This window comes from Alcanivorax sp. HI0044, from assembly GCF_001634945.1.
Genome location: NZ_LWEZ01001061.1, coordinates 1 through 46237, shown reverse-complemented (window position 1 = coordinate 46237; position 46237 = coordinate 1). Strand labels below are relative to the sequence as shown.

The window sequence follows — 46237 nt, the reverse complement described above, 5'->3', positions numbered from 1 at the left end:
CGACTGCCTCCATTGCGCTGCTGTCCTTTGTCGTGTGGGCTCACCACATGTTCACCGTGGGCATGCCGCTGGCCGGTACCCTGTTCTTCATGTACATGACCATGCTGATCTCCGTGCCTACCGGCGTGAAGGTGTTCAACTGGGTCGCAACCATGTGGCGCGGGTCCATGACCTTTGAGCTGCCGATGAAGTGGGCGATCGCTTTTGTGGTGCTGTTCACTTGTGGTGGTCTGTCCGGCCTGATGCTGGCGATCACCCCGGTAGACTTCCAGTACCATGACACCTACTTCGTGGTGGCGCATTTCCACTACGTGCTGGTGACCGGTGCGATCTTCTCCATCTTCGCTGCGGCCTACTACTGGCTGCCGAAGTGGTCCGGGATCATGCCCAACAAGACCCTGGGTGAGCTGCACTTCTGGAACTCCCTGATTTCCGCCAACTTGCTGTTCTTCCCCATGCACTTCGTGGGTCTGGCTGGCATGCCGCGTCGTTACGCTGACTACGCGCTGCAGTTTGCGGACTACAATTTCTGGATTTCCATTGGCGGTTTCTGGTTCGGCCTCTCGCAGTTGTTGTTCCTGGCTGTGGCCGTATTGTGTGCCATGAAGAAAGGCGAGAAAGCCCCGGCCAAGCCGTGGGAAGGTGCTGAAGGCCTGGAATGGGAAGTGCCGTCACCGGCGCCGTTCCACACCTATGACACCCCGCCGGTGGTCAAGTAACAGACACATAACGAGGGCACTATGAGCGAGAATCAGCAACTCAGCGTGGAGCAGCGCAACAAGCGCACGCTGAAAAAGCTGTTGATCTGGGCGGTGGCCATGTTTGGCTTCGCCTTCCTCATGGTGCCCTTTTATAACGTTATCTGTGATGTCACCGGACTGAATGGAAAAACATCGAGTACGGCCGCCACCCAGGCGCCTGAAAATGTGGTGGCAGACCGTACCGTGACTGTGGAATTCATTACCCAGAAGGGCGACGGAATCAGTGGTGAATTCACTTCTGAGACCAAGCGGGTCAAGGTGCATCCGGGGGAAATTACGCTGGTGCACTTTTTCGCAAGCAACCCGACGTCATCGGACATGATTACCCAGAGCATCCCGTCGGTAACACCGGGGGAAGCGGCTCGATACCTGCACAAGACGCAGTGTTTCTGCTTCGATCAGCAGACCTTGCTGGCAGGTGAGCGCAAGAACATGCCGATGATTTTCTATCTGGACCCGGACATTCCCAGTCACATTAATCAATTCACTCTGTCGTATACGATCTTCGATGTGACAGAGCGGGTCGCCGGTAAAAACAACAGCGTGGCTGCTAACTAGAACAGCCGGTTGTAGAGGAGATTTTTTAATGGCTACTGAAAAGTATTACGTTCCCGAGAGCAGCCCCTGGCCGTTGACCGCGTCCATCGGTTTGTTCATGACCGCCATTGGCGGTGCGCACTTCATTCAGCAGAGCACCATGGCAGACATGGAGCCCAGTTTCTTCGGCAAGCCCCTGTTCTTCCTGGGTCTGACCTGGTTACTGATAGTGATCGCCCTGTGGTGGCGTGACACGATCAAGGAATCTGTGGGTGGCTTGCACAGTAATCAGCTGGGCGGTTCCTACCGTCAGGGCATGCTGTGGTTCATCTTCTCCGAAGTGATGTTCTTCGCGGCCTTCTTTGGCGCCATGTTCTACACTCGCTGGTTGATTCTGCCGTGGTTGTCCGGGGAAGGCAGCAACGCCATGACCCACGAACTGCTGTGGCCGAACTTCCAGGCCATGTGGCCGCTAACCGTGACCCCGGCGGGTGATACCACCCAGGCCATGGGAGCATGGGGGCTGCCGGCTATCAACACGGCTATCCTGCTGGTGTCGTCCATCACGCTGACCATTGCTCACCACGCCTTGCTGGAAGGCAAGCGCGGTACCCTGATCGCTTTCCAGGCGGCCACGGTGGTGCTGGGGATCATCTTCCTGTTCCTGCAGGTGGAAGAATACATCCACGCTTACACCGAGCTGGGTCTGACCCTGGATGCGGGTATCTACGGTAGCCTGTTCTTCCTGCTCACCGGTTTCCACGGTGCACACGTGACCATCGGTACCATCTTCCTGTTTGTGACCCTGCTGCGTGTGATCAAGGGGCACTTCGATGAAGAGAATAACTTCGCCTGGGAAGCGGGTGCCTGGTACTGGCACTTTGTGGACGTGGTGTGGCTGTTCCTGTTTATCACGGTGTACTGGTTGTAAGAGACGCTGCACGCGTCACGCGACAGGCAACACAAAAAAGCCGCGCCCCGAGAGGGACGCGGCTTTTTTTGTGGCTGGTGTTTGATGCCAGATGCATGACGGAAAAAAGCAGAGAGGAAGGGGGTGTTCTGTGGGAGCTTGCCCACACACAGTAAGGGGTCAGGAGTAGGTCTGATTAGGCGTAGCCGTAATCAGACATTCAGCGTGAATGGGGCCTGCCGCCGAATTCTTCGCCCGCAGGCTGGCTCCCACAACTGAGCAAGGGAGCCAGCCCAGCCTTGTCAGGCGTTAGGCGTTCGGCATCAGGCGTTGCGTAATCCACTGGCCAATATCCCGAATCTGTTCCAGGCAGACCATGTGCTCCATGGGGTAGCTGCGGTATTGCGGGGTATAGCCCAGTTCAGTCAGGGTGGCTGCGGCCCGTTGGCCCAGCTGTTCCGGTACCATCGGGTCCATGCTGCCATGGCAAATCATTACTGGCAGGGCGGCATTGGCCTCGCTGGGTGTGACGGGCATGGCCATGTAGGTGGAGAGAGCAAGCAGGCCGGCCAGAGGCTTGGGCTGACGCAGGGCGGCCTGGTAGGCAACGGCACCACCTTGTGAGAAACCCGCAATAATGATGCGTTCGCTGGGAATGCCGCGGGCGATTTCCCTCTCGATGAGTGCATCTACCGCGTCCGCTGAGGCCAGAACGCCGGCTTCGTCCACTTTGCGGTCGATATCCATGGCGAGAATGTCGTACCAGGCGGGCATGACCATGCCCCCGTTCACCGTAACGGGAATCTGCGGGGCATGGGGAAAGACAAACCGCACGGGCAGGTCCGCAGGCAGCTGAAGCTCGGGGACAATGGGCTCAAAATCGTGACCGCTGGCGCCCAGGCCGTGTAGCCAGATCACACTGGCGGTGGCTTGGGCTGATGGTTCAATTTCAACGCAACGCAATAGATTACTCATGGTCAGTCTCCTCCCGAGACAATAATTCGCACGGCTTCAAGTTGGCACTGAGCTTCGCTGAGGCATTTTTCCAGAGCCTGTGTTTGCGCTTCCAGGGCTTCTACTTCTTCATGACGGACCGCCGGGTTTTTGGCTTGCAGGGCTTTCAGGCGAGCCAGCTCGTGGGCTTGTTCGGCGCGCATTTTTTCCTGGGCAGCGGCAATAATGCTTTCGGCTTCCTGACTGGCGCTGGTTTCGTCGGCTTTCAGCAATTTTTCCAGCAGGGGTTTCTGACTGCCAACGATCTTGCGGCTGAGAGGCTTGTCCATCTTGTGGCATTGCTGGCTCAGGCCGTCGTGGCTGATGGCCTGGCTGATATTTTTGCCATTGGCATCCAGCAGGTGACGAATTACCGTGGTGGGCAGGAAGCGGTCTGCCTGCAACTGTTTGGGGGCAATGGCATCAACGGTATAGATGGCTTCGATCAGCAGGGTGCCAGCCTTGATTTTGGGATTTTTGAGCAGGCTGACGGCGGCTTTGCCACGGTGTTCGGTGAGCATCATCTCCAGGCTGCCGGTGACCATGGGATGCTCCCAGGTCAGGAATTGCATGTCGTCGCGGGCCAGTGCGGTGGCCCGGTTGTCGGTCATGGTGACGCCTTCTTCCGGCAGAGCGGGGAACGCATCGCGCATGTGCGGGCCGGGTTTGAGGATGATGGCCGTGTCGGAATGATCTTCCTGTTCCACGCCGTAACGATCAAAGATGCGCTGCATGAAAGGCAGAGGGCTGTCGTCATCGGCCGCAATCAGGTCGGTGATCAGCGCCTCGGCTCGCTCACCGTCGAACGAACTCAGCTCTAGCAGTCGGTCGCGGCCGGTCTCCAGTAGCGTATGCAGTTCGTTAGTGATGGTGCGGGTATCGTCGACCAGCGCTTCGATGGCGGTGTATTCCGGGTCGCCGGTAAGCAGTGGCTCCAGCGCGTCGCGGCTGCGCAGGTAGATGTCGTGGCCGGCCGGGTTGGTGTGCTCGAAGGCGTTCATGCCGTCGTGATACCAGCGGAACAACACCTCCTGGGCGTGCTGCTCGAAGTAGGGCACGTGAATCTGGATATCTTCGCTCTGGCCGATACGGTCCAGCCGGCCGATACGTTGTTCCAGCAGGTCCGGGTTCAAGGGCAGGTCCAGCAGCACCAGATGATGAGCAAACTGGAAGTTACGGCCTTCGGAGCCGATTTCCGAGCAAATCAGCGCCTGGGCACCGTCGAAGTCATCGGCGAAAAAGGCGGCGGCCCGGTCCCGTTCGATCAGGTCCATGTCTTCATGGAACATGGCCACGTTCATGCCCAGCTTGTAGTTACAGTGGGCATGCAGGTCGGTGGCGGTGTGCTTGCTGGCACAGATCACCAGCACCTTGTCGTGACGATGCTGTTTGAAAAAGTTTTCCAGCCAGTTCACTCGGGGATCCAGGCTGCACCAGCGATCATCGTGGAACAGGGTTTCCGGGTGCAGGTGGCCGTCAATTTCTTCGTCGCTGTCGTATTTGTATTCGTCCGGCAGCGTCAGCGGGATGCCGTGCGCGTGGCGGGCCGGGAAGCCGGCGATGTTGTGGCGGGTATTACGGAACATGACGCGGCCGGGGCCGGAGCGGTCCAGCAGTTCCGTGAGGATTGCATCGCGGTCCGCTTCGTCAATATTCATGTCCGGCAGCAGGGCAACGGCTTCTTTCTTCAGTGCTGCATCCCAGCTGGGTTCGTCATGCAAACGGCCAGCCAGCGCCGCCACATCCTGATAGTGCGCTTGCTCGTCCTTGAAGGCCTCCAGGCTGGGGTAGCGTTCCGGGTCGAGCAGACGCAAGCGAGCGTAATGGCTTTCCAGGCCCAATTGTTCGGGTGTTGCGGTGAGCAGCAACAGCCCACGGGCCTTTTGGGCAATGGTTTCCACTCGCTGGTAATCCTCACTGGCCTGGCCAGCGGACCACTCCAGGTGATGGGCTTCATCCACCACCAGTAGATCCCAGTCGGCGGCGGCTAGCTGCTCGATATCGCACTCACTGAGAAAGTCGGTGCTGCACAGAATCAGCTGCTCGCTGAGGAACGGGTTGTCGTCACCGGAGGCTGCGCGGACGGAATCTGAGTCGCCGGCAGTGTCTTCGTCCGGTGTGTTTTCCTCTTCAATGATTTGCGCGAGCATGTCCTTGATGCTGGTTTCCGGCTGCAGGGCGTTAAGGCGCTCGGCATCAAAGATAGAGAAGTGCAGGTTGAAGCGGCGCACCATTTCCACAAACCACTGGTGCACCAGTGGGGAAGGCACCACCACCAGTACCCGCTTGGCCCGGCCGGTGAGTAGTTGCTGATGCAGGATCAGGCCGGCTTCGATGGTTTTCCCCAGGCCCACTTCATCGGCTAGCAATACCCGTGGGGCAAAACGGTTGGCCACCTGGTCGGCGATATACAACTGGTGGCCAATCAGGTCGATGCGCGGGCCACGCAACCCCTTGATGGTGGATTGCTGCTGGCGGCAGTGCGCATTGAGGGCGTCGATACGCAGTTCAAACCAGCGATTGGAAGACAGTTGATTGGACAGCAGGCGGTCCAGTGCCGCCGTCAGGCGCAGGGTGTGACCCAGGTTGGTTTCCGGCACCGGCTGAATATCGTCCGGGCTGCCATCTTTCGGGTGCGCCATGTAGACCTTGAGGCCGTTGAGCTCGTTGACTTCGGTGACCACCAGCTCCATTTCATCGGCGGTGCGGATGGTGTCGCCGCTGTCGAAGGTGACCCGGGACAGGGGGGCATTGTTCTTGGCGTAGGTGCGCTCTTCCTCTACCGCCGGGTATTCAACGGTGACCAGTCGGTAATCCAATTCCTTGATGATGCCGAGGCCCAGCTCGGTTTCGGATTCGCTCAGCCAGCGTTGGCCGGGGATAAAGTCAGTCATTGTTGCTGCCGGTGATTGCTTGGGGGGCGAATTATACGGGTTTGTACGCCCCCCTTCGATGGGTGAGGCCTATTGAATCTGATTTCGGAACCAGCGGCGGGTGGCCTCATCGGCGGGGAAGTAATGTTCGATGCGCAGTTCTTCCATGACCACATCCAGCGCGGTGCCAAAGCTGGCCAGGGTGGAGAAGCTGCGTAGCCGCTGGCCGGCCAGCTCAATGTCCAGGGCCATCATGGGCGCGCTGTGATCATTACCGGGTGGTTGATGCAGCAGGGCGTCCAGATCGGCCAATTCCGCCAGCCGATCAAGCAATGTGGCCAGTGCCGGGTCAGGGCGAGCTTGCTGGTCACGGTGCAGGCGGCGCAGCAGGAAGGCGGCCACCTCATCCCAGTTGCGCAGAAACGGCCGATAACCCTGGGGATGGAACACCAGTTCGACCACATTGGCGGTCTGTGGAAAAAGCCCGCGCTCCTCAATCATCAGGCCCATCAGCCGCTGCTGAGCCTCGTTGGCCATTAATACATTCCAGTGGGCATCGAGGACGACGGCAGGCAGCGGGTTGTGGTTTGTGAGCATGACGCTCAGCGCTTCGCGCACCGGTGCCATGCTGTTACTGCTCAGGTCCGTTTCGGTGAAGGCAGGTGCGTAACCCGCCGCCAGCAGTAGTCGATTCGTGTCCCGGCAGCTTAACTCCATTTCCAGTGCCAGACGTTTGAGCATGGCAGGGCTTGGCTGGCTGCGTCCGGTTTCGATAAAGCTCAGGTGCCGGCTGGATACGTCGGCCCGTAACGCCAGTTCCAGTTGGCTGAGGCGGCGGGCTTTACGCAGTTCCGCGAGTATCTGGCCAGTCTGCATCGGGGCTCTCACTTTTCTGTGGCGGATCAGCATGGTCATGGCCGCCAGGCTTCGCCATTACCTCTGGGGTAATTGTTTCACTTCCTTGTTCAGCAGAGGCTGAATCTAACACTAACCGGCCCGTTGCGGTAATTCGCGACCAAAGCCAGAAAACTGGAGGTGCATCATGCCCTGGAGATCACTTAAACATGCTCTGTTATTCAATGCTGTCTGCTCAACGTTATTGGGAGCGGCGCTCTTGCTGGCCCCGGGCTGGCTGGCGTCACTGATGGGGGCGTTCAGCCCGCAGATACTGATGATTCTCGGGGGCGCCTTGCTGGTTTTTGCAGCGGATGTGGTTTTTGTGGCCACGCGCAAACCCATATCGTCCGGGCCGGCTAAGATGGTGACACTGGCGGATCTGGCCTGGGTGCTGGCAACGCCGGTGGTCATGCTGCTGGGGGCTTCGTGGTTGTCATTCTGGGGGCATGTTCTGCTGCTGGATGTGGCGTTGCTGGTAGCGTTCTGCGCCCTGTGTCAGTGGCGGGGACTGCAGCGGCAAGGGGCACAACCCGAGCAGGGCACTGCTCATGATTGAAATGACTGCGTTGGCGTTTCTGTTGATGGGGGCGGTGGCGCTGGTGTCGCCCCATTCGATAACGCGGTGGGTGGCGATAACCGCGCTGCCCGTGCCGGCCCGCAGCGAAGTCCGCGCTGTGTATGGCGGCTATGGTGTGGCAATGGCTGTGTTGTTAATGGTGTGTCGTGATCAGCCGCAATGGCGTGACGGGGTGGTGGTGAGCTTGTCGATGGCCTTGCTGGGCATGGCGGCTGGCCGGTTACTGTCCTGGCTGGTGGATCGCCGCCTGGATCGTTACCCCGCATTGTTCATGGTAATAGAAATCGTTCTGGGGCTGGGGTTGCTGAACTCGCTTTAGGGCTCATTTACGGTTCTTCACGGGTTAGAGTAAATAGCATGCTTCTCGATGCCGGATGCCTGACGTAAAGCCCCTTGCCTGAGCGACTGTCGTCGGGCATCCGGCGTCCAGCGGTTGCCGGGCGGGCTAATGAGACAAGTTCTGAAGCCGGCTGATCACTCAATTCCGCGATGAACCTAATTTACGGTATGCTCTGGTTACCAGTTGTAGTCATGGTGCTGAGCTAATGGGCGATATTCTGCCGTTCAAAAAACCGCAAAAGAAGATGCCAAAAAAAGGCATGTGTCAGCACGACTTTCACAAGTGGGTGATCTGCAAGGAAAAGCAGTTTGATGTGAAGCAGGGAAAGCTGGTGACGGTATACCGCTGTGATCGCTGCGGCAAAGAGAAAGTCAAAGCGCACTAATCGGATGATCCAGATGCTTGAAATGCGATCCAGTTGTGAAAGTTGCCAGTGTTCCCTGGCGGCCGATGCAGAAGCCTATATCTGCTCCTATGAATGCACCTTCTGTGTGGACTGCTGCACCATCCATGCAAGCCGCTGCCCCAATTGTCAGGGTGAACTGGTGAAACGCCCCCGCCGTCAGGAGGCCAGTAATGAAAGCGGCTGAGCCAATGTCTCTGCCTGGCGGCGCAGGCTATACCTTGCCGGTCAACTGGTACTCGGCAGAAAGTGCCAGCGGATCGGTGATTTTAATGGCGGCACTAGGCATGGGGGCGCGTTTCTATCAGCCATTGGCGCAGGCATTACAGGCGGCCGGGTTGAACGTGGCCTTACTGGAACAACGAGGCCATGGCGACAGCCCCTGGCGCCCGTCGCATCACTGCGACTGGGGCTTTCGTGAGGCTTTGGTCAATGAAATACCTATGGCGCTGGACTGGGTGAAAAGCCGTTCTTCGTCCTTGCCGGTTTATCTCATGGGACACTCTCTGGGCGGCCATTATTCTGCCATGGCGGCTGGTGTTTACGGTGAGCAAATAGACGGCATTATTCTGGCTGCCTGTGGCAGCCCCTGGCTGGGTGGCTTTACCGGTAAGACCCGCCGCAAGCTGAAAGTTCTTTGCGCCATCATCCCGCCTGCATCGGCGTTGTTGGGTTATTACCCTGGCGACAAATTGGGGTTTGGCGGTCGTGAAGCCAGAACCCTGATGCAAGACTGGCTGGCCCTGGCGAAAACCAACCGGTATCAGGCCAATGGCTTCAGCGACGACCTGGATTGTGGTATCGCGCAGTATAGTGGGCCGGTGTTGAGTCTGCGCATGGCGGATGATGCCTTTGCGCCGCCCGCGTCGGTGGAGGCGGTAAACGAAAAATTCATCGCAGCGACCGTGAGCAATGTGTTGCTGGATAAGCAGGCATTGAATGACCGTGCAGATCATTTTCGCTGGGCACGTTCTCCGGCGGCGGCGGTGAAAGAAATTGTCCGCTGGCATGAAAAAAACGGCGCACAAAATAATAACGGCGGTCATAACACTTGACCCACACTATTTATTTTTTCATGTGATCCGCAATTAACTCACTAAAAGGATGCCCGTATGGCCATCGTCCTGCACCAATTCCCGATTTCCCACTATTGCGAAAAAGTGCGCTGGGCACTGGACTACAAAGGCGTGGATTACCGGGTGAAGAACCACCTGCCAGGCCTGCATTTGAAGAAGATGAAGGCGGTGGCGCCGTTCAGCAGTGTGCCGGTGCTGGAGCACGACGGGCACTACGTGCAAGATTCAGCGGCCATTATCAGCTATCTGGATACGCAGTTCCCGGCCCGCTCATTGACCCCGCAGAGCCAGGAGGAACGAGAAGAGGCGCTGCGCTGGGAAACGTTCTGCGACGACAATATTGGGCCGCACGTTCGCCGTTACTGTTATCACACCTTGCTGGACCACCCGAATTTGGTGATTCCCTTTTTTGCCAAGGGTGGGCCGTTCTGGGGGAAGGCATTTTTGCGGGCGATTTTCCCGAAATTACAGGGGCTGATGCGCAAGGGAATGCAAATCCGCGAGCCCCATGTCAGCGACAGCCGTGTGGCTCTGGAGCAGTCTATCCAGACCTTGTCACAGGCTTACCAGGGGCGCACCTACCTGGTGGGTGAGCAATTCTCGCGGGCAGACCTGGCGGCAGCCAGCTTGCTGGCGCCGCTATTTATGCCACCGGCGTACGGGCTGGACTGGCCTTCCTCCATGCCTGAGCCCTTGCAAACCTGGGTGAACGGCCAGGCGGAACATCTTGCTCCTTATCGACGTTTTTATCAGGAGGAAAGGGGTTGATGCCCAACGCCTCCTATTCTGCATGAACCGCGCCGAGGGTAACCATGATGTGGACTGGTCCTAATCCAGCACCATGATGGCCTGGCCGACATTGATTTGCTGGCCTTCCTGCCGAGTGAGGGCAGCAACCTTGCCTGTGGCGGGGGCGTAAATTTCTATTTCCATTTTCATGGATTCCAGTACCGCCACCACATCGCCCTGACTCACGTTGTCGCCTTCCTGCACCTTCAGTTTCCAGATGCTGCCCGCCACCGGGGATTCCACGGGGGTGCCTTGCACATCGTCAGCGCCGTTGTCCGCGTCCAGATCCTGTTCTGACTGGAAGTTGATCTGGCCACTTTCCACCCAGCGTTGCAGCTCTTGATCAAAGGCCCGGTTGCGGGCATCGGTGAAGGTGGCGATATCCTGCTGGTTGTCATCGAGAAATTGCTGGTAGGCGTTCAGGCTGAACGTGGTCTCTTCCACCTGAATCGGGTACTGCCCCTTGGGGAAATCCCGGCGTATTTGCTTGAGTTCCTCGTGGCTGACTTCGTAGAAACGAATCTGGTCGAAGAAGCGAAGCAGCCAGGGCTGGTCAAACGCCTCTGTCTGGCGGTAGCGATTCCACATCTGCAGGGTGCGCCCGACAAACTGGTAGCCGCCGGGACCTTCCATGCCGTAGACGCACAGGTAGGCGCCGCCGATGCCCACGGAGTTTTCTGCCGTCCAGGTGCGGGCCGGGTTGTACTTGGTGGTGACCAGACGGTGTCGTGGGTCGTAGGGGGTTGCCACCGGGGCACCCAGATACACATCGCCAAGGCCCATCACTACATAGCTGGCGCTGAACAGGATCTTTTTGACCTCGTCCACGTTATCCAGCCCGTTGATGCGGCGAATAAATTCCAGGTTGGAGGGGCACCAGGGGGCATCCTTGCGTACGGACTGCATGTATTTTTCGATGGCCTGATGACAGGCCTCGTCATCCCAACTTAGTGGAATATGGACAATGCGTGAGGGCACTTCCAGGTCGTCCTGCTGCTGCAGGGCGTGCTCGGCATCGGCGAGTGTTTTCAGTAATGCGTGGCGCGGCAGGCGCATTGGATCGAAATGAATCTGCAGGGAGCGAATACCCGGTGTCAGTTCGATAACGCCATCCAGTTTTTGTTCTTCCAACCACAACATCAGGGCGTGGGCACGAAAGCGCAGGCGCAGGTCCAGTACCAGCGATCCATATTCCACCAGCAGATAACGATCCCCTGCGGCGCGGTAGACCACCTCCACACCGGCCTCGTCCGCCGACAGGGTGTTGAGAACCGGTGTGGTGATGGCGGTGCTTTCTACCTGTTTCACCGGGGCAGTCATGGTGGCGACGCAGGCGTCCTGCTCTTCCGCCAGTGCATCCGCGTCTGCCAGGCTGATGGCGTCGAACCGTAAGGTGTCCCCGGCTTTCAGCTGACCGAGTTTCCAGCGGTCCGCGAGGATCACGGTGGCCGGGCAGACAAAGCCGCCGAGTGAGGGGCCGTCGGGGCCGAGGATCACCGGCATGTCGCCGGTGAAGTCCACCGTGCCCACCGCGTAGGCATTGTCGTGAATGTTGGACGGATGCATGCCGGCTTCGCCGCCGTCACTGCGCGCCCAGGTGGGCTTGGGACCTACCAGGCGAATGCCGGTGCGGCTGGAGTTGTAATGCACCTGCCAGTCGGTGGAGAAGAACATGGCCATGTCGTCGTTGGTAAAAAAGTCCGGGGCGCCATGGGGGCCGTAAATAACGCGCAGGGTCCAGTGATTGCCGAGCACGGGCTTGAGGGAGTCTGGCACGGTTACTGAGTCCGGTGTCGGCGCTGCTTCCTGAAAATGCAGAACATCGCCGGTGTGCAGGGCGCGGCCACCATGGCCGCCAAACTGTCCCAGGGTGAAGGTACTGCGCGAGCCCAGATAGGGTGTGCACTGCAGGCCGCCGGCCACGGCCAGATAGGCGCGGGCCCCTTCGCCGCTGACCTTGCCCAGCTTGAGGATCTGCCCGGGCTGTATCGCGATGACGCAATAGGAGGCAACCGGCTGATCATCCAGTGTGGCTTGCATGTCCGCACCGGTGAGGGCGATGCGGGTGGCCTGGTTGAATTTCAGCGTGGGACCATTGAGGGTGAATTCGAGTCCGGCGGCGTTTTCTTCGTTTCCAAGCAGGCGGTTGCCCAGGCGGAAACTGAGATTGTCGAACGGCCCGGACGGCGGCACGCCCACGGGCCAGTAGCCGCTGCGCCCAGGGTAGTCCTGCACGGTGGTGAGTGTGCCGCCGGCCAGCACGTCCATGGTGAACGGCTGATAGCGGAAATCGTTCAGGTAGCGGGTGGTCATTTTACCCTGGGAAAAAGTCGGGTCGGCCAGAATGGCACGGATGTAATCCCGGTTGGTTTCAATGCCTTCGATGCCGGTTTCTGCGAGGGTGTTGTTCAATGCCGCCAGAGCAGCATCGCGGCTGGCTTCGTGAACGATCACTTTGGCCAGCATGGGATCGAACAGGGGGGACACCGTCAGTCCGGCTTCCACCCAGTGATCAATGCGGCGCGATTGCCCGTCTGCATCAGGGAACTGCACGGCGGTAAGCAATCCAGCGCTGGGCTGGAAATCCTTGTTCGGATCCTCCGCGTAAATCCGCGCCTGGATAGCGTGGCCACAGGCGGTCAGGTTGGTGCCGAGTTGATCCAGCGCGGGCAGTTCCCGGGCGGCCAGTTGCACCATCCATTCCACCAGGTCAACGCCATATACCTGTTCGGTGACACCGTGCTCAACCTGCAGGCGAGTATTCACTTCCAGAAAATAAAAGGCGTTGCTGTCCTGGTCGAGAATAAATTCCACAGTGCCGGCGTTACGATAATGAACGGCTTCCATGAGGGTTTTTGCGGTGGCATGCAAGTCTGCGCGCACCGCATCTGGCAGGTTGGGCGCGGGGGTTTCTTCGAGCACCTTCTGGTGGCGACGCTGGGCAGAGCAATCCCGTTCGCCCAGGGTGATAGCGTTGCCTTGGCCATCGCCGAAAACCTGCACTTCGATATGGCGAGCACGGGCGATATATTTTTCGATGAAGACGCCGTCGTTGGAAAAATTATTGGCACTTAGGCGCCGAACCGTATCCCAGGCTTTGTCCAGGCTGGCCGCGTTTTCGCAGACCTGCATGCCGATGCCGCCACCGCCGGCGGTACTCTTCAACATGATCGGGTAGCCGATGCTGTCGGCGGCGTTTAGCGCGGCGTCTTTATCGGTGAGCAGTGGGGTGCCAGAAAGTAACGGGACACCGGTATCTGCCGCCAGGGCGCGGGCGGTATGTTTCAGCCCGAAGGTGTTCATCTGTTCCGGTGTGGGCCCGATAAAGGCAATTCCGCGCGCTTCGCAACCTTTGACAAAATCCGGGTTTTCACTAAGAAAACCGTAGCCGGGGTGCACCGCATCCACGTTGTGCTCTTCCATCAAGGCGAACAGGGCATCCTGATTCAGGTAGGTATCCCGGGCGCTGCCGTCGCCAAGACAGTAGCTTTCATCGGCCTGGGTGATGTGCAGGGAGTCCCGGTCGGCTTCGGCGAAAACGGCCACGGCGGTGATGCCCATTTTCTTCAGGGTACGGATAACACGAGTGGCAATGGCTCCGCGGTTGGCAATCAGCACTTTGTTGAACATGAGAGTGTCTCTTGGCGGTAGCGGGCCGTCCCGCTATGAATTCTTGCGCTGTATCCGGGTCGTCCCGGCAGGCGCGATCAATCGTTCCAGATCAGTACTTCAATTGGTGTCGGGTTGTAGCCGTTGCAGGGGTTGTTCAGTTGCGGGCAGTTGGAAATCAGGATGACCACATCCATGCAGGCGGTCAGCTCCACATATTTTCCTGGTGCGGAAATGCCGTCCTCGAAGGTGAGGCCGCCGTCGGCGGTGACCGGCACATTCATGAAGAAGTTGATGTTATGGGTGATGTCACGTTTGCCCAGAGAAAATTCCGGATGCTGGTTAACGGCGAGCATCCAGCTGTCACGGCAGGCATGCATGCAGCGCTTTTCCAGATCGTAACGCACGGTATTGCTTTCCGTAGCACAGGCGCCCCCCAGGGTGTCGTGACGACCGCAGGTGTCGGCCACGATTTTCAGCAGCGGGTTTATCCGGTTGGACATCAGCGTGGTGCCGGCGGTGAGGTAGACATTGCCCTGTTCGCGGATGGTGTCCATGGCGCTGTAGCGTTCTCCTGGGTCAGCGGCGCTGTAGAACAGGGTGTCGGCGGCCTGGTTGCCTTGCAGATCCAGCAAACGCACGGTCTGGCCCTGCTTCACGGTATGAATGAAGTAATCACCTGCCGCCACCACTTCGCGAAAACTGGCCTGGTTCGGTTCACGTTGGCTTTCTTTGATCATGTGTTTTCCCTTGTTGCGTGATGCTTGTTACGTGCGGCGGGCCTTACATGCCCAGGTGATAAAGTCGGTTGTTCTCGAAGGCGCGGGTATTTTCCGGACGAAAATTCTTGCAGTAATCATCGTCGGACACCGGTGGTGCTTTGAACATTTCGATACCTACCGGCTTCATCGGGTAATCCTTCGCAGGATTGAGCGGATGGGGGCAGCTGTTCAGGATGACCAGGGTGTCCATTTCAAAACGCAGGGTGAGACTGGCCCCGGCTTTGGCCGCAGATGAATCGAATATCAGGTTGCCGTCTTTATCGGTGGCGACTTTGGAAAAAAGATTCAAATTGGCGGCCATGTCCCGTTCGGTGAGGCCGTATTTCGCCAGCTCCGTAAGGAAGCTGTGTTCGCCGCTCAGGGTCCACTGGTTGTGATGGTCCTGATAGGTTCTTACCGGATATTTTTCCTGTAGTTTTTTTTCGCTGAGTGTTCCGCACACGGACTCATGCCAGCCGAAGTCGTCTTCCACAATGGACGCAAATACCCGGCCCATGTCGGAATACAGGCAGTTGCCCCGGGTCAGTTTGAAGGTGTGTTGGCCTTTCAGGGTGTCGGGGGCGTTGTAGCGTTCCAGCAGGTCTTCCGGGTTGTACATCAACAGGCCCAGGTTGGCGCCGCCTTCCAAATCTGTAAAACGCAGTTGCATGCCCCGGCGTACCCGCAGCGACCAGTGGGCACTGCCGGGCAAGGTGGTTTGGTAGAGAGGCTCGTCATGGAGAGAATTCGTCGTCATGGTGATCACCTTAAAAGCTGTCGATGGCGCGGCTGGTGTTGTCCACGCTTTCGTTAATGGAGGTGAGGGTGCCGGTCTGGCAGTCGCCCACAGGCAGGTCATAGGTCACGCGGGCGCCATAGGCTCCGGGGGCTTGCGGGTCCAGGCGGGGCTTGTCGAATACCCACAGGCGGGTGCCCAGATAGAAGCCTTCGTTGATGTCATGGGTGATCATGAACACGGTGAGCTTTTGTTCTTTCCACAGGGACAGCACCAGCTTGTGCATGTCGGCACGGATGCCCGGGTCCAGAGCGCCGAAAGGCTCGTCCAATAGCAGGATGCGGGGTTTTTTGATCAGTGCCTGGGCGATGGCCAGGCGTTGTTGCATGCCGCCGGACAGTTCGTGGGGGTACTTGTCAGCGGCGTGGCTGAGGCCGACGCTGTCGAGCATTTCCAGTGCCTGCTTTTTCAGTTGCCTGTGGCGCTTTCCAAAACTGAAACCCAGCCAGCGGTTATGTTGCAGTTCGCCGCCGAGCATGACGTTTTCCACCGCAGTGAGGTGGCTGAGTACGGAGTAACGCTGGAACACGACGCCACGGCTTTCATCCGGTTCGGCTGGCAGAGGTTTGCCATCCAGCAATAGCGAACCACGGGTGGTTTGTTCGGTGCCCAACAGCAACTTCAGAAAAGTGGTCTTGCCGCAGCCGGAGGCGCCGACGATGGTGATAAATTCGCCTTCTTCCACCGTGGTATTGAGACGCTCCAGCACAACCTGGTCGCCGTACTCTTTCCACAGGTTCTTCATTTCGATAATCGCCATTATCCCTGCCCTCCCTGAAAGCCCTGCTGGTGGAACCAGGGGTAGCGCCAGTGGGAATAGCGGTTGAGCAGAAAATCGATAGCGAACGCCAGCAGGGTGATCCACACCACGTAGGGAAGAATCACATCCATGGCCAGGTAGCGGCGTACCAGGAAGATCCGGTAGCCCAGCCCTTCCGTGGCGGCGATGGCTTCGGCGGCAATCAGAAACAGCCAGGCCGGGCCCAGTGACAGACGCACGGCGCTGATCAGCCGTGGCATCAGTTGTGGCCACACCAGGCGAGTAATGATTTGCCAGGTGTTGGCGCCCAGCGTCTGCATCTTGATGATTTGTTCGCTGGGAATTTCCAGTGCCCGCTGTTGCAGGTCGCGGATTAAAAACGGTGTGATGCCGATGATGATCAGCATCACTTTGGCCAGTTCGCCCAATCCGAAAATAATGAACAGCACGGGCAGAATCGCCATGGGAGGAACCAGGGATAACCCGGTGACCAGTGGCGACAGGGTGGAACGAATATAGGGAATGGTGCCGTTGCCAATGCCGACAACCAAAGCTGCCAGGGCACTAATGGCTACGCCGATGCCAAGCCGTTGCAAGCTGGCCAGGGTGTCGGCCCAGAGCAGGTAGTCGCCGCTGCGTTTGCTGGGTTCAAACCCCATGCGCTGGATGGCGTCCACAAAGCTGTTGAGCGGGGGCAGCAATTTGTCGTTGGGGTTGTCTGCCAGCCGTGCATCAGAGGCAAGCATGTAGAGCACCAGCAGTAAGGCGAAGGGCAGCAGCCCCAGTGCCCAGCGGCCCACATTTCCCGGCTGGCGATTAATCAGTTTCTTCATGGCAGTTCCCGGTGATTGATGTCGCGCTCAGGCCTCACGCAACACGCGGCATTTATGATGCGTGCCGCGTGCCGCGTGCCGCGTGAGGCGTGCTGCGGGCAGGGGCTACAATTTCCCTTCAGCCGCCATGGCCATGTAATCCGGGATGAAGCGCAGCTGCACATTGCTGTCGCTGCCATAGATGCCGGCCGGGGTTTCGATACCGACAAAGCCGGCATCCGGTGCGCCCTCACCGAGCAAGCCGTGCTGGAAAGAAAACTCCGCCACTTTCTGCATGGTGTCTTTCAGCTCAGCACTGTTAACGAAGGCAACGGCTTCGCTGGGCTGGTAGAACATGCGGGTGGAGACCAATTGCGCTTCGTAGCCGGCCAGGTCGGTGCCGGAGGCTTTGCCCATGAAAGTGCGGGCCGCTTTGCCGGCATCATCGTCCGCAGACATGGTCGCCATGATTTCGTACCAGGCACCGGTGAGGGCTTTGCCGAAATCCGGGTTGGCGTTGAGGGTCTCCGTGTTAACGACCATCAGGTCGATGATCTCGCCAGGAATTTCCGAGGAGTCGAACACCTTGTGGCTGTTCGGCATGCGGGTGATTTCGCTGAGCAACGGATTCCAGGTGGCCACGGCAGTGACGTCATCACTGGTGTAGGCAGACACCAGGTCGGCGTCGGAGGTGTTCACCACGGTCAGGTCTCTTTCGCTCAGCCCCACGGTTTCCAGTGCCCGGGCCAGCATGTAGTGAGAAACAGACAATTCCACCAGGTTCACGTCCTGGCTCTTGATGTCAGCCAGCGTGTCAGCGCCTTTCAGCACAACGCCGTCATTGCCGTTGGAAAAATCGCCGACGATAAGGGCTGTGGAATCCACGCCGCCGGCGGCGGGAATGGTCAGGGCGTCCATGTTGGTCATGGCACAACCGTCGTAGGCGCCGGCGGTGTACTGGTTGATGGATTCCACGTAGTCGTTGATCTGCACCACGTCGATGTCGATGTCGTACTTGTCGGCCCATTTATCCACGATTTTCTGCTGGGCGCCGTAATCCCACGGCATCCAGCCCACATAGATGGACCAGCATATGCTGAAGGAATCTTTAGCCAGCGCGGTGACCGGCGTGAGTGAGGTGAACAGGGCAAGCGCTGCAACGGCAGCGGTCTTTCGTACGGAACGGGTCATGGTGGAGCTCCTTGGCTACGGACGATGAGGAATCCAATGACAAGGTTGTCATCGTGTCCTCCCGGGCTTTTGTCCCGCCGTGTAACCCCCTGCGGATAGACGTTGTCGCGGGTCTATCGGCGCCAAGAAGGTCGACTGCTCTCGGACCAGGCATCGGCTGCTGACGCAGTCGACCGGAACCCTAGCGGTCTATTGGTGCACATTGTGTTGAGTCGGGAGCCTCTGAAAGACCTTGCATGCAAGGCGTCATTTAGAGGCTCCCTAATGGCAACAAGGCCATTCGATTCCTCTTGCGTAACAAAGCAAAGGGAGTGCCAAGATGGGCCTGGCGAGGAGGGGAAAAGGCGTGCGCCCGCGCGAGCCGTGGGCTGAGGCGAAAGCGGGAGAAAGAAAAGGGGGGTAGTGTGTGTGAGGAGGATGACCATGCCGGCACCTGAATGGGTGCCGGTATGGTGCGTGGTGCGCGGTGATGCGCAATTCTGGTGCGGGTGATTATTCCTCGTGTTCCAGGAAGTCGACCAGTGCTTGCCAGCTTACCTGGTCCGCATGGGCGCTGTAGGCCAGCGGCATTTCAAAGCGTTTGCCGGCGGCATCTGCCCCCGGGTTGGTGAAGCTGTGTTTCACGCCGGGAAAGCTGAGTAGCTGGAAATCTGCGCCAGCGGTGGTCATCTCGCTGACAAAACCGCTGACCTGTTCTGCGGGTACCATGGGGTCCGCCTGGCCGGTGGCGACCAGCACGCGGGCCTTGATGTCGCCGGCCTTGGCCGGGTTCTCTGTGCCCAGGCTACCGTGGAAGCTGGCTACCCCGGCCAGGTCGGTCCCCCGACGGGCCTGTTCCAGCACCACCGCCCCGCCAAAACAGTAGCCAATGGCGAACAGGCGGCCCGGCGCTACCTGCTGCTGTTTGAGCATCATGGTGCGGGCGGCCTGGAAGCGGGCGTTCATGGCTTGCGGGTCGGCCAGGGCGGTTTCCATGAAGCTTTTGGCGTCTTTGGGGTGGGTGGCGACTTCGCCGGTGCCGTACATGTCCACGGCCAGTGCGGTGTAACCCGCTTCAGCCAGCATGCGGGCGCGGTTACGGGCATAGTCGTTCAGGCCCCACCACTCGTGCACCACGATCACCCCGGGGCCAGGGTCTTTCTGGTCATCGTTAAGGTACATGATGCCTTTGCCCAGGCCGTCCGGCAGGGTGACTTCGGTTTCAATAATATCGGCGGAGCTGGTCTGGCCAGCGACAATCAGGGATACCAGCAGGAAAAACCGTTTCATAGACCTGTCCTTGGATGTGCCATAAGGGTGCCATAAGGCGGGTTATTTATTCTGCCAGACCCAGCGTAGTGGTTCGCCGAAGTCGTCATAAACCAGTTTGCGCTGCGGTCGGGCATTCAAGCGTTGCCGGCGGGGCTTGTGCTTGCGTGCATCAATAGTGGCTGCTACCTGGCTCAGGTCAGTGCGTTGCGCCTGACGTGGGCCATTGAACAGCACCGTCTGGTGGCCTTTGCCGGAGACTGCATCGGCGCCACTCACCCCGTTTGGCACTTCACTAATGGACCCGCCTTCGGAGAGAAAGCGTTCCATGTCGCGTTCCAGGCGATACCGTTGTTGTTCCTTGCTGTTACGAACTTTCACGGGACTCATCGGGGCTGATGGGTTGATCGATCACAATAGCAGGCTCATATGAACGCTGCCACCACGGTGGCTAGTCCGTCTGGCCTTGAGAGCCGGGCAGCGCTTGCCGGATGGCCGCTTCCAGCTTGCCGCCCAGAGGCTTTTCCGCCGCGGGGAAATGGATGATGCCGTCGCCGCTGGCGGGTACCAGGTATTTGTTGAAGTTCCACCCGGGCTCGCCGGCCGCCTGGTTCAACGCCTGGAACACCGGGTTGGCGGCATCGCCCTTGACCTGACTGGTGGCAGCCATGGGGAAGCTGACGCCGTAGTTCACATAGCAGACGCTGGCGGTATCGGCCTCATCGTCCAGTTCCTGGCGGAAGTCGTCGGAGGGGAAGCCGATGATGACCAGGCCTTGTTCACGGTAAGTCTGGTATAGCGCTTCCAGGCCCTTGAACTGTGGGGTGTAGCCGCACTGGCTGGCCGTATTGACGACCAGTGTCAGTTTGCCCGCTGTAAGGGCGCACAAATCCAGCTCGCTGCTGGCGTGCAGCTTGCGCACGGAGGCATCCAGCGCCGGGGCGCAGGCTGAGTCGGCGCCTGCCAGCGGGGGGGTAAGCAAGGGAGCCAGCAGGGCAAGCGTGGTAAGGGCATGGCGCAGGGGGCAGGGCATGCAGGGTGTCCTTTGTTTACGTCAGCGGGATTGCCGGAACGTTCGATATTGAGAGTATCGCGAAGACCGGTCAAGGCAACGCGAAGGGTCGCTCCCGGCCTTGATGGGGTTTCCTGTTCGCCGCATCAGGCGCCCGCCAGCGCTATCCACCGCTATCCACAAGCCCGCTATTTTGCCGCCAGTGCGGGAGTGTCGAACACCACCTGGCTCAGGCCGTGGCGCATGAAGGTGCGAATGTTGGCGTGGTCGCTGCCGTCCGGGTTGCCCAGTACATGCTCGCGGTAAAAATGGCCGAAGCAGGCCAGGGTCTGCGCATCGGAAAGCGTCTGGAGTTTGGCGAAGGCAAAAATCTTGCACGAGCCTTCATTGGTGCCGGCTTCGTTACGCACACTGTCATCGCCCTCACCATTGATGAAGGTGGCCGGGGTGTAATGGTAGTGCTCGGCAATGACGGCTTGTACCGCGTCGAAAGTGACGCTTTCGGGGGCGCTGTTCAGGGTGTCCAGCAAGGTGCTTAGGGAGGTGCTCATGGGGGAGTCCTGTGCGATGTAAAGCGCTGCAGGATAGCGCCAACCCTGCACAGAGTCACGGTTGGCGCGGGGGGTTATGGCTACTGCACAGCGGAATCTTTAGGCAGAACCATGCCGGTGCTTTGCAGCGGGCTACAGTTCTTGATGACCACTTTCCCTTCCAGCATGTTGCCACGGGAATATTCCCGGAAAATGCACTCGTTGGTTTCCGGGTTGTAGTTTTCGATCCACAGGTTGTCATCTTTCCAGGTGGCGCTGATGTGGTACTGCTCTTCGGGCACGGTGATATGCATGGTGCCGCCAAAGCGTTTTACGAAGACCTGCTGAAGCCAGAAGTAGTAGGCGATGGTGGCGGCCAGCCAGATGATCACAGCAATAATCAGCGCGGGCTTCCATTTTCCCAGCCGTACGCCCAGACCGAACAGCGTACCAATGACCAATGCTGCCACCAGGAACCAATAAAGATAGGTCACCATAATTGCATCCTTGTCGCTTGAGGTTTGTTGTAATGGCGCTTAAGTGCGCGCAGTGTCTCTGGCATCATACCAGCCATCGCAGGGGTGGGTGTAAAACCATGCAACAGTGGTGGGTGTATATGGTGGAGTGTGCGGACCGGTCATTGTATACCGGGATCAGCACCGAACCGGCACGCCGGTTTCACGAGCACAACACCAGCCCGAAAGGGGCGCGTTATACCCGGGCCCGCCGCCCGGTGCGCCCGGTGTTGCTACTGCCGGGGGGCGACAGGGCCTCCGCCAGTCAGCTGGAGGCACGGATAAAACGGTTAAGCCGCCGCGACAAACAACGGTTGCTGGCGGCCCTGCAAGCAGAAAAACGGCAGCGGCCGCTGTCGGTCTGGGTCGAGACGCTCAGAGAGCCGTGACGATTCTGACAACACAAACACCATCAAGGAGACCGGATCGATGACAAAGACACTGACCGCGCGGACGATGCCGCGCATGGCCACGGTGTGGCGCAGCGCCATGCTGGTATTGCTGGCAGGCTGGTTGAGCGGCTGTGGCATCAACAACATTCCTACCTATGACGAGCAGGTCAAAGCGGCCTGGTCCCAGGTGGAAAACCAGTACCAGCGCCGTGCCGACCTGATTCCCAACCTGGTCAACACGGTCAAGGGCTATGCCAGCCACGAGCAGGAAGTGCTGGTGGATGTCACCCAGGCCCGGGCCAAGGTGGGTTCCATCCAGGTGGATGGCAACATGCTCAATAATCCGGAAAAACTGAAGCAGTTCGAGCAGGCCCAGCGTCAACTGGGGTCCGCCCTGCAGCGGCTGATGGTGGTGGCAGAACGCTACCCGGATTTGAAGGCCAACCAGAACTTCCTGGCCCTGCAATCGCAGCTGGAAGGCACGGAAAATCGCATCAGTGTGGCGCGCCGGGATTACATCGCTGCGGTGCAGCAATACAACACGGAAATTCGCACCTTCCCCGGTCGCCTGTGGCACAGCTTCCTGTACAGCGACATGGAAACCCGCGAAACCTATGAAGCTACCGCCGAAGACGCGGACCAGGCTCCCTCCGTGAACTTTAACTAGGGCAGGGTTTAATGCGCTATTTTGCACTGATTGTTCTGCTGCTCAGCGCCTCGCTGTGGGCGGCGCCGGAGTTTCCGGCGCTGTCCGGCCGGGTGGTTGATGAAGCGGGGTTGCTGACCCCCGCCCAGACCCGGAGCCTCACCCAGGCCCTGGCCGCCGCAGAACAGAACACGTCCAATCAGCTGGTGGTGGTCACCCTGTCCGATTTGCAGGGCTACGACATTGCCGATTATGGCTATCAACTGGGCCGTGAATGGGGCATTGGTAGCAAAGAGAACGACAACGGTGTGCTGCTGATCGTCGCCCCCAATGATCGCAAGGTGCGCATCGAAGTGGGCTATGGCCTGGAAGGTGTCCTCACGGATGCGCTTTCCAGTGTTATCGTCCAGCAGGAAATCCTGCCGGCTTTTCGTCAAGGCCAGTTCTATGGCGGCATTCAGGCGGGGGTAACCAGCATCCAGGCAGCGATCAAGGGCGAATATCAAGGCGAACGCCAACCCCGTGACAAGCCCAGCGGCCTCAAGGCTCTGTTGATACTGATCGGCATGGTCGTGCTCACCTTCCTGCTCTCCTTTGGTGGCGGCGGTGGCCGTGGCGGTCGTCGTGGTGGTCTGATGTTCCTGCCCATGGGAATGGGCGCCGGAGGTTTCGGCGGTGGCGGTTTTGGTGGCGGCGGCTTCGGCGGCGGCGGTGGTGGTTTTGGAGGCGGTGGCGCCTCGGGAGGTTGGTAATGTTGCTGGATAACACTGCACAGGATGCACTGGCCCGCGCCATCAGCGAACAGGAGGCCCGCACCGATGCGGAAATGGTAACCGTGCTGGCCCGGCAGGCCGACGATTACCGTTACGTAACGGTCATGTGGGCGGCGCTGTTATCGTTGCTGGTGCCGGCGGTACTGTTGTTCCTGCCCGTGTGGCTGACTCCGTTTGAAGCCTTGCTGCTGCAGTGGGGCGTGTTGCTGGTGCTGGCGGTGCTGTTCCGCGTGAAGCCAATCCAGTTCCGGCTGGTGCCCCGGCGTTTGCAGCAAGCCCGCGCCGCCAGTCTGGCGCGCCAGGCGTTTCTGCAGCAGGGGCTGCATCGCACCAAGGGCGCCACCGGCGTGCTGATCTTTGTCAGCGAAGCCGAGCATTATGTGGAGATCCTTGCGGATCAGGGGATCGCCCAGCATGTGCCGGACAGCGAGTGGCAAAGCATGGTGGATGCCTTTATCGCGCACCTGAAACGCGGTGACGTGGCGAAGGGGTTCCAGGAGTGCGTGGCCGCTTGTGGCGATAAACTGGCTGCTCATGTGCCCGCCACTGAGCAGAAAAACGAATTGCCCAATCATCTGGTTATTCTCTGATTTCGGGTAATGTTCAAGAAGGGGCCATGTGGCCCCTTTTTTATGGTTCTTTGCGGATGAACGTGAAAAACACCGGTTGTGCCTGATTGATCATGGCGTTGCCAGAAATGCCGGCATTGCTGGATGCCAAACGCCTGATGCTCGAGGTTAAATAAGTCGGCTGATGCGCTGGAAGGCTAAAGCGACGAACTGGGGAGCCTCTGTAAAACGCCCAACAGCACGGCTTCTACTGATTTTGTGGGTAGTGATGCTTGCATCACGAATAACGTTGGAGTGTGGCAGGCTCCTTCTCGCAGTAGCAAGGGGGGCAGAGGTGACCAAGAGTACAGTCGGGATGCAAGCATCCTCTCCCACAATATCTACAACGCACCGCAGAAGGGGCAGGCCGGGCGCCGAGCGTTTGGCAAAGTGCCGGGTATTCGCGAACCGATCAGATGGCGAGAAGCGTGTTATTCACTCTCGTCCGTGAAGAGCCTAAAAAAACGGCGCCGCTCTGACTGCGTTCACGCAGCAGAGACGGCGCCGTAATGTAAGCCTTGAAAATTACTGGTCGCGCAGTTCGCGGCGCAGAATTTTGCCCACGGTGGATTTGGGCAATTCCGCATGCACGATCACGTGCTTGGGCACCTTGTAGGCGGTCAGCTCCTCGCGGCAGAAGGCAATAATGTCGTCCACCGGAACGTCTTCCGACAGGGCCACATGGGCACACACGGCTTCGCCGGTCTTGTCGTCAGGCTTGCCGACCACGGCCGCTTCCACAACGCTGGGGTGACGACTCAGTACGTCCTCGATTTCGTTGGGGTACACGTTGAAACCGGAGACGATGATCATGTCTTTCAGGCGATCGACAATCTTGATATTGCCATTTTCCTGCACTACACCCACGTCACCGGTGCGGAAGAAACCGTCCTTCATGGACTTGGCCGTTTCTTCCGGACGATTCCAGTAACCCTGCATCACTTGCGGCCCGCGGATCACCAGTTCGCCCACTTCGCCAATGGCCAGTTTGTTGCCGTCTTCGTCCCAGGCTTCCACCTCGGTTCCGATCAAGGGCGCGCCCACCGTGCCCAGCTCTTCGGCACCGAACTGGTTCAAGGTGGCCACCGGTGAGGTTTCGCTCAGGCCCCAACCTTCGGTAACCGGGCAGCCGGTTACCGATTGCCACAGCTTGGCGGCGGAGCTGGTTAGCGCGCTACCGCCGGAGAAGGTGAGCTTGAGGCTGGAGAAGTCCAGAGCCTTGAAATCCGGATGGCGGCACAGGCCGACAAACAGGGTATTGATACCGGCCAGGCCGGTGAACTTGAACGGCTGGATGGTTTTCACAAAACCGTCCAGATCCCGCGGGTTGGGAATCAGCACATTCATGGCGCCCAGGTTGAACAGGGCCAGCATGTTCACGGTGAACGCATAGATGTGGTACAGCGGCAGCGGGCAGACGAAAATTTCCTTGCCGGCTTCGCAACGTTCGCCCAGGCGGTCTTCCATCTGCGCCGCGTTGGCCAGAATATTGGCGTGGGTGAGGCTGGCGCCCTTGGCCACACCAGTGGTACCGCCGGTGTACTGCAGCACGGCGATGTCCTCACGCTGGGCCTTGATGGGTTCCAGCTCAGGCAGGTTGGCGCCTTCTTCCATGGCCGCCACAAAATCGTGATAGCCGTGCTGGGCCTCTGTGGGCGGCGCAATCAGGTCTGCCGGGCCGGTCACCAGCACGTGCTCAACCTGGGTGTCAGCCTTGATGGCTTCCAGCCGGTCCAAGGCGTCGGCAAACACCACCAGCGCTTTGGCGCCGGAATCACTGAATTGATGCTGCATTTCCCGCGGGGTGTACAGCGGGTTGGTGTTCACCACCACCAGGCCGGCCCGGAAAGCGGCGTACGCGGCAATCGGATACTGGTTCAGGTTGGGCAGCTGAATGGCCACGCGGTCACCCTGTTGCAGTCCGCAGGCATGTTGGAACCACTTGGCCAGATGGCGGGACTTCTCTTCCAGGTCTGCAAAGGTCAGTGTCTGGCCCAGGCAGTGGTAGGCAGGCATATCCGCATACCGCTGGCAATTATGCTCGATAAATTCGGCGGTATTGGTGAACTGCTCGTTCAGTGAAGGGGTGCTCATGGAATACTTCTCCCGATAGTGTTGTGCGCGTATTAATACTGGCATTTCTGCCGTTGAATCGTTGTTATTGTGCCGGGCGAGAGCTTGAACCACTGCTCTGCGCCAGCAAGGCGGCGGCTGGCCTGCCGTCCATCTGAAATGGTCCCGAGGGGGCTGCGCTGCTGATGGGGCAGCGCGTCAGACGGTGGCGCAGCTCCCGCATCGTCGGCCAACACCTTACCCCGGTGATCGGAAATCGCCATGGCTGTCCACGCCAATCTGTTGTCCCATCGCGCCGTGGCGGTAAAATGGGAGCTCAGAGCAAGGGTGTAATACCGACGCCAGTAGGGGCCGTCGGGGCAATAAAGGCTGAAAACGTGCAAAGCGAATATATAGCCCTGAGCGGCTGGGTGATCCCCATATCCAAGACCATGCAGGCTCATGGTATCGACGTGCAGGCGGCGTTCGATGCCTGTGGCATCGCTGCAGCAGATCTGGAGAACCTGGAATCCAGAATGGCCGTGGCCAAGCTTTCCTCCCTGGTGGCCTACTGCAATGCCCGCTTGCCGGGGAAAGATTTCAGTGTTCAGGTGGGTAAGCATTTTCACCCCGGCATGTTTCACGCGCTGGGCTACGCCATGATGTCGTCGGCCTCTCTGGAAGATGCGTTGCTACGCATCGTGCGTTACAAGCGCGTGCTTTCCAACGCCTGTTGGGCCGACGTGCGCGAAGAACCGGCGGGCCTCGCCATCCGTACCATGCCGTTGTTTGACGAGGTGACTGGAAAGCCGGCTCTGGGGCGTTGGGAAATCGAGATATTCTTCGCCACCCTGGTGACATTTGCCCGCGAAGCGGTAGACGCCACATTACGACCGCTACGCGTCAGCTTCAATACGCCCCCTCCGGAACAGGGAGCGGCCTATCTGCAAGACTTTTTCGGCTGTGATATCGACTTCAATGCAGATTGCAACGTGGTGGTGTTCGATCGGGAGCAGGCCGCGCAGAAACTGCTTACCCACAACATGATGCTGACCCAGAGCCATGAAAAAATGCTCGACGAGTACCTCTCCCGTGTCGACCAGAATGACCTGGCCAACCGGGTGAAGTGCCGCATTCAGGACAAGCTGGCCCTGGGCTCGCCCACCCAGGCCGATATTGCCAGCACCCTGGGAATGAGCTTGCGCAATTTGCAGCGAAAACTCAGCGAGCAGGGCACCAGCTTCAAGGATATTCTGGAACAGACCCGCAAAAAGCTGGCGCTGGAATATATCGAGCAGCGTCATCTGACACTGGGCGAAATCGCCTATCTGGTGGGGTTTGCCTCATCCGCGAATTTCAATCGTGCCTTTAAGCGATGGACAGGCGTTAGCCCGGGCGAATACCGGGTGAGCCACGCGGTCACGGCGTAACAGAAAGGCCGGGTGCGATTACCCACCAAAGGGTGATACAAAAGGGCAACGATACGGCGATTCGGGCTGCTGCCTGACGCAGCACAATCGCGGTAGACTCAACGGATAATCCAATAATGATCGCAGGGAGCGACTCATGGCTTTACTCAGAAATATTCTTGTTCTGTCTTGCAGCATGGTGCTGGCGACTACCGCTGCAGCTGCCGACCTCAATGTGCACGGCGCCTTGAAAGGAGGCTGGACCGATCTGGATTACGATGACGGGGATTTTCCTGCCGGCACTGATGTCGACTCCACCGACCACACCTTTTCCATCCTCGCCGGGCTCACGTTCCCGGTAGCCCGTGATCGCATTCACCTGGGCGGTGAAATTGCCCATACCTACCTCGGGGAATACAGCGCAGAGCTCGCCGGTTCAGAGGCAGAGGTCATGCTTACCGGAAGCGAGGCGGTTTTTGCGGGTTTTTTCGATGTAGCCACCGGCACCCAGTTATTTGTACGCGCTGGCGGCTGGGCCTGGGAATCTGACGTTGATCACGGCGACGATGATTCCGGTTTTGATCCGGTCTGGGGCGCGGGCTTCACCTATGGCTTGGATAACTTGTTATTCCGTGGCGAAGCAAACCGCTACGATGCCGATGATGAAAAGGTGGATGCCTACACCATCGGTTTGCAGTATCAGTTTATGTAGGCGTTGAGCGAAAGGCTGGACAGGTCTCTTATTTTCTAAAGTCATGTGTTAGTGGGGAATGGAAGGCCTCGACCCGGTTAGCCGTCGGAAATAATTATGAAGAAGAGTGAATTAAAAAAACTGGCGGCTATTCAATATTTGGGTTCCGCAGGGATAACGTCGCACTGTGTAAGTGCTATTGCTAAGTTAATCCACTTTGGCGACAAAATTAATTCAGCAAAGCTTCTTTCTTTTCAGGGGGAGCATAGCGGTGCGCATGGATTTATCCTCGATATTAATTTTGGTGTTGAGGTTGCAGTAAAGTCTGGGTTTTCATCAGGTTATCCAGGTGAGGGGCCGCGAGGTTTGTCAACAGTGCTGCAGGTTCTTTCAAGGCATGGAGCTGAAATTGAAGAGTTTGCGGTAGGAGCGGAGGTTCTTGAGCGATTAGACCACTCGTGTTTGTTAAGGACTGATGTTGACTCTCTTTTAGATGAACGAGCCATCAGGCCTCGAAGATGGTATGACTATATCTATGAATTTAGATCATTGCATACATATGATAACAAACTGTTGCAGGGGGTGTTTCCTGTTGTGGTTCCTTTCGAAATAATTGATTTGCGTTTAATTGATTTGGCCCTGAAATTTGATTTGGAGCCTGATGGTTCGATAAGTACGGCATATAAAAGGTTAGAAGATTTTGTTAGGTATAAATCAGATTTAAATTCTGAAAGCGGAAGTAGATTGTTTTCTAGAGCTTTTCAGGGTGATAAGTCAGTTCTCTATTGGGGTGATGAGAATGGGGGCGAGCACAATGGCAAAGCATCTTTGTTTACCTCAGTTTTTAACGCTTATAGAAATAGGAGGGCTCATCGAGAGCTGAATTCTGAATTAAATGAATTAATGAGGGAGTTCCTGTTAATTAATGAACTTTTTCTTTTGGAAGGGGAGTCGGTAAATCGACCAATAAATGTAGATTGGGAATAAATAGTCTGGATCCAATAGTCAGGTTTTGAATCTGAATGCACTGATTTCATTGGTCAGTAGGTTGAGCCGGCAGGCTTCTAGGGCAATTATGCTAGCAGCAATTGTCTAGCGTATTTCAGGTCTTTTAGGAGCAGCCTAGGGCATGATTATCGTGCTGTTTTAGAGGCCCTAAACGACGCAAAGGCGCGCTCTGCGTCTGCGCTGATGCAGCAATGGTGGAGGCATTGGAAAGCTTCTGGTTACAAAGCGCCACCCTTGAAAAAGAGCAGGAGATTATCGCCTACACCAATTTGTGTAGAGCAATGAGAGAAAGCCTTGGGCGAGACCGCCTCACCTACCAGATTCGCTTGTCCGATATACTTTTCAGGCTTGAGCCCTCCACGTATTCATTCCGAAACGGGGATGCGTAACGTTGGGAGGCTTAGCACAGTTGGTTAAGGACGCTATTATCTTTGTATCTACTCAAATATGAGTAGAGCCCTCTTTTTTCGCCGCTTTTTACTCATATTTGAGTAATTTCCGAGCTCCCAGGATTTGCTAAAAGCGCCGAGCGTGATTGTGTCCGATATCGCTGAAAGACTGTCAGCCCGCTGGTGCCGACAGGAATTGGGAAAATGGAAGAGCACAAAAAAGGGCCTGACGTTGTCGTCAGGCCCTTTTCTTTGTCTGGTAGCAAGGGGCGGACTTGAACCGCCGACCCCAGCATTATGAGTGCTGTGCTCTAACCAGCTGAGCTACCTTGCCATTTGAGGTCGCGAATTTTCCGTGAGGTGGGGGCGGGTGTCAAGCATTGCCGGTGAGGCTGGACAATGTTTGATCAGAAGTTGCTTGTGGGGCAGGGAATCTGCCATAGTTGCCCTGTAAATGAAAATCACTATCATTTGGTGGCAGGATTGGTTAGTCTTGCAGGTCAAGAATACTTGACCAAATTGCTCGGGATTACTACTCTCACTCTTTAAATACACGCAAGAAAGGTGTGGATATGCGTTTGACGACCAAAGGCCGCTATGCGGTAACCGCGATGCTGGATCTGGCGCTGCATGCAGCGACGGGGCCGGTGTCGTTGGCGGATATTTCCGAGCGTCAGGGTATTTCCATTTCCTACCTGGAACAGTTGTTTGCCAAGCTTCGCCGTAATGGGCTGGTGAGCAGCGTGCGTGGCCCCGGCGGCGGCTATCAGCTGAGCCGGGACAGTGAGCAGATTGACGTGGCGGCGGTGATTGCGGCGGTGGATGAGTCGGTGGATGCTACCCGTTGTGGTGGCCATGGGGATTGTCAGGAAGGCGATACCTGCCTGACCCATCACCTGTGGTGCGATCTGTCCGACCAGATTCAGGATTTTCTCAGCGGTATTACGCTGGGAGAGCTGGTGGCCCGCCAGGAAGTACGGCATGTGGCCCAGCGCCAGGATCGACAGCAGCAGCGCTTGCCCGTCAGCAGTCTTTGATTGTGTGCCGGTGCTCTGCCGGCCTCAGTAACCCGATACCAGCCATACGATACCCATCATGAGTAATGCCGTTTACCTGGACTATGCGGCGACCACTCCGGTAGACCCGGCGGTGGTGGACGCTATGGTCCGTCATCTTGGCCCTGAGGGCACCTTTGCCAACCCCGCATCACGCAGCCACCTGTACGGTTGGTTGGCGGAAGAAGCGGTGGAATCAGCCCGTCGTCAGGTTGCCGACCTGTTGAATGCGGACCCCCGCGAAGTGGTGTGGACCAGTGGCGCCACCGAGGCCAATAACCTGGCGCTGAAAGGGGCCATCGATGCCCGTGGCGGCGGCCACGTGATTACCAGTGCCACCGAACACAAGGCCGTACTGGATGCCTGTGGCTGGCTGGAAAGCCAGGGCCATGCGATGACCTACCTGAAGCCGGAGAAAGACGGTCAGGTGAGCCCGCAGAGCGTGGCGGATGCCATGCGTGAGGACACGGTGCTGGTGAGCGTGATGCACGCCAATAACGAGACCGGGGTGATCAATGATATCGCCGCCATCGGTGCACTGTGCCGCGAGCATGGCGTGCTGTTCCACACGGATGCCGCCCAGTCTGTGGGCAAGCTGCCCCTCGACGTGAAAACCCTGCCGGTGGATCTGGTGTCAGTGTGTGCTCACAAGGTCTACGGCCCCAAGGGTATCGGCGCCTTGTATGTGCGCCGTTCGCCAGATGTGAAGGTGGCCGCGCAAATTCATGGCGGTGGCCATGAGCGCGGTATGCGCTCCGGCACCCTGGCGACGCACCAGATTGTGGGGATGGGGGAAGCCTTTACCCTTGCCGGGTCATTGAAGGATGAAGAAGGGCCACGCATCGGCGCGTTGCGGGACCGACTGTGGCAAGGCATTGAGGCGCTGGGCGGCGTGAGTGTGAATGGCGATGGCGCCCCGCGCTTGCCGGGGCACCTGAATGTGGCGTTCGAGGGCGTGGACGGTGAAATGCTGCTGACGGCCATGAATGGCGTGGCGGTGTCGTCCGGTTCGGCGTGTACCTCTGCCTCGCTGGAGCCTTCCTATGTGCTCAAGGCTATGGGAGTTGAAGATGCGCTGGCCCATGGGTCGGTACGTTTTTCCGTGGGGCGTTTTACCACGGCTGAGGATATCGAGCGCGCCATCGCGTCGGTGACCGACGCGGTGTCGCGACTGCGTACCGTGTCCGCCTGACAGCAGCGACCGGGGACCGTCCGGGGAAGAATGTGACGGTTTCCGGCACTGTGTTGTCCCCACCGCCCGGGCGAGCCTTGCCCGGCGGTGTTTCCGGGCCGCTAAGAGGTCCTTTTTCCGGTATGGCTTTTGCTTTGTTCTCAGCGAGGATTAACCGCACTGATCGCGAGGACGTGCCATGCATGGTGTCATCGTTTCCAACTTCAAAACTTACCTGGATGAATTTCTCGGTGCGGATGCCTGGGGCGATGTGATTGCCGGTGCCGGGCTTGACGGAAAAACCTACCTGCCGGTGGCCCTGTACCCGGATGCGGAAATGGAGGCGCTGCTGGAGGCGGCAGTGAATGCCACCGGCCTGCGCCGGGAGGACTTGCTGGCGGATTTTGGTGAGTGGGTCATTGGCCCGCTGGTGCGCATGTACCAGGCCATGATTCCGGCGGATTGGGGCACCCAGGCGCTGCTGCTGAATATGCAGACCATCCATGAGCGGGTGCTGAAACTCAAGGACCCGGCCGCCAGTGCGCCGAATATTCAGGTCCGCCAGTGCGGTGAAGACACGCTGGAAATTCACTACCTTTCACACCGTAATATGGCGCCGATGATTCTGGGGGCGGTTAAAGGCCTGGCCGAGCACTTTCAGGAAACGGCGCAATTATTGGCCGCGGAAGAGATTGCGGCAGAGGATGGTACGCAGAGTGGCGAATGCCGTTTTCTGTTTCAGCTGCACTCGCAGTGCCTGGCGAACCAGGACGTGGGTTAGGTTTTTGTAGGAGCGGTGGTTCCGCCGCGAAAAGTCAGGACAGGCGCTGGGTCCCCTTCGTAACCGCACGATCTACAGGTGGCGGCTTGATTTTGTAGGAGTGCCTCTTGAGGCGCGAACCGCACCCGGAAGGCTCTGGCAAGCAGGTTCGCGGCTCGAGCGCCGCTCCTACGGAGAAAGGGGTCGCAGTTCAGGCGGCCAGCTGGGCGGCCTGTTGTTTGATCTTGGCGACCATGGCGCGCAGGCCGTTGCCACGGGTGGGGCTCAGGTGGCCGAGCAGGTCGATACGGTCGAAGAAGCCGTCCATGTCGTAGTCATGAATGCCCTGGGGGGATTGCTGATTGAGCGCCGACAGCACGATGGCCGCCAGCCCTTTCACGATCAGCGCATCGGAATCCACTGCCAGATACAGGGTGTCGGCATCCCTGTCGTAATCGGTTTCCAACCACACCTGGCTCTGGCAGCCGCGCACAAAACGGTCTTCGGTTTTCAGCTCATCGGGCAAGCCGGGCAGCTGCTTGCCCAGGTCGATGATATAGCGATACCGCTCTTCCCAGTCATCCAGAAATTCCAGATCCTCGGCAATGTCCTCGGCGGTCACGTCCTTGCCAAGTTTGATGCTGCGAATATCGAAAGGCACGTCGTTGAGCTCCGTGGTCGGACGTCTGAAGTCGGACGTCGGACGCTAAAAAAATACCGGCAACTGAGGTTCAGCATCAGACGTCCGACTTCTGACGTCTGACCCTCGTCAGAACATCCCCAGTTCGAGCTGGGCTTCTTCGCTGATCATCTCGCGGCTCCAGGGCGGGTCGAACACCAGGGCCACTTCCACCTTGTCCACGTTGGGGACTTTGCCGAGCCGGTCTTCCACGTCGCCCACCAGCACCGGGCCCATGCCGCAGTTGGGGGCGGTCAGGGTCATGCGTACCTGCACCACGTTTTGCCCGTCTCGCTGGATGACATCGCAGCCGTAGACCAGACCCAGCGCCATGATGCTCACCGGAATTTCCGGGTCGAAAATGGTTTCCAGGACGGTGTTCAGGTCATCGTCGCGCACGCTGCCGTCGTCATTGGCGGGCGCAAAATCCAGCTCCAGCGGTTCCTGGCCGATGGCATCGGCGTCGGTGCCGTCGATGCGCGCCATGTTGCCGTTGATGGTGACGGTATAGGTGCCACCCAGCGCCTGGCGAAGGTTCACGAAGCTGTTCTTGGGAATGGTAATACGGGTGCCGTCCGGTACCTTGCGGGCCGGAACGTCGCGTTGAACCACTACCGTGCGTTGGTCTGCCATTGTCTTCCCTGGCCGGTGGTTAGACGTCGTCTACCGTAAAACTTTCGCCGCAGCCGCATTCGCCGGTGGCGTTGGGGTTGCGGAACTTGAACAGGCTGTTGACGCCTTCGGTGACGTAGTCGATGACCAGGCCGTTGAGCATGGGCAGCCATTTTTCCGGTACGTAGAGGTTCACGCCGTCGATCTCGAACAGCTTGTCGCCGTCCTTGGGTTCGTCCACGAAGTCCAGGGTGTACATGAACCCGGAGCAGCCGGACTCGTCCAGATCCAGGCGAATACCGGCGGCATTGGCCCGCTGGATTTCACGCAGGGCCTGTTGGTTGGCTGCCTCGGTCAGGTTGAGGGTGACCTGGCCGGGTTGGAATGTCTGAACGGTCATGTGTTACCTACCTTGCATGAAACGCCAGACGCTGAACGCCCGACGTTTGACGCGAAAAAGCCGGATCAGGTGTGCCTGGTGTCACAGGAAGGTTTTGACCTTCTCCAGACCTTCGAACAGGCGATCCACCTCTTCCAGCGTATTATAAATCGAGAATGAGGCCCTGACAGTACCGGGAATACCCAAAGTATCCATCAATGGCATGGTGCAGTGGTGTCCGGTGCGAACGGCGATGCCCTGCTTGTCCAGCAGCATGCCCACATCGGCCGGGTGGCCACCGTCCAGCAAAAAGGACAGTACACTCACCTTGCTGGTGGCGGTGCCGATGATTTTCAAGCTGTCGCATGCGTGTGCGCGCTCGGTGGCGCGGGCCAGCAGGGCGTCTTCGTGGACGGCCAGGGCCGGGCGATCCTGGTGGTTCAGCCACTCAATGGCGGTGGCCAGGCCGATGGCGCCGGCGATGTTGGGCGTGCCCGCTTCGAATTTGTAAGGCAGCTGATTCCAGGTGCTTGCTTCGAAGCTGACGGTTTCAATCATTTCCCCGCCGGTCTGGTAGGGCGGCATGGCTTCCAGCAGTTCGCGGCGGCCATAGAGCACGCCGATACCGGTGGGGCCAAATAGCTTATGCCCGGAAAACGCATAGAAATCCACGTCGAGATCCTGCACGTCCACCGGGAAGTGGGCCACGGCCTGGGCGCCGTCGATCAAGGTGATGGCGCCGGCGGCTTTCGCGCGGGCAACCATCTCTTTCACCGGGTTCAGCGTGCCCAGCGCATTGCTGGCATGGCCAATGGCAAAGATTTTGGTTCTCTCACTGAGCAGCTGCGCAAAGGCGTCCTGATCCAGACTGCAGTCGTCACGCAGCGGAATCACTTTTAGTGTGGCGCCGGTGGCGGCGCAGGCCTGCTGCCAGGGGACGATGTTGGCGTGGTGCTCGCTGGTACCGATCAGCACTTCATCGCCGGGCTGCAGGCGCTCACGGGCCACGCACTGGGCCACAATGTTGATGGACTCGGTGGTGCCCTTGGTCCACAGGATTTCTTCGCGGCTGGCGTTGAGGAAGGTCGCCACGGTTTCGCGGGCGCCTTCGAACTGGCTGGTGGCTTCGTCGCTCAGGTAATGAGCGCCACGGTGCACGTTGGAATTCACCGTGCGGTAGTAGTTATCCAGCGCTTCCAGCACCGCCACCGGTTTCTGGGTGGTGGCGCCGTTATCCAGGTAGACCAGCGGCTTGCCGTTCACCTGTTGGTCGAGAATCGGAAATTGTGCGCGCAGCGCCTGGATATCCATCACGCGGCAGATTCTCCCGCCGGCGTGGTGTGGGCCAGCTCGGCTTCCAGCCAGGGGGTGGCCCATTCGGCCACTTTCTCGTGGGGCAGGGTCATCAGCAGTTCGTTGACGAAGCCCAGGCTCAGCATGCGCTTGGCTTCGGCCGCCGGAATGCCGCGCGATTGCAGGTAGAACTGCTGCATGGCATCGAGCTGGCCGACGGTGGTGCCGTGGGCACACTTTACGTCGTCGTTATAGATTTCCAGCTCCGGCTTGGTGTTGATCTCCGCACCGGGATTGAGCAGCAGATTCTTGTTGGACAGCTCGGCGTTGGTGCCGCTGGCACCGGGGTGAATGTGGATGCGGCCGTTGAAGACCGCCTTGCCACTTTCGCCGGCCAGGCCTTTGAAGTTCTGGTCCGATTCACAGTTGGGCACGGCGTGTTCCACGCACAGCTGGTTGTCCACGTGGCTGTTGTCGCGGACTACGAAGATGCCTTTCATGTTCAGTTCGGCGCCGCTTTTGTTGACCAGGGCGCGCACGTCGTTACGACGCAGGCGGTTGCCGGTCATCAGCTGGTAGCTGTCGACCTTGCTGATGCCTTGCTGATCAATGATCAAGGTGCCGATGTGCAGGGTGTTGGCCTGCTCGCCTTGCAGCCGGTAGTGGGTCAGCTGGGCATTGTCGGCGGTGATCAGGGCCGTCACCGCGTTGCTCAGGGCCTGACCTTCTGCATGGTAATGCTCGATCACGGCGGCTTCGGCGCCCTGATTCAATACCACCACCAGGCGCGGGTTGCAGTGCGCAGGGGTATCGCTGGCAGACTGGAGCTGCACATGGATGGGCTGCTCGATGCGGGTGTTGGCGGCCACGGTGAGTACTACCGGCTGGCTGGCGACGGCGCTGTTGTAAAAGGCAAACGGGGTCTGCAGGCCGTTGATGGCAGGGCCGTCGTGGGACAGGCTCACGCCATCGGGCAGGTTGTGGCTGACCAGCTGGCCGTTGTTGATCGTCACCACATGCTCAGACAGAGCAGGCAGCGGTTGGCTGATCTCGCCGTCGGCGATGGCATTGAGATGGCCATCGGCCAGTGCCTGCAGCGAGGTGTACTTCCAGCGCTCAGTCTTGCGCTCCGGGAAGCTGGCCGCTTCCAGGGCGGCCAGGGCATCGCCTTTGCTACCGCTGTTGTTTGCGTTGGTCAGCGCCTGGCTTTTCAGTTCCTGCGCCAGGGCAGAAGCGGAGAGACTCATGCGGACTCCTCTTCTCCGGTCAACCAGCCGTAGCCTTTCTCTTCCAGTTCGTGGGCCAGTTCCTTGCCGCCGGATTTGATGATCTGGCCGTTGGACAGCACGTGCACAAAGTCCGGCACGATGTAGTCCAGCAGGCGCTGGTAATGGGTGACCAGCACGATGCCGCGCTCCGGGCTGCGCAGGGAGTTGACCCCTTTGGCCACTGTTTGCAGGGCGTCGATGTCGAGGCCGGAGTCGGTTTCATCGAGCAGTGCCAGCTTCGGTTCCATCAAAAGCATCTGCATGATTTCATTGCGTTTTTTCTCACCACCGGAGAAGCCTTCGTTGACGCCGCGTTTGAGGAAGCTGGCATCCAGGTTGACCTGTTTGCAGGCGGCACGGGCCTGGCGGAGCAGGGTGACCGAATCCCACTCTTCCTTGCCCTGGGCACCGCGTACGGATTCCAGTGCCGCTTTGAGAAATTCCATGTTGGAGACGCCGGGGATTTCCACCGGATACTGGAAGGCCAGGAACAGGCCCGCCTGGGCGCGCTCTTCCGGTTCCAGGTCTGCCAGGCTGTTGCCTTCAAACAGGGCTTCACCGCCGGTGATTGCGTAGTTGTCACGACCGGCCAGCACATTGGCCAGGGTGGATTTGCCGGAGCCATTGGGGCCCATGATGGCGTGTACCTCGCCCGGGTTCACGGTGAGGTTGAGGCCCTTGAGAATCGGCTTGTCCGCCACGGTGGCGTGAAGATCACGAATTTCCAGCATGTTTTGATGCGCCTTTCGATTGGGCCGGGAATCCGACCCGAGTTAATTCAGGGTGTTGTTCGGTGAAGTCGGGGCTTAGCCCACTGCGCCTTCCAGGCTGACTTCCAGCAACTTGCCCGCTTCCACGGCAAATTCCATGGGCAGTTCCTTGAACACCTCTTTACAGAAGCCGTTCACGATCATGGAAACCGCCTTCTCCGGGTCGATACCGCGCTGGCGGCACAGGAACATCTGGTCGTCACTCACCTTGGAGGTGGTGGCCTCGTGTTCGATGGTGGCCGAGGGGTTTTTCGACTCGATGTACGGGAAGGTGTGCGCGCCGCAGGTGTCGCCCAGCAGCAGGGAGTCGCACTGGGTGAAGTTACGGGCGTTTTCTGCCCGGGGGCTGATCCGCACCAGGCCGCGGTAGCTGTTGCTGCTGCGCCCGGCGGAAATGCCCTTGGAAATAATGGTGCTCTTGGTGTTCTTGCCCAGGTGGATCATTTTGGTGCCGGTGTCCGCCTGCTGCATGTGGCGGGTCAGGGCCACGGAGTAGAATTCACCGATGCTGTTGTCACCACGCAGGATCACGGACGGGTACTTCCAGGTAATGGCAGAGCCGGTTTCCACCTGGGTCCAGCTGATCTTGCTGTTGTCGTGGGCCACGCCGCGCTTGGTGACGAAGTTGTAGATGCCACCCTTGCCGTTTTCGTCGCCGGGATACCAGTTCTGCACCGTGGAGTATTTGATCTCGGCACCGGGCAGGGCCACCAGCTCGACCACGGCGGCGTGCAGCTGGTTTTCGTCGCGCTGGGGGGCGGTGCAGCCTTCCAGGTAGCTCACATAGCTGCCTTCGTCGGCAATGATCAGGGTGCGCTCGAACTGGCCGGTGTTGGCTTCGTTGATACGGAAGTAGGTGGACAGCTCCATGGGGCAGCGTACGCCCTTGGGGATGTACACAAAGGAACCGTCAGAGAACACGGCGCTGTTCAGGGCGGCGTAGAAGTTGTCGCCCTTGGGTACCACTGAGCCCATGTATTTCTGAATCAGTTCCGGGTATTCCTGAATCGCTTCGGAAATGGAGCAGAAGATGACCCCGGCTTCCCACAGTTTTTCCTTGAAGGTGGTGAATACGGAAGAAGAGTCGAACACCACATCCACGGCCACGCCTGCGAGCATTTCCTGCTCGTGCAGGGGTATGCCCAGTTTTTCATAGGTGGCCAGCAGCTCCGGGTCTACCTCATCCAGGCTTTTCGGGGCGTCGTCCAGGCTCTTGGGCTTGGAATAAAAGGACACCTCGTTGACGTCGATGGGCGGGTGATGCAGGTGGGCCCAGTCCGGGGGAGTCATCTCCAGCCACTTGTGGTAGCTGTCCAGACGCCATTCCAGCATCCATTCCGGTTCGCCTTTCTTGGCGGACAGAAAACGGATGACCTCCTCGCTCAGCCCGGGGGGCAGGGTCTCGGTGTCCACCGTGGTGGTGAAACCGGCCTCGTAGTTGGAGCGAATCAGCTTGTCCAGTTCGGCTTGGCTCATAGATCGGGGCCTGCGGTTCAGGTGGTGTTGGAAATACCAGAGTAATTTAGTCGGGTATTATACGCCATTACAGGGCGCTGTCGAATAGGGGGCGAGGAAGAAAATGGGCGCCCCCGGCAACAGCAGAACATGGGCGCCTCCGACGGGGCGGCAACGGTATCATAATTCGCCCCGCTTGCGTATAATCCGCCGGTTCCAAGGGGTGGTGTAACTGACGGCTTTGACCGGTCAGCGATCACCCCTGTCATTGCCCCGGACAGCCCTTGCTGTTGCCGAGGACCACATTTAACGCAAATCTGGAGTGAACTGACTGATGGCTGTTGAGCGCACACTCTCTATCATCAAGCCTGATGCCGTGGCCAAGAACGTGATCGGCGAAATCGTTACCCGTTTCGAGAAGGCTGGCCTGAGCGTGGTTGCCATGAAAATGGTACACCTGAGCGACGAAAAGGCGGGCGGCTTCTACGCTGAGCACAAAGAGCGTCCTTTCTTCAAGGATCTGGTGGGCTTCATGACCAGCGGTCCTGTGGTTGTACAGGTTCTGGAAGGCGAAGACGCGGTTGCCAAAAACCGTGATCTGATGGGTGCTACCAACCCGAAAGAAGCCGAAGCCGGCACTATCCGTGCAGATTTTGCGGAAACAATCGATGCAAACGCGGTCCATGGTTCTGACTCCACCGAGTCAGCCGCCCGCGAACTGGCCTACTTCTTCTCCGACGAAGAACTGTGCCCGCGCGCCAGCTAATATCCGCTTGCGTGCAATACCAACCACGGCCTCGGGCCGTGGTTGGCGTTTAAAGGAAACCCGGTTTCCTATTGGAGAATGCTATGACTGCCCAACAGAAGGTAAATCTGCTCGGCCTTTCTCGCCCGCAAATGGAAGAGTTCTTCCTGACCATGGGGGAGAAAAAATTCCGTGCCCAGCAGGTGCTGAAATGGATCCACCACCACCAGGCGGATTCCTTCGAGCAAATGACCGATGTGGGTAAGGCATTGCGCCAGAAATTGTCCGAGGTGGCGGAAATCCGCGGCCCGAAGGTAACCCACGAGAGCATCAGCCGTGACGGCACCCGTAAATGGGTGTTCGAAATGGATAACGGCGGTGCCGTGGAAACCGTATTTATTCCCGATGGTCGTCGCGGCACCCTGTGTGTTTCATCCCAGGTGGGCTGCGCCGTGGATTGCAGCTTCTGCTCCACTGGCAAACAGGGCTTTCAGCGCGACATGACCAGCGCCGAGATCATCGGTCAGGTGTGGCAGGCAAGCCGCGCCTTTGGCCCGCGCCGTAACCTGGGTCAGCACCCGATTACCAATGTGGTGATGATGGGTATGGGCGAGCCGCTGCTTAATTACGACAAGGTGCTTACGGCCATGCGGATCATGAAAGATGATCTGGGCTACGGCATCGGTAAAAAACGTATCACCCTGTCTACCTCCGGGGTGATTCCGAAGATGAATCAGCTCAGCGAGGATTTGGATGTGTCCCTGGCGGTAAGCCTGCACGCACCCAATGACGAGCTGCGTAACCAGCTGGTGCCGCTGAACCGCAAGTATCCGCTGAAAGACCTGATGGCGGCCTGCAAGAGTTACAGCAAGAATATTACCCACCGCCATAACACCATCACCATGGAATATGTGATGTTGCGGGATGTGAACGACAAGCCGGAACATGCCCGCCAATTGGTTAAACTGCTTAACGGCATTCCCGTGAAGGTTAATCTGATTCCGTTTAACCCCTTTCCGCATGCCGGTTATGAGCGGTCACGCAAGAACGATATTTTGGAGTTCCACAAGTACCTGAATGACAATGGAGTAATGACCACGGTCAGGACAACGCGCGGCGATGATATTGATGCCGCTTGTGGTCAGTTAGTGGGGCAGGTGAAGGACCGCACCCGGCGCAGTGAGCGCTGGAAGGAATCCATTTTTCACCGCGCCGAACAAACCGATAACAACACAGCGCAGACCTAATGAAACGTTTTTTTCAGGTTATTTTTATCCTGTGTTTTGCAGGATTTTTGGCCGCCGGGTGTGTGACGGTGGACGATGGACCCAAGGTGAAAGTGGATGAAGCGGTAAATAGCCGTGTGGCCGCCGGGCTGCAGTACCTGCAGCAAGGCAGCCCGTCAGAAGCGCGCCGTCACTTTTCCCGCGCGCTGAGCCTGGATGATGACAGTGCCGTTGCGCACAACGCCATGGCCTTGCTTTATAAGTACGAGCAGGATCCCGCCAACGAAGAATACCATTACCGCAAGGCGCTGGATGCGGATCGCCATTACTCCCCGGCGCTGAATAACTACGGCACCTTGCTGTATGGCCGTGGCGAGTACAAGGAAGCGCTCAAGCATTTCAAGAAAGCCGCTAACGATCCGTCCTATGAAGGTCGCGGCAGCGCCTGGGAAAACATGGGCCGCTGTTACCAGAAACTGGGGAACGATGACGATGCTCGCAATGCCTATGTGAAAGCACTGCGCCTGAATCCGCGTTCCGTTCAGCCCAACCTGGAGTTGGCGCAACTGTATTTCGATGAAGATCGTGGCCGCCTGGCCTGGGATTATTACCAGCAATATGTACAGCGCACTGGTCGTCAGAGTGCCCGGGCCCTGTGGTTGGGGATTCAACTGTCCAATTCGTTGGGCTACCGCAACCAGCAATCCAGCTATGAGCTGGCGCTGGATAATTTGTACCGCCGCTCTGGCGAATACCGTCAGTGGCAGGAATGGAAAGCTGAGCAAGCAAAAGGAGCGCAGCAATGAGCGATGACATGGTGGTATTACCCGGCGAACGTTGTCGCAAAGCCCGTGAAGCCCAGGGCATGACCCAGGCACAGGCGGCCCAGCGTTTGCACTTGTCGCTGACCTACCTGCAGAGCCTGGATGCGGACGATTACGAGCGCTTGCCGGAAGCGACCTTTGTTAAAGGGTATCTGCGCAATTACGCGCGGCTGCTCGGGCTGCCGGCGGATGAAATCGCCAACACCTTCCAGCAAATGGTTAATGACGATGTGTTGGACAAGCCGCTGCAGTTGCCGTCCATTGCGCCGCCGCCTTCGGCCTGGCGAAAACCCGTGCTGATCGCACTGGCGCTGGCGGTGCTGGTGGCGCTGTTGTGGGCGCTCTGGCCTGCCAGCGGCGAATTGCCTGCGCTGCCGGAACAAACGCCGGCGACAGAGCAGGAGGCCGAGCTGAAAAACATGAATGACAGTGTTGGCGCTCAGCCCTCTGGCGGCGCTGTTGACGGTTTCGGTGGCATGGATTCCGGGGCTGCTCCGGCGAGCGCGGATCTTGACGGCGAAGGCATCACTGACGACGGTATGCAGGATGATGAGACTGATGCCAGCTCCGCTAGCGATCCCCAGGCTGATGGCAGCTCGGCTGAGCAGAGCGATGATGGCTCGTCCATGCTCGCGGCTAATGGTCTGGATCGTCTGCTACTCAGTTTCACCAGCAATTGCTGGATCAAGGTCACCGATGCCACCGGGCGCACTCTGCGCCAGGGCGAGCAATCCGGTGGCGCATCCCTGATGCTGGATGGTAAAGCGCCATTCAGCCTGACTCTCGGTAACGCCGGCGCGGTGGACGAGTTGCTGGTCAACGGCAGCGCTGTCACCTTGCCGACGGATTCCCCCGGTAAAGTTGTGCGAATCTCCGCTCCCTGATTCGCGAGGGTAGAAAACACCATGGAACCGGAAGTTAAAATCCAACGTCGTAAAACCCGCCAAATCATGGTGGGGAATGTCCCTGTCGGTGGCGATGCCCCGATCTCCGTACAAAGCATGACCAATACCGAAACCTGTGATGTGGACGCCACCGTTGGCCAGATCCGCCGTTTACAGGATGCCGGTGTGGATATCGTGCGGGTGTCGGTGCCGTCCATGGATGCCGCGGAAGCCTTTGGCAAAATTCGCAAGCAGGTGGATGTGCCGTTGGTGGCGGATATCCATTACGACTACAAGATTGCCTTGGCGGTGGCTGAGCAGGGTGTGGATTGCCTGCGTATCAACCCCGGCAATATTGGCCGCGAAGACCGTATCAAGGCAGTGATTCAGTGCGCCAAGGACAAGGGATTACCAATCCGTATCGGCGTGAACGCCGGCTCCCTGGAAAAAGAATTACAGCGTAAATACGGCGAGCCCACGTCCGACGCCCTGGTGGAATCCGCCATGCGCCATGCGGACATTCTCGACCGCTATGATTTTCAGGACTTCAAGGTCAGTGTGAAGGCCTCCAACGTCTTCATGACCCTTCAGGCCTACCGCAAGCTGTCTGCCCAGCTGGAGCAGCCCCTGCACCTGGGTGTCACCGAAGCGGGGACCTTCCGTTCCGGCACAGTGAAATCCGCCGTGGCGCTGGGTTCACTGCTCATGGAAGGCATCGGCGATACCATCCGCATTTCCCTGGCCGCCGACCCGGTGGAAGAAGTGCGGGTCGGTTTTGATATTCTGAAAAGCCTGAACCTGCGCAAGAAAGGCGTAAACATTATTGCCTGCCCCAGCTGTTCACGACAAAACTTTGATGTGATCAAGACCGTGAACGAGCTGGAAGCGCGACTGGAAGACATCAACGAATCCGTTGATCTGGCGGTGATTGGTTGCCTGGTAAATGGCCCGGGCGAAGCCCGTGAGGTGGATGTGGGGCTCACCGGTGGCACGCCCAATAATCTGGCCTACCGCGACGGTGAAAAAAGCCATCACATTACCGCTGACGATCTGGTCGACGAGCTTGAGCGAATGGTGCGCGCCAAGGTCAAGAAACAGCGAGAAGACGAAGAGAGGGGCATTATTGCCCGTAGTGAATAGACGGCGTGGGATCTTGGTCGGGCGTGGATTAGCGTCCGGCGTTAGGCGTCCAGCGTTCTGCGTTTTTAAGGAAATTCTGTGAGCAAGGCAGACAATAAAAAGGTCACCTCCATCCGCGGGATGAACGACATCCTGCCGGAGCAGACCGGGCTGTGGCAGTGGTTGGAAGGTAAAGTGCGCGATGTGCTGGCCAGTTACGGCTATCAGGAAATTCGCATGCCCATCGTGGAGCAGACCGACCTGTTCAAGCGCAGCATCGGTGAAGTGACCGATATCGTCGAAAAGGAAATGTACACCTTTGACGATCGTAACGGCGACAGCCTGACCCTGCGTCCGGAAGGCACGGCCAGCTGTGTGCGTGCTTGTGAGCAGCATGGCCTGTTGTACAACCAGACCCAGCGGTTGTGGTACACCGGCCCCATGTTCCGCCACGAGCGTCCCCAGGCCGGTCGTTATCGCCAGTTCCACCAGATTGGAGTGGAAACCTTCGGCATGACCGGCCCGGATATCGATGCTGAAGTCATCCTGCTTACTGCACGTCTGTGGAAAGCCCTGGGCCTGGCCGACAAGGTCACGCTGGAGCTGAACTCCCTGGGTGACAGTGCGGACCGGTCGCGCTATCGCGATGCGCTGGTGGATTATCTGAAAACACACTTTGATGCCCTGGATGGGGACTCCCAGAAGCGTCTGGAGCGCAGCCCGCTGCGCGTGCTCGACAGCAAGGACCCTGGCACCCGCGAGGTACTCAAGGATGCGCCGCAGCTGGCCGATTACCTGAATGACGAGGCTGTCGCCCATTTTGAAGGGCTGAAAGCCTTGCTCGATGCCAGTGGCATTGCTTATAAAGTGAACCCGTATCTGGTGCGCGGGCTGGATTATTACGGCAAGACCGTTTTCGAGTGGGTCACCGATGCCCTCGGCGCCCAGGGCACCGTCTGTGCCGGCGGTCGCTACGACGGGCTGGTGGAGCAGTTGGGCGGCAAGCCGACCCCGGCGGTGGGCTTCGCCATGGGGGTCGAGCGGCTGATTTTGCTTATCGAGCAGGAAAAGCCGGAACTGTCGGCGCCGGTGGACGTCTATGTGATGGCCATGGGGGATGTATTGGCATCCACCATGGCATTGTCCGAACAGCTTCGCGATGCCTTGCCCGGCCGTGCAATCCAGTTGCACTGCGGTGGTGGCAGCTTCAAAAGCCAGATGAAAAAAGCCGATCGCAGCGGTGCCGCGGTGGCCTTGATTATCGGCGAGGATGAACTGGCCAGTAACAGTGTTATGGTCAAACCCCTGCGTGGCCAGGGCGAGCAGCAGCAAGTATCCCGGGATCAGGTTGCCAGTGAGCTGGTAGCGCTCCTGGCGGACAATTAATAAGAAAGGAGAGCAGGGTGGCAGATTACATGCGCGATGAAGAGGAACAGGCGGAGCTGCTTAAAGAGTGGTGGCAGAAGAACGGTACCGCCGCGATTATTACCGTGGTACTGGCCGTGGCAGCCCTGATTGGCTGGCGTGAGTGGCAAGGCCATCAAGGGGAGCAGTCCTCCGAAGCGTCCAGGCAGTATCAGGTGTTGGTGGAATCGCTGACCGCACAGCAAGTGGATGAAGCGGCAGTGAACAAACAGGCGCAAGCCCTGAAAGAGGATTTCCCCGGCAGCGCCTATGCGGACTATGCCAGCCTGGCCCAGGCGCGCCTGGCGGTACAGGCGGGCGAGTACGATAAAGCCGCTTCCCTGCTGCAAGATGTGGCTGACGACGGCGCCACCGATGCGCTGACTTACACGGCACGTCTGCGCCTGGTGCGTGTGTTGCTGCAGCAGCAGGCCTACGATAAAGCCGCCGCCGAGCTCGATCACAGCTTCCCGGCTGCCTTTAATGGCATGGCGCTGGAGCTGCGTGGCGACCTGGCAAAAGCCCGTGACGACCAGCAGGCCGCCACAGAGGCGTATACCCAGGCGCTGGAAACCCTGCAGGACAACGGTGAAAAAGACCGTGTGCAGATGAAACTGGATGACCTGAAGAGCTAAATGAAATATTTCCTTCTCCCCTTCGCACTGGCCAGCCTGTTGCTGGCCGGTTGTAGCTCCAACCCGAATGCCATTGAGCCCAATGACTTGCCGGATTTTGATGCCAGCTACAAGGTAAAACGGCTCTGGAAAGAAGGTGTGGGCAACGGGGTGGAAGACAGCCAGCTGACCCTGCGCCCGGCCGTTACCCAGCAACAGGTATTTGCCGGTGATGTGTTCGGTGAGGTGTATGCCATCAGCCGTGACAAGGGCAAGCGCCAGTGGCGAGTGAAAACCGAAGATCGTATCGGCGGCGGTTTTTACGCCGGCTATGGCATGGTGCTCTACGGCACCCGTGAAGGCATGGCCGTGGCCCTGTCCATGGAAACGGGTGAAGAGCTGTGGCGTACCCAACTTTCCGGTGAAGCGCTGGCGATCCCCAACAGCAACGGCACCATCGTCGTCTTTCAGACCCAGGATGGCCATATAACGGCGCTGGACGCCACTACGGGGGATCAGGTGTGGGATTATGAAACCCCGGTGCCCACCCTGACCCTGCGTGGCCTGGCCCAGCCTGCCATTGCGGATGGTCGTGTTTATGCCGGTTTTGCCAATGCCAAG

Annotated in this window: 50 protein-coding genes, 1 tRNA gene and 1 riboswitch; of the genes, 27 read left to right on the top strand and 24 right to left on the bottom strand. The window is 58.6% G+C overall.

Annotation, left to right across the window (positions count from 1 at the left end; all coding sequences use genetic code 11):
• The 3 genes from A3730_RS12525 to A3730_RS12515 all read left to right on the top strand — a co-directional run.
• The coding region (locus A3730_RS12525) for a cbb3-type cytochrome c oxidase subunit I (RefSeq protein ID WP_197477467.1) at window positions 1–719 on the top strand (719 nt) is incomplete at its 5' end.
• Window positions 720–740: 21 nt separating this feature from the next.
• Window positions 741–1319, top strand: coding sequence for a cytochrome c oxidase assembly protein (locus tag A3730_RS12520; RefSeq protein ID WP_063520101.1), 579 nt, complete (start codon window positions 741–743; stop codon window positions 1317–1319).
• A 28-nt stretch (window positions 1320–1347) separates the two neighbouring features.
• Window positions 1348–2229 (top strand): cytochrome c oxidase subunit 3, encoded by an 882-nt coding sequence (locus tag A3730_RS12515; RefSeq protein WP_063520100.1) that lies wholly within the window; start codon window positions 1348–1350, stop codon window positions 2227–2229.
• A gap of 288 nt (window positions 2230–2517) precedes the next feature.
• Here A3730_RS12515 and A3730_RS12510 read toward each other — a convergent pair whose 3' ends face one another.
• From A3730_RS12510 to A3730_RS12500, 3 genes are all read right to left on the bottom strand, one after another.
• On the bottom strand, window positions 2518–3183 hold the full coding sequence (locus A3730_RS12510) for an alpha/beta hydrolase (protein WP_063520099.1): 666 nt from the start codon (window positions 3181–3183) through the stop codon (window positions 2518–2520).
• Between the two features lie 2 nt (window positions 3184–3185).
• Window positions 3186–6095, bottom strand: coding sequence for an RNA polymerase-associated protein RapA (rapA, locus tag A3730_RS12505; protein WP_063538157.1), 2910 nt, complete (start codon window positions 6093–6095; stop codon window positions 3186–3188).
• A 69-nt stretch (window positions 6096–6164) separates the two neighbouring features.
• On the bottom strand, window positions 6165–6950 hold the full coding sequence (locus tag A3730_RS12500; RefSeq protein WP_063521356.1) for a helix-turn-helix domain-containing protein: 786 nt from the start codon (window positions 6948–6950) through the stop codon (window positions 6165–6167).
• A gap of 166 nt (window positions 6951–7116) precedes the next feature.
• Here A3730_RS12500 and A3730_RS12495 point away from each other — a divergent pair, with 166 nt between their 5' ends.
• From A3730_RS12495 to A3730_RS12470, 6 genes are all read left to right on the top strand, one after another.
• Window positions 7117–7527: a hypothetical protein gene (locus A3730_RS12495; RefSeq protein ID WP_156501190.1), complete on the top strand. Its 411-nt coding sequence runs from the start codon at window positions 7117–7119 to the stop codon at window positions 7525–7527.
• Window positions 7520–7867: a DUF4345 domain-containing protein gene (locus A3730_RS12490; protein ID WP_082872358.1), complete on the top strand. Its 348-nt coding sequence runs from the start codon at window positions 7520–7522 to the stop codon at window positions 7865–7867. Before A3730_RS12495 ends, A3730_RS12490 begins: the two co-directional genes overlap by 8 nt.
• Before the next feature lie 226 nt (window positions 7868–8093).
• Complete coding sequence (locus A3730_RS12485; RefSeq protein ID WP_063520194.1) at window positions 8094–8273, top strand: hypothetical protein; 180 nt, start codon at window positions 8094–8096, stop codon at window positions 8271–8273.
• Between the two features lie 13 nt (window positions 8274–8286).
• On the top strand, window positions 8287–8478 hold the full coding sequence (locus A3730_RS12480) for a DUF1272 domain-containing protein (protein WP_039926291.1): 192 nt from the start codon (window positions 8287–8289) through the stop codon (window positions 8476–8478).
• The gene (locus A3730_RS12475; RefSeq protein ID WP_063520193.1) at window positions 8465–9346 is read left to right on the top strand and encodes an alpha/beta fold hydrolase; all 882 of its coding nucleotides are present in this window, start codon (window positions 8465–8467) and stop codon (window positions 9344–9346) included. The genes A3730_RS12480 and A3730_RS12475 overlap by 14 nt, the downstream gene beginning before the upstream one ends.
• 57 nt (window positions 9347–9403) lie before the next feature.
• Window positions 9404–10135, top strand: coding sequence for a glutathione S-transferase family protein (locus A3730_RS12470; RefSeq protein WP_063520192.1), 732 nt, complete (start codon window positions 9404–9406; stop codon window positions 10133–10135).
• 60 nt (window positions 10136–10195) lie between these two features.
• Here the strand turns inward: A3730_RS12470 and uca are convergent, their stop codons facing one another.
• From uca to A3730_RS12415, 11 genes are all read right to left on the bottom strand, one after another.
• On the bottom strand, window positions 10196–13786 hold the full coding sequence (gene uca, locus A3730_RS12465) for an urea carboxylase (RefSeq protein WP_063538155.1): 3591 nt from the start codon (window positions 13784–13786) through the stop codon (window positions 10196–10198).
• A gap of 77 nt (window positions 13787–13863) precedes the next feature.
• Window positions 13864–14505, bottom strand: a complete 642-nt coding sequence (locus A3730_RS12460) for an urea amidolyase associated protein UAAP2 (RefSeq protein WP_063518973.1) — start codon at window positions 14503–14505, stop codon at window positions 13864–13866.
• A 43-nt stretch (window positions 14506–14548) separates the two neighbouring features.
• On the bottom strand, window positions 14549–15283 hold the full coding sequence (locus A3730_RS12455; RefSeq protein WP_063518974.1) for an urea amidolyase associated protein UAAP1: 735 nt from the start codon (window positions 15281–15283) through the stop codon (window positions 14549–14551).
• Window positions 15284–15293: 10 nt separating this feature from the next.
• Window positions 15294–16082, bottom strand: coding sequence for an ABC transporter ATP-binding protein (locus tag A3730_RS12450; protein WP_063518975.1), 789 nt, complete (start codon window positions 16080–16082; stop codon window positions 15294–15296).
• Entirely contained in the window at window positions 16082–16915 is an 834-nt protein-coding gene (locus A3730_RS12445; protein WP_063538153.1) for an ABC transporter permease, read from the bottom strand. The genes A3730_RS12450 and A3730_RS12445 overlap by 1 nt, the downstream gene beginning before the upstream one ends.
• Before the next feature lie 105 nt (window positions 16916–17020).
• Window positions 17021–18085 carry a putative urea ABC transporter substrate-binding protein gene (locus A3730_RS12440; protein ID WP_063518977.1) on the bottom strand — a complete coding sequence of 355 codons (1065 nt, stop codon included), beginning with the start codon at window positions 18083–18085 and terminating at the stop codon, window positions 17021–17023.
• A 56-nt stretch (window positions 18086–18141) separates the two neighbouring features.
• A riboswitch (guanidine-I (ykkC/yxkD leader) is annotated at window positions 18142–18281 on the bottom strand.
• A 296-nt stretch (window positions 18282–18577) separates the two neighbouring features.
• On the bottom strand, window positions 18578–19354 hold the full coding sequence (locus tag A3730_RS12435) for a dienelactone hydrolase family protein (RefSeq protein WP_063518978.1): 777 nt from the start codon (window positions 19352–19354) through the stop codon (window positions 18578–18580).
• Window positions 19355–19396: 42 nt separating this feature from the next.
• Complete coding sequence (locus A3730_RS12430) at window positions 19397–19723, bottom strand: hypothetical protein (RefSeq protein ID WP_231880494.1); 327 nt, start codon at window positions 19721–19723, stop codon at window positions 19397–19399.
• 61 nt (window positions 19724–19784) lie between these two features.
• On the bottom strand, window positions 19785–20366 hold the full coding sequence (locus tag A3730_RS12425; protein WP_063518980.1) for a glutathione peroxidase: 582 nt from the start codon (window positions 20364–20366) through the stop codon (window positions 19785–19787).
• A gap of 167 nt (window positions 20367–20533) precedes the next feature.
• Window positions 20534–20896 (bottom strand): HopJ type III effector protein, encoded by a 363-nt coding sequence (locus A3730_RS12420; RefSeq protein WP_063521480.1) that lies wholly within the window; start codon window positions 20894–20896, stop codon window positions 20534–20536.
• An 80-nt stretch (window positions 20897–20976) separates the two neighbouring features.
• A complete protein-coding gene (locus A3730_RS12415; protein ID WP_063521471.1) occupies window positions 20977–21372 on the bottom strand; it encodes a hypothetical protein in 396 nt (131 codons plus the stop codon).
• A gap of 98 nt (window positions 21373–21470) precedes the next feature.
• On the opposite strand from A3730_RS12415, the gene A3730_RS12410 reads away from it, so the two are divergent.
• The 4 genes from A3730_RS12410 to A3730_RS12395 are packed head-to-tail and all read left to right on the top strand — an operon-like array spanning window position 21471 to window position 23791.
• Entirely contained in the window at window positions 21471–21779 is a 309-nt protein-coding gene (locus tag A3730_RS12410) for a GIY-YIG nuclease family protein (protein ID WP_063521470.1), read from the top strand.
• Window positions 21780–21819: 40 nt separating this feature from the next.
• A complete protein-coding gene (locus A3730_RS12405; RefSeq protein ID WP_197468806.1) occupies window positions 21820–22449 on the top strand; it encodes a LemA family protein in 630 nt (209 codons plus the stop codon).
• A gap of 11 nt (window positions 22450–22460) precedes the next feature.
• Window positions 22461–23180, top strand: a complete 720-nt coding sequence (locus A3730_RS12400; RefSeq protein ID WP_063538151.1) for a YgcG family protein — start codon at window positions 22461–22463, stop codon at window positions 23178–23180.
• Window positions 23180–23791 carry a TPM domain-containing protein gene (locus tag A3730_RS12395; protein ID WP_063538149.1) on the top strand — a complete coding sequence of 204 codons (612 nt, stop codon included), beginning with the start codon at window positions 23180–23182 and terminating at the stop codon, window positions 23789–23791. The genes A3730_RS12400 and A3730_RS12395 overlap by 1 nt, the downstream gene beginning before the upstream one ends.
• Window positions 23792–24334: 543 nt before the next feature.
• On the opposite strand, the gene A3730_RS12390 is transcribed toward A3730_RS12395, so the two are convergent.
• On the bottom strand, window positions 24335–25903 hold the full coding sequence (locus tag A3730_RS12390) for an AMP-binding protein (protein WP_063538147.1): 1569 nt from the start codon (window positions 25901–25903) through the stop codon (window positions 24335–24337).
• A gap of 32 nt (window positions 25904–25935) precedes the next feature.
• Window positions 25936–26145, bottom strand: a complete 210-nt coding sequence (locus A3730_RS30395) for a hypothetical protein (protein WP_156501189.1) — start codon at window positions 26143–26145, stop codon at window positions 25936–25938.
• A 114-nt stretch (window positions 26146–26259) separates the two neighbouring features.
• Between A3730_RS30395 and A3730_RS12385 the strand changes: the two genes are divergently transcribed.
• The 3 genes from A3730_RS12385 (at window position 26260) to A3730_RS12375 (ending at window position 28948) form a co-directional block, all read left to right on the top strand.
• Window positions 26260–27291, top strand: coding sequence for an AraC family transcriptional regulator (locus A3730_RS12385; protein ID WP_063520708.1), 1032 nt, complete (start codon window positions 26260–26262; stop codon window positions 27289–27291).
• Window positions 27292–27427: 136 nt separating this feature from the next.
• Window positions 27428–27982, top strand: coding sequence for an outer membrane beta-barrel protein (locus tag A3730_RS12380; protein ID WP_063520707.1), 555 nt, complete (start codon window positions 27428–27430; stop codon window positions 27980–27982).
• A 96-nt stretch (window positions 27983–28078) separates the two neighbouring features.
• Window positions 28079–28948 carry a TIGR02391 family protein gene (locus A3730_RS12375; protein WP_063519607.1) on the top strand — a complete coding sequence of 290 codons (870 nt, stop codon included), beginning with the start codon at window positions 28079–28081 and terminating at the stop codon, window positions 28946–28948.
• Window positions 28949–29615: 667 nt separating this feature from the next.
• Here A3730_RS12375 and A3730_RS12365 read toward each other — a convergent pair.
• Window positions 29616–29692: transfer RNA gene (locus A3730_RS12365), tRNA-Met, on the bottom strand.
• 238 nt (window positions 29693–29930) lie between these two features.
• On the opposite strand from A3730_RS12365, the gene iscR reads away from it, so the two are divergent.
• The 3 genes from iscR to A3730_RS12350 all read left to right on the top strand — a co-directional run bounded on the left by iscR (window position 29931) and on the right by A3730_RS12350 (window position 32365).
• On the top strand, window positions 29931–30395 hold the full coding sequence (iscR, locus tag A3730_RS12360) for a Fe-S cluster assembly transcriptional regulator IscR (protein ID WP_063519605.1): 465 nt from the start codon (window positions 29931–29933) through the stop codon (window positions 30393–30395).
• A gap of 58 nt (window positions 30396–30453) precedes the next feature.
• Window positions 30454–31605: an IscS subfamily cysteine desulfurase gene (locus tag A3730_RS12355; RefSeq protein ID WP_063519604.1), complete on the top strand. Its 1152-nt coding sequence runs from the start codon at window positions 30454–30456 to the stop codon at window positions 31603–31605.
• A 178-nt stretch (window positions 31606–31783) separates the two neighbouring features.
• A complete protein-coding gene (locus tag A3730_RS12350; protein ID WP_063519603.1) occupies window positions 31784–32365 on the top strand; it encodes a heme NO-binding domain-containing protein in 582 nt (193 codons plus the stop codon).
• A 190-nt stretch (window positions 32366–32555) separates the two neighbouring features.
• Here the strand turns inward: A3730_RS12350 and A3730_RS12345 are convergent, their stop codons facing one another.
• The 7 genes from A3730_RS12345 to sufB all read right to left on the bottom strand — a co-directional run bounded on the left by A3730_RS12345 (window position 32556) and on the right by sufB (window position 38821).
• Window positions 32556–33005: a SufE family protein gene (locus A3730_RS12345; protein ID WP_063519602.1), complete on the bottom strand. Its 450-nt coding sequence runs from the start codon at window positions 33003–33005 to the stop codon at window positions 32556–32558.
• Between the two features lie 108 nt (window positions 33006–33113).
• Window positions 33114–33656 (bottom strand): putative Fe-S cluster assembly protein SufT, encoded by a 543-nt coding sequence (sufT, locus tag A3730_RS12340; protein ID WP_063538145.1) that lies wholly within the window; start codon window positions 33654–33656, stop codon window positions 33114–33116.
• A 19-nt stretch (window positions 33657–33675) separates the two neighbouring features.
• On the bottom strand, window positions 33676–34035 hold the full coding sequence (locus tag A3730_RS12335) for an iron-sulfur cluster assembly accessory protein (protein ID WP_063519895.1): 360 nt from the start codon (window positions 34033–34035) through the stop codon (window positions 33676–33678).
• A gap of 81 nt (window positions 34036–34116) precedes the next feature.
• Entirely contained in the window at window positions 34117–35325 is a 1209-nt protein-coding gene (locus A3730_RS12330) for an aminotransferase class V-fold PLP-dependent enzyme (RefSeq protein ID WP_063538143.1), read from the bottom strand.
• Entirely contained in the window at window positions 35325–36554 is a 1230-nt protein-coding gene (gene sufD / locus A3730_RS12325; RefSeq protein WP_063538141.1) for a Fe-S cluster assembly protein SufD, read from the bottom strand. The genes A3730_RS12330 and sufD overlap by 1 nt, the downstream gene beginning before the upstream one ends.
• Window positions 36551–37306 (bottom strand): Fe-S cluster assembly ATPase SufC, encoded by a 756-nt coding sequence (sufC, locus tag A3730_RS12320; protein ID WP_063520486.1) that lies wholly within the window; start codon window positions 37304–37306, stop codon window positions 36551–36553. The genes sufD and sufC overlap by 4 nt, the downstream gene beginning before the upstream one ends.
• A gap of 75 nt (window positions 37307–37381) precedes the next feature.
• The gene (sufB, locus tag A3730_RS12315) at window positions 37382–38821 is read right to left on the bottom strand and encodes a Fe-S cluster assembly protein SufB (protein ID WP_063520487.1); all 1440 of its coding nucleotides are present in this window, start codon (window positions 38819–38821) and stop codon (window positions 37382–37384) included.
• Window positions 38822–39134: 313 nt separating this feature from the next.
• Between sufB and ndk the strand changes: the two genes are divergently transcribed.
• The 8 genes from ndk to A3730_RS12275 all read left to right on the top strand — a co-directional run.
• Window positions 39135–39566, top strand: a complete 432-nt coding sequence (gene ndk / locus A3730_RS12310) for a nucleoside-diphosphate kinase (protein ID WP_007148916.1) — start codon at window positions 39135–39137, stop codon at window positions 39564–39566.
• 83 nt (window positions 39567–39649) lie between these two features.
• Window positions 39650–40792 (top strand): 23S rRNA (adenine(2503)-C(2))-methyltransferase RlmN, encoded by a 1143-nt coding sequence (rlmN, locus tag A3730_RS12305; RefSeq protein ID WP_063520488.1) that lies wholly within the window; start codon window positions 39650–39652, stop codon window positions 40790–40792.
• Complete coding sequence (gene pilW / locus A3730_RS12300; RefSeq protein ID WP_063520489.1) at window positions 40792–41577, top strand: type IV pilus biogenesis/stability protein PilW; 786 nt, start codon at window positions 40792–40794, stop codon at window positions 41575–41577. Before rlmN ends, pilW begins: the two co-directional genes overlap by 1 nt.
• Window positions 41574–42479 (top strand): RodZ domain-containing protein, encoded by a 906-nt coding sequence (locus A3730_RS12295; protein ID WP_063520490.1) that lies wholly within the window; start codon window positions 41574–41576, stop codon window positions 42477–42479. Before pilW ends, A3730_RS12295 begins: the two co-directional genes overlap by 4 nt.
• Before the next feature lie 21 nt (window positions 42480–42500).
• Entirely contained in the window at window positions 42501–43619 is a 1119-nt protein-coding gene (gene ispG / locus A3730_RS12290) for a flavodoxin-dependent (E)-4-hydroxy-3-methylbut-2-enyl-diphosphate synthase (RefSeq protein ID WP_063538139.1), read from the top strand.
• Window positions 43620–43739: 120 nt separating this feature from the next.
• The gene (gene hisS, locus A3730_RS12285) at window positions 43740–44984 is read left to right on the top strand and encodes a histidine--tRNA ligase (RefSeq protein WP_063519488.1); all 1245 of its coding nucleotides are present in this window, start codon (window positions 43740–43742) and stop codon (window positions 44982–44984) included.
• Between the two features lie 17 nt (window positions 44985–45001).
• Window positions 45002–45637 carry a tetratricopeptide repeat protein gene (locus A3730_RS12280; protein ID WP_231880574.1) on the top strand — a complete coding sequence of 212 codons (636 nt, stop codon included), beginning with the start codon at window positions 45002–45004 and terminating at the stop codon, window positions 45635–45637.
• Window positions 45638–46237: PQQ-binding-like beta-propeller repeat protein (locus A3730_RS12275; protein ID WP_156501188.1), on the top strand; the 600-nt coding region annotated here is incomplete at its 3' end. It lies immediately after the preceding gene.

Coding starts and splice junctions, on each gene's coding strand:
- A3730_RS12520 (WP_063520101.1), top strand. CDS start 741: ATGAGCGAGAATCAGCAACTCAGCGTGGAGCAGCGCAACAAGCGCACG.
- A3730_RS12515 (WP_063520100.1), top strand. CDS start 1,348: ATGGCTACTGAAAAGTATTACGTTCCCGAGAGCAGCCCCTGGCCGTTG.
- A3730_RS12510 (WP_063520099.1), bottom strand. CDS start 3,183: ATGAGTAATCTATTGCGTTGCGTTGAAATTGAACCATCAGCCCAAGCC.
- rapA (WP_063538157.1), bottom strand. CDS start 6,095: ATGACTGACTTTATCCCCGGCCAACGCTGGCTGAGCGAATCCGAAACC.
- A3730_RS12500 (WP_063521356.1), bottom strand. CDS start 6,950: ATGCAGACTGGCCAGATACTCGCGGAACTGCGTAAAGCCCGCCGCCTC.
- A3730_RS12495 (WP_156501190.1), top strand. CDS start 7,117: ATGCCCTGGAGATCACTTAAACATGCTCTGTTATTCAATGCTGTCTGC.
- A3730_RS12490 (WP_082872358.1), top strand. CDS start 7,520: ATGATTGAAATGACTGCGTTGGCGTTTCTGTTGATGGGGGCGGTGGCG.
- A3730_RS12485 (WP_063520194.1), top strand. CDS start 8,094: ATGGGCGATATTCTGCCGTTCAAAAAACCGCAAAAGAAGATGCCAAAA.
- A3730_RS12480 (WP_039926291.1), top strand. CDS start 8,287: ATGCTTGAAATGCGATCCAGTTGTGAAAGTTGCCAGTGTTCCCTGGCG.
- A3730_RS12475 (WP_063520193.1), top strand. CDS start 8,465: ATGAAAGCGGCTGAGCCAATGTCTCTGCCTGGCGGCGCAGGCTATACC.
- A3730_RS12470 (WP_063520192.1), top strand. CDS start 9,404: ATGGCCATCGTCCTGCACCAATTCCCGATTTCCCACTATTGCGAAAAA.
- uca (WP_063538155.1), bottom strand. CDS start 13,786: ATGTTCAACAAAGTGCTGATTGCCAACCGCGGAGCCATTGCCACTCGT.
- A3730_RS12460 (WP_063518973.1), bottom strand. CDS start 14,505: ATGATCAAAGAAAGCCAACGTGAACCGAACCAGGCCAGTTTTCGCGAA.
- A3730_RS12455 (WP_063518974.1), bottom strand. CDS start 15,283: ATGACGACGAATTCTCTCCATGACGAGCCTCTCTACCAAACCACCTTG.
- A3730_RS12450 (WP_063518975.1), bottom strand. CDS start 16,082: ATGGCGATTATCGAAATGAAGAACCTGTGGAAAGAGTACGGCGACCAG.
- A3730_RS12445 (WP_063538153.1), bottom strand. CDS start 16,915: ATGAAGAAACTGATTAATCGCCAGCCGGGAAATGTGGGCCGCTGGGCA.
- A3730_RS12440 (WP_063518977.1), bottom strand. CDS start 18,085: ATGACCCGTTCCGTACGAAAGACCGCTGCCGTTGCAGCGCTTGCCCTG.
- A3730_RS12435 (WP_063518978.1), bottom strand. CDS start 19,354: ATGAAACGGTTTTTCCTGCTGGTATCCCTGATTGTCGCTGGCCAGACC.
- A3730_RS12430 (WP_231880494.1), bottom strand. CDS start 19,723: ATGAGTCCCGTGAAAGTTCGTAACAGCAAGGAACAACAACGGTATCGC.
- A3730_RS12425 (WP_063518980.1), bottom strand. CDS start 20,366: ATGCCCTGCCCCCTGCGCCATGCCCTTACCACGCTTGCCCTGCTGGCT.
- A3730_RS12420 (WP_063521480.1), bottom strand. CDS start 20,896: ATGAGCACCTCCCTAAGCACCTTGCTGGACACCCTGAACAGCGCCCCC.
- A3730_RS12415 (WP_063521471.1), bottom strand. CDS start 21,372: ATGGTGACCTATCTTTATTGGTTCCTGGTGGCAGCATTGGTCATTGGT.
- A3730_RS12410 (WP_063521470.1), top strand. CDS start 21,471: ATGCAACAGTGGTGGGTGTATATGGTGGAGTGTGCGGACCGGTCATTG.
- A3730_RS12405 (WP_197468806.1), top strand. CDS start 21,820: ATGACAAAGACACTGACCGCGCGGACGATGCCGCGCATGGCCACGGTG.
- A3730_RS12400 (WP_063538151.1), top strand. CDS start 22,461: ATGCGCTATTTTGCACTGATTGTTCTGCTGCTCAGCGCCTCGCTGTGG.
- A3730_RS12395 (WP_063538149.1), top strand. CDS start 23,180: ATGTTGCTGGATAACACTGCACAGGATGCACTGGCCCGCGCCATCAGC.
- A3730_RS12390 (WP_063538147.1), bottom strand. CDS start 25,903: ATGAGCACCCCTTCACTGAACGAGCAGTTCACCAATACCGCCGAATTT.
- A3730_RS30395 (WP_156501189.1), bottom strand. CDS start 26,145: ATGGCGATTTCCGATCACCGGGGTAAGGTGTTGGCCGACGATGCGGGA.
- A3730_RS12380 (WP_063520707.1), top strand. CDS start 27,428: ATGGCTTTACTCAGAAATATTCTTGTTCTGTCTTGCAGCATGGTGCTG.
- A3730_RS12375 (WP_063519607.1), top strand. CDS start 28,079: ATGAAGAAGAGTGAATTAAAAAAACTGGCGGCTATTCAATATTTGGGT.
- iscR (WP_063519605.1), top strand. CDS start 29,931: ATGCGTTTGACGACCAAAGGCCGCTATGCGGTAACCGCGATGCTGGAT.
- A3730_RS12355 (WP_063519604.1), top strand. CDS start 30,454: ATGAGTAATGCCGTTTACCTGGACTATGCGGCGACCACTCCGGTAGAC.
- A3730_RS12350 (WP_063519603.1), top strand. CDS start 31,784: ATGCATGGTGTCATCGTTTCCAACTTCAAAACTTACCTGGATGAATTT.
- sufT (WP_063538145.1), bottom strand. CDS start 33,656: ATGGCAGACCAACGCACGGTAGTGGTTCAACGCGACGTTCCGGCCCGC.
- A3730_RS12335 (WP_063519895.1), bottom strand. CDS start 34,035: ATGACCGTTCAGACATTCCAACCCGGCCAGGTCACCCTCAACCTGACC.
- A3730_RS12330 (WP_063538143.1), bottom strand. CDS start 35,325: ATGGATATCCAGGCGCTGCGCGCACAATTTCCGATTCTCGACCAACAG.
- sufD (WP_063538141.1), bottom strand. CDS start 36,554: ATGAGTCTCTCCGCTTCTGCCCTGGCGCAGGAACTGAAAAGCCAGGCG.
- sufC (WP_063520486.1), bottom strand. CDS start 37,306: ATGCTGGAAATTCGTGATCTTCACGCCACCGTGGCGGACAAGCCGATT.
- sufB (WP_063520487.1), bottom strand. CDS start 38,821: ATGAGCCAAGCCGAACTGGACAAGCTGATTCGCTCCAACTACGAGGCC.
- ndk (WP_007148916.1), top strand. CDS start 39,135: ATGGCTGTTGAGCGCACACTCTCTATCATCAAGCCTGATGCCGTGGCC.
- rlmN (WP_063520488.1), top strand. CDS start 39,650: ATGACTGCCCAACAGAAGGTAAATCTGCTCGGCCTTTCTCGCCCGCAA.
- pilW (WP_063520489.1), top strand. CDS start 40,792: ATGAAACGTTTTTTTCAGGTTATTTTTATCCTGTGTTTTGCAGGATTT.
- A3730_RS12295 (WP_063520490.1), top strand. CDS start 41,574: ATGAGCGATGACATGGTGGTATTACCCGGCGAACGTTGTCGCAAAGCC.
- ispG (WP_063538139.1), top strand. CDS start 42,501: ATGGAACCGGAAGTTAAAATCCAACGTCGTAAAACCCGCCAAATCATG.
- hisS (WP_063519488.1), top strand. CDS start 43,740: ATGAACGACATCCTGCCGGAGCAGACCGGGCTGTGGCAGTGGTTGGAA.